Source organism: Patescibacteria group bacterium (assembly GCA_041667185.1).
In the GTDB taxonomy this organism is placed as follows: domain Bacteria; phylum Patescibacteriota; class Patescibacteriia; order SG8-24; family SG8-24; genus JBAYFM01.
In genome coordinates this window covers 1-51,247 of the sequence record JBAYFM010000012.1, presented here as the reverse complement: position 1 = coordinate 51,247, position 51,247 = coordinate 1, and the positions used below count along the sequence as shown (strand labels likewise).

The 51,247-nt window shown below is 58.2% G+C and carries 44 protein-coding genes and 3 tRNA genes; 10 read left to right on the top strand and 37 right to left on the bottom strand.

What is annotated here, in order from left to right; all coding sequences use genetic code 11:
• The 25 genes from WCT10_04860 to WCT10_04740 form a co-directional block, all read right to left on the bottom strand.
• The coding region (locus tag WCT10_04860; protein MFA6604130.1) for a prepilin-type N-terminal cleavage/methylation domain-containing protein at nt 1-179 on the bottom strand (179 nt) is incomplete at its 3' end.
• Between the two features lie 226 nt (nt 180-405).
• Complete coding sequence (locus tag WCT10_04855) at nt 406-1,008, bottom strand: prepilin-type N-terminal cleavage/methylation domain-containing protein (protein MFA6604129.1); 603 nt, start codon at nt 1,006-1,008, stop codon at nt 406-408.
• Between the two features lie 48 nt (nt 1,009-1,056).
• Nucleotides 1,057-1,284, bottom strand: a complete 228-nt coding sequence (locus tag WCT10_04850; protein ID MFA6604128.1) for a hypothetical protein — start codon at nt 1,282-1,284, stop codon at nt 1,057-1,059.
• Nucleotides 1,285-1,346: 62 nt separating this feature from the next.
• Nucleotides 1,347-3,974 (bottom strand): pilus assembly protein PilM, encoded by a 2,628-nt coding sequence (gene pilM, locus WCT10_04845; protein ID MFA6604127.1) that lies wholly within the window; start codon nt 3,972-3,974, stop codon nt 1,347-1,349.
• A gap of 118 nt (nt 3,975-4,092) precedes the next feature.
• Complete coding sequence (locus WCT10_04840; protein ID MFA6604126.1) at nt 4,093-4,530, bottom strand: hypothetical protein; 438 nt, start codon at nt 4,528-4,530, stop codon at nt 4,093-4,095.
• Between the two features lie 4 nt (nt 4,531-4,534).
• Entirely contained in the window at nt 4,535-5,080 is a 546-nt protein-coding gene (locus tag WCT10_04835) for a prepilin-type N-terminal cleavage/methylation domain-containing protein (GenBank protein MFA6604125.1), read from the bottom strand.
• Nucleotides 5,077-9,267, bottom strand: a complete 4,191-nt coding sequence (locus tag WCT10_04830; GenBank protein MFA6604124.1) for a prepilin-type N-terminal cleavage/methylation domain-containing protein — start codon at nt 9,265-9,267, stop codon at nt 5,077-5,079. The genes WCT10_04835 and WCT10_04830 overlap by 4 nt, the downstream gene beginning before the upstream one ends.
• A 22-nt stretch (nt 9,268-9,289) precedes the next feature.
• Nucleotides 9,290-9,817, bottom strand: coding sequence for a hypothetical protein (locus WCT10_04825; GenBank protein MFA6604123.1), 528 nt, complete (start codon nt 9,815-9,817; stop codon nt 9,290-9,292).
• 1 nt (nt 9,818) lies between these two features.
• Nucleotides 9,819-11,042 (bottom strand): type II secretion system F family protein, encoded by a 1,224-nt coding sequence (locus tag WCT10_04820; protein MFA6604122.1) that lies wholly within the window; start codon nt 11,040-11,042, stop codon nt 9,819-9,821.
• A 64-nt stretch (nt 11,043-11,106) separates the two neighbouring features.
• The gene (locus WCT10_04815; GenBank protein ID MFA6604121.1) at nt 11,107-12,798 is read right to left on the bottom strand and encodes an ATPase, T2SS/T4P/T4SS family; all 1,692 of its coding nucleotides are present in this window, start codon (nt 12,796-12,798) and stop codon (nt 11,107-11,109) included.
• Between the two features lie 11 nt (nt 12,799-12,809).
• The gene (locus WCT10_04810) at nt 12,810-13,232 is read right to left on the bottom strand and encodes a response regulator (protein MFA6604120.1); all 423 of its coding nucleotides are present in this window, start codon (nt 13,230-13,232) and stop codon (nt 12,810-12,812) included.
• Nucleotides 13,233-13,241: 9 nt separating this feature from the next.
• The gene (locus WCT10_04805) at nt 13,242-13,679 is read right to left on the bottom strand and encodes a response regulator (protein ID MFA6604119.1); all 438 of its coding nucleotides are present in this window, start codon (nt 13,677-13,679) and stop codon (nt 13,242-13,244) included.
• A gap of 2 nt (nt 13,680-13,681) precedes the next feature.
• The gene (locus WCT10_04800) at nt 13,682-16,036 is read right to left on the bottom strand and encodes a HAMP domain-containing sensor histidine kinase (protein MFA6604118.1); all 2,355 of its coding nucleotides are present in this window, start codon (nt 16,034-16,036) and stop codon (nt 13,682-13,684) included.
• Nucleotides 16,037-16,708: 672 nt separating this feature from the next.
• Nucleotides 16,709-16,785: transfer RNA gene (locus tag WCT10_04795), tRNA-Lys, on the bottom strand.
• Nucleotides 16,786-16,912: 127 nt separating this feature from the next.
• Nucleotides 16,913-16,987, bottom strand: a tRNA-Arg gene (locus tag WCT10_04790).
• A gap of 47 nt (nt 16,988-17,034) precedes the next feature.
• Nucleotides 17,035-18,144 carry a PilT/PilU family type 4a pilus ATPase gene (locus tag WCT10_04785; GenBank protein ID MFA6604117.1) on the bottom strand — a complete coding sequence of 370 codons (1,110 nt, stop codon included), beginning with the start codon at nt 18,142-18,144 and terminating at the stop codon, nt 17,035-17,037.
• A 25-nt stretch (nt 18,145-18,169) separates the two neighbouring features.
• On the bottom strand, nt 18,170-18,865 hold the full coding sequence (gene rnc, locus WCT10_04780) for a ribonuclease III (GenBank protein MFA6604116.1): 696 nt from the start codon (nt 18,863-18,865) through the stop codon (nt 18,170-18,172).
• 34 nt (nt 18,866-18,899) lie between these two features.
• Nucleotides 18,900-19,433: a transcription antitermination factor NusB gene (nusB, locus tag WCT10_04775; GenBank protein MFA6604115.1), complete on the bottom strand. Its 534-nt coding sequence runs from the start codon at nt 19,431-19,433 to the stop codon at nt 18,900-18,902.
• Between the two features lie 48 nt (nt 19,434-19,481).
• The gene (gene rpmF, locus WCT10_04770) at nt 19,482-19,703 is read right to left on the bottom strand and encodes a 50S ribosomal protein L32 (protein MFA6604114.1); all 222 of its coding nucleotides are present in this window, start codon (nt 19,701-19,703) and stop codon (nt 19,482-19,484) included.
• 260 nt (nt 19,704-19,963) lie between these two features.
• On the bottom strand, nt 19,964-20,959 hold the full coding sequence (locus tag WCT10_04765) for a diacylglycerol kinase family protein (GenBank protein ID MFA6604113.1): 996 nt from the start codon (nt 20,957-20,959) through the stop codon (nt 19,964-19,966).
• A gap of 220 nt (nt 20,960-21,179) precedes the next feature.
• Nucleotides 21,180-21,986, bottom strand: coding sequence for a DUF1189 family protein (locus tag WCT10_04760; GenBank protein ID MFA6604112.1), 807 nt, complete (start codon nt 21,984-21,986; stop codon nt 21,180-21,182).
• Nucleotides 21,987-22,091: 105 nt separating this feature from the next.
• Nucleotides 22,092-24,596, bottom strand: a complete 2,505-nt coding sequence (gyrA, locus tag WCT10_04755) for a DNA gyrase subunit A (protein ID MFA6604111.1) — start codon at nt 24,594-24,596, stop codon at nt 22,092-22,094.
• Nucleotides 24,565-25,008 (bottom strand): hypothetical protein, encoded by a 444-nt coding sequence (locus WCT10_04750; protein ID MFA6604110.1) that lies wholly within the window; start codon nt 25,006-25,008, stop codon nt 24,565-24,567. Before WCT10_04750 ends, gyrA begins: the two co-directional genes overlap by 32 nt.
• Nucleotides 25,009-25,010: 2 nt before the next feature.
• Nucleotides 25,011-25,664 carry an MBL fold metallo-hydrolase gene (locus tag WCT10_04745; GenBank protein ID MFA6604109.1) on the bottom strand — a complete coding sequence of 218 codons (654 nt, stop codon included), beginning with the start codon at nt 25,662-25,664 and terminating at the stop codon, nt 25,011-25,013.
• Between the two features lie 230 nt (nt 25,665-25,894).
• Nucleotides 25,895-26,623 (bottom strand): hypothetical protein, encoded by a 729-nt coding sequence (locus WCT10_04740; GenBank protein MFA6604108.1) that lies wholly within the window; start codon nt 26,621-26,623, stop codon nt 25,895-25,897.
• 390 nt (nt 26,624-27,013) lie between these two features.
• Here WCT10_04740 and WCT10_04735 point away from each other — a divergent pair, with 390 nt between their 5' ends.
• From WCT10_04735 to WCT10_04720, 4 genes are all read left to right on the top strand, one after another.
• Nucleotides 27,014-28,210 carry a S1 RNA-binding domain-containing protein gene (locus WCT10_04735; GenBank protein MFA6604107.1) on the top strand — a complete coding sequence of 399 codons (1,197 nt, stop codon included), beginning with the start codon at nt 27,014-27,016 and terminating at the stop codon, nt 28,208-28,210.
• 156 nt (nt 28,211-28,366) lie between these two features.
• Complete coding sequence (gene ftsH, locus WCT10_04730; protein ID MFA6604106.1) at nt 28,367-30,304, top strand: ATP-dependent zinc metalloprotease FtsH; 1,938 nt, start codon at nt 28,367-28,369, stop codon at nt 30,302-30,304.
• On the top strand, nt 30,301-31,305 hold the full coding sequence (locus WCT10_04725; GenBank protein ID MFA6604105.1) for a hypothetical protein: 1,005 nt from the start codon (nt 30,301-30,303) through the stop codon (nt 31,303-31,305). Before ftsH ends, WCT10_04725 begins: the two co-directional genes overlap by 4 nt.
• A gap of 101 nt (nt 31,306-31,406) precedes the next feature.
• Entirely contained in the window at nt 31,407-33,122 is a 1,716-nt protein-coding gene (locus tag WCT10_04720; GenBank protein MFA6604104.1) for a GspE/PulE family protein, read from the top strand.
• 177 nt (nt 33,123-33,299) lie between these two features.
• On the opposite strand, the gene WCT10_04715 is transcribed toward WCT10_04720, so the two are convergent.
• The 6 genes from WCT10_04715 to WCT10_04690 all read right to left on the bottom strand — a co-directional run bounded on the left by WCT10_04715 (nt 33,300) and on the right by WCT10_04690 (nt 39,103).
• Nucleotides 33,300-33,776, bottom strand: coding sequence for a hypothetical protein (locus tag WCT10_04715; protein ID MFA6604103.1), 477 nt, complete (start codon nt 33,774-33,776; stop codon nt 33,300-33,302).
• 283 nt (nt 33,777-34,059) lie between these two features.
• Complete coding sequence (locus WCT10_04710) at nt 34,060-35,631, bottom strand: hypothetical protein (protein MFA6604102.1); 1,572 nt, start codon at nt 35,629-35,631, stop codon at nt 34,060-34,062.
• A 187-nt stretch (nt 35,632-35,818) separates the two neighbouring features.
• Complete coding sequence (locus WCT10_04705; GenBank protein MFA6604101.1) at nt 35,819-36,658, bottom strand: lytic murein transglycosylase; 840 nt, start codon at nt 36,656-36,658, stop codon at nt 35,819-35,821.
• A gap of 124 nt (nt 36,659-36,782) precedes the next feature.
• On the bottom strand, nt 36,783-37,226 hold the full coding sequence (tsaE, locus tag WCT10_04700) for a tRNA (adenosine(37)-N6)-threonylcarbamoyltransferase complex ATPase subunit type 1 TsaE (protein MFA6604100.1): 444 nt from the start codon (nt 37,224-37,226) through the stop codon (nt 36,783-36,785).
• Nucleotides 37,223-38,308 (bottom strand): tRNA (adenosine(37)-N6)-threonylcarbamoyltransferase complex transferase subunit TsaD, encoded by a 1,086-nt coding sequence (gene tsaD / locus WCT10_04695; protein MFA6604099.1) that lies wholly within the window; start codon nt 38,306-38,308, stop codon nt 37,223-37,225. The genes tsaE and tsaD overlap by 4 nt, the downstream gene beginning before the upstream one ends.
• Before the next feature lie 120 nt (nt 38,309-38,428).
• Nucleotides 38,429-39,103, bottom strand: a complete 675-nt coding sequence (locus tag WCT10_04690; protein MFA6604098.1) for a histidine phosphatase family protein — start codon at nt 39,101-39,103, stop codon at nt 38,429-38,431.
• 234 nt (nt 39,104-39,337) lie between these two features.
• Here WCT10_04690 and WCT10_04685 point away from each other — a divergent pair, with 234 nt between their 5' ends.
• On the top strand, nt 39,338-39,670 hold the full coding sequence (locus WCT10_04685; protein MFA6604097.1) for an EamA family transporter: 333 nt from the start codon (nt 39,338-39,340) through the stop codon (nt 39,668-39,670).
• Between the two features lie 122 nt (nt 39,671-39,792).
• Nucleotides 39,793-40,050, top strand: coding sequence for a hypothetical protein (locus tag WCT10_04680; GenBank protein MFA6604096.1), 258 nt, complete (start codon nt 39,793-39,795; stop codon nt 40,048-40,050).
• Nucleotides 40,051-40,161: 111 nt separating this feature from the next.
• Here WCT10_04680 and WCT10_04675 read toward each other — a convergent pair whose 3' ends face one another.
• Entirely contained in the window at nt 40,162-40,605 is a 444-nt protein-coding gene (locus WCT10_04675) for a hypothetical protein (GenBank protein ID MFA6604095.1), read from the bottom strand.
• Between the two features lie 187 nt (nt 40,606-40,792).
• Between WCT10_04675 and WCT10_04670 the strand changes: the two genes are divergently transcribed.
• Nucleotides 40,793-40,867, top strand: a tRNA-Glu gene (locus tag WCT10_04670).
• 1,527 nt (nt 40,868-42,394) lie between these two features.
• Here the strand turns inward: WCT10_04670 and WCT10_04665 are convergent.
• Together WCT10_04665 and WCT10_04660 are read right to left on the bottom strand one after the other, a co-directional pair.
• The gene (locus WCT10_04665) at nt 42,395-42,562 is read right to left on the bottom strand and encodes a hypothetical protein (protein ID MFA6604094.1); all 168 of its coding nucleotides are present in this window, start codon (nt 42,560-42,562) and stop codon (nt 42,395-42,397) included.
• Nucleotides 42,563-43,185: 623 nt separating this feature from the next.
• On the bottom strand, nt 43,186-44,100 hold the full coding sequence (locus tag WCT10_04660; protein ID MFA6604093.1) for a zinc-ribbon domain-containing protein: 915 nt from the start codon (nt 44,098-44,100) through the stop codon (nt 43,186-43,188).
• 377 nt (nt 44,101-44,477) lie between these two features.
• Between WCT10_04660 and WCT10_04655 the strand changes: the two genes are divergently transcribed.
• The 3 genes from WCT10_04655 (at nt 44,478) to WCT10_04645 (ending at nt 47,960) form a co-directional block, all read left to right on the top strand.
• Nucleotides 44,478-45,311 (top strand): type IV toxin-antitoxin system AbiEi family antitoxin, encoded by an 834-nt coding sequence (locus tag WCT10_04655; protein MFA6604092.1) that lies wholly within the window; start codon nt 44,478-44,480, stop codon nt 45,309-45,311.
• On the top strand, nt 45,286-46,470 hold the full coding sequence (locus tag WCT10_04650) for a nucleotidyl transferase AbiEii/AbiGii toxin family protein (protein ID MFA6604091.1): 1,185 nt from the start codon (nt 45,286-45,288) through the stop codon (nt 46,468-46,470). Before WCT10_04655 ends, WCT10_04650 begins: the two co-directional genes overlap by 26 nt.
• 671 nt (nt 46,471-47,141) lie before the next feature.
• Nucleotides 47,142-47,960: an SDR family oxidoreductase gene (locus tag WCT10_04645; GenBank protein ID MFA6604090.1), complete on the top strand. Its 819-nt coding sequence runs from the start codon at nt 47,142-47,144 to the stop codon at nt 47,958-47,960.
• A 155-nt stretch (nt 47,961-48,115) separates the two neighbouring features.
• On the opposite strand, the gene WCT10_04640 is transcribed toward WCT10_04645, so the two are convergent.
• The 3 genes from WCT10_04640 to WCT10_04630 form a co-directional block, all read right to left on the bottom strand.
• Entirely contained in the window at nt 48,116-48,691 is a 576-nt protein-coding gene (locus WCT10_04640; protein ID MFA6604089.1) for a DUF3841 domain-containing protein, read from the bottom strand.
• Between the two features lie 227 nt (nt 48,692-48,918).
• A complete protein-coding gene (locus WCT10_04635; GenBank protein MFA6604088.1) occupies nt 48,919-49,581 on the bottom strand; it encodes an ABC transporter ATP-binding protein in 663 nt (220 codons plus the stop codon).
• Nucleotides 49,582-49,803: 222 nt separating this feature from the next.
• Nucleotides 49,804-50,718, bottom strand: a complete 915-nt coding sequence (locus tag WCT10_04630) for a hypothetical protein (GenBank protein ID MFA6604087.1) — start codon at nt 50,716-50,718, stop codon at nt 49,804-49,806.
• Between the last annotated feature and the right edge of the window lie 529 nt (nt 50,719-51,247).

Below are 51,247 nucleotides of genomic sequence, written 5' to 3'. Positions count from 1 at the left end.
GCGTTCAAAATACCATTGACCTCGCTCCAGCGCTTGGCGTTCCGGGCGTCCTGAATACGCTTGACCGGGTCGACAGCGACGAGGATCGCCGAGGCGAGAAAGCCGATGATGCCGATGATGATGAGGAGCTCGATGAGCGTGAAGCCCTTGGCACTCCTGAGACGCGGAGACTTAACCATAAGGTTAAATGGTCTTTAAGCGGGCTAACACGCCCTTATTAAGAGATATTCATATTATAGCACGAGCTTAAAATAGGGTGAAGAGAGGGTGGAAGCGTGGGAGTGCAGAAGTGCTGGAGTGCTGGAGTGCTGGAGACCGACGATCTCCCTGACTCCGTCTCTTCCTCATTCCCCAACTCCAGCACTAAAAATCCCCGCCGTAAGGCGGGGATTTTTCAAAACTTGCTTAGCGTTTAACCTTGACGGACGCGCCTTGATCAGGGTAGCAGGAGCCGATCTCGATGCGATTGCCGCTGGTGCGATGAATGTAGTATCCAGTATTGTCGTCGCCGATAACCGGACTGCCCGCAATGGTCGTGCTCGTTGGATCAAGTGGCAATTCCGCGATATAGGTCGGTGCGATATCAACGATATTAGCGACGCAATCTTCAGCCGAGGACGAAAGCGTAATACCTGCCGGTAAACCGGGACACAGCGGTTTGGTGGCAGGGGTGGCGCAAGCGGCGACGCCGGGATCCTGGCGGACGATCACCTGGGCATTCGTAGCGTGCGTAATGATCGGGGCAATAGTCGGTACGAACGGCGCTCCAGCCACTCCGTCCGTATCAGCCGTCCCATCATAAGTGGCGCGATCATCCACCTGTTTCGTAAGAATGGCATTCAAAACACCGTTGACTTCGCTCCAGCGCTTGGCGTTCCGGGAATCCTGAATGCGCTTGACCGGGTCGACGGCGACGAGGATCGCCGAGGCGAGAAAGCCGATGATGCCGATGATGATGAGGAGCTCGATCAGGGTGAAGCCCTGCTTCAAACGAATAGTCTTGGACATAAGATCTGAATGAATAATAAGAAATGGATAATTGATCTAAATCAACGGTCAACGCGTCGTCGACGGGCACAATTTACCCAAGAAGATCATCCAGGGCAACAAGACGATGGCAGTTACGATAACGCCGGCGATGAAGCCGCTGAGTCCCGAGGCGATGGCCTTGCCGATCTTGAACCGAAAAACGGCACAGGGACTAAGATCGCAAAAGAACTCTTTCTTGATCGAATTCTTAACAGCGGCCGGCGGCAATGAATTTTGAGGTGTCGTTTGTTCCATAAAGTCGCTCGTTATTATTCCAGACCACCGATCAAGCCGGTGGGACCGGAAACGCCGAATTATCAATTCTTTTTAACCGCCGCTTCGACACGCAACTGGACAAGGTCGGCCTCGGTGTCGAACGCTTCGACCAGATACTGGGCTTCACCCAGCGAATAATCAACCGTTTTCAGACCGGCTGGCAGCTCGGCCGTGAGTTGCTTAAGCAACAAGGCGTCAATGGCCGGACGCGGCACCAGGATCGCCCGGAATCTGACCGCTAACTTGACTTCGAAAGTATTCGCCGCCAGACCGACCTTGGGAGCCGTAACCGAGATCTCATTGGAAGAAATGAGATCCGCCAACAGGACCTCGTCGGGGAGCGCCATGGACTTCAGGGTTTCCTGAGCTTCGGTCGCGAGCTTGGCGACGAGCGCCTCTTTGGCCGCGGCAATATCGCCTTCCGTAACCGCCTTGCCGGCCGCACCCGATCCGCCCGCCATCGCCGTCTTGCTCTCCGCGTAAATCAGCGATTCCATCTCCGGTCCCATGCCGGGGATAGTGAAAGTCGTCGGTCCGATATCGCCAGCGGCGCCGGTTTTGTCCGCAGCCACCTCAGCCTCAACTGAACCATTAGCCGGGATAAGAGTAGCCTTCTTCAGACGGAACAGGATGCCGTCTTTCGAAAGACAGCGCGTCGTGGCCACGAACGTGTAAGATTGCGCGGTCTTGTTGATGATGGTGAGTTTGCCCTCGGCCCGTCCAGGGGTCCCGACCGGAGCGGTGCCCGTGGCGTCAAAAGTATCACTGGCGGTCACATCATTCTCAATGGCGCGGGTCACGACGAACGGCATCTCGCCGGACGGCTGTTCCTTGAGACCCAGAAGAACCATCAAGTTGACCGTGGCCGGGGCTTTAGGAACTTCCGGTACTGCTGCCGGCAGCGTCGAGTCCGACTTCTTGAACATGGCCGTGATACCGGCGAGCCAGTCCCGGGAAACACCCAAGCCGCTCTTCTGGGCGAACATGAAGACGCCGGCGGCGGCAACAAAGATGCAGATCAGTACCAGGATGATGAGCGGGAGCAGGCGCGGCTTGCTGCGGGAGCGTTCGCGCACCGGCTCGACCGGCTGCGGCGCCTCGACCGGTTCGACGGCTTTTTGATTGCGCTGACTCAAAATGGATTCGATCGAAAGTTTGGGCTTGCCGGACGACGGCAACTGGCCGACGTACTCCTCAGGCGGCGGCGCGACCGGCTTCTTATCGCCATAGTCATGAGCCGAGTCGAGGATCTCGCCGATTCCGCTGCCGTAATCAGCCTCTTCCGCGGCGGAGATCGCCTCCGGCGGTTCAATCATGACCGATTCCGGTTTGACCGGGGCAGCCGGGGCAGACACCTCGACTTTGGGCGACTCAATCAGCTTAGAAGGCTCGCTCGGAGCAGAAACCGACGCCGGCGTTTCGATAACCGGGGCTGGAGACGGCGACGCGATCGGAGCCGCTGCGGACTGGCGTTCAGTAGCGGCGGCAACCGCGGTTTTCTTTTTTCTCGGAGTAGTTGCTCGTTTGACCATAGAGATCAGTTTATTACCCGCCTGACGAAAAGACCCGAAAAAGGCTTCGCCCCGGCCCGGACCGGACCTGCCGGGAGTCAGGTCGACGCCCGGACCTCCGCGAAGTCCAGAAGCGCGCAACGCCAACCCGGTGGCAGTGGCATAAAGCAGGGAAATACTTTTGAAATCCTCCGCCCGCGCCAGATGGTCGATAGCGATCCCGACGAAAGGATCACCTTTGGCCACCTGAAGCTTGGAAAAATTGGATGCGACATAATCGACCGCCGCCGGCAACAGGCTTGTTCCTCCAGCCAACACCAGTTTGGCGATGGATCGTCCGGTCTGGCGTTGGTAATAATCCACAGTTCGCGTGATCTCCTCGATGATCTCGGACATCGGTTTCTGAATGATGAACAGCGTCCGGGCATGATTGGTAGCCTGATCAAAACCTTCCCTGCGCTTTAGGTATTCAGCCTTTTCCAGCGGGGTGTTCAACTGGACCTCGAGCGCGGCGGTCAAATTGTCGCCGCCCAAACTGACGCTGGAACTGAAACGGATGCCGCCCTGGTCAAGAACCGACAGCGCGGTGGTCCTGGCGCCGATATCAGCGAGCAGGATCGGCTCCGTCTCCCTGCCCGGAACCAGCGCCCGAGCCAAAGCCAAAGACTCGCATTCGAAGAACAGCGGCGTCACGCCGACATGTTCCAGGATATCCCGATACGACTCCAGGATCTCCCGATCAGCAGCGACATAATATAGGACCTGCGTATCTGGACCAGACGGCAACCGGACCGTATCCGCCGCCACTTCCGCGAGTGAAAATGGAAAAAAACTGGCCGCCTCGATCTCCGCGGCCTTGCGGGCGAGCTCCGGCGTCAGATTGGCCGGCAACACGAAAGTTTTGGCGTAAGCCAGCGACTCAGCGACTGAAACGCCCGCTTGCAGCCTGCCATGCTTCTCGCCAAAAACATTATTTAACAAATTCTCCAGTATCAACGCCAATTTTTCAGCATCCTGAATGACGCCGCGCGTAATGACCCCGGCCGGAACCTCGGTGCGGACGCAATACTCCGCCGCGATCGCCTGCTGGCGACGCGTCAAAGAGACCAATTCGATCGAATGGTCCGAGATATCCAGTCCGAAAGTGATCGTTCGCATAAACCGCCTTAACGGCGTCACGGACCGGCCCGTAATTTATCCGCGGTTAAGCCGCGAAACGGGCTCAGAAATATCATACCACACAACCGGGTGCGGCGAAAAACCGCTGAACGCAGCCTCAGGGCACGGATTCGGACCAATTCGTGATCGTCCAACCTTTGGCCTTGCCGGAACCGTTCTGTTTGAGCAAAGCATCAACGGTCACGGTCTGCGAATACTGACCGTCGACCGCGTTGACTGTGATGATCCTGGTCAGTCCGGAGCCGGCGATCGTAGCCGTGCAGGTCTGGCCGCCGAGAACGATCGAACCGCCGAGATAAGCGGCGTCGAGCTTCAGACGGTGCAGCGCTTCTTCCACGCAGGCCGACAAAGCCTCGCGCACCAGCTGTTCGCGTTCGACGTGGCCGGAGATGATGATCTGAGTCTGAGCGACGAACGCTGCGGAAATACCGGCTGAGAGAATGATCGCGGCGATAATGACGACGGCAAGCAAGGCGACGACGCCCGCCGCCGGCCGACCGATGCGACTCCGATCATGGATCTTATGATCAGCCATAATATCAATTCGAATAACCGTCTGATTTCTTTATCTGAGCGGTCGTTTCGAGTTCGGTGGCAGCGGTCGAGTACTGCAGATCCGTGACGTAAGCGGCGCGCAGGCGGATCCGGAAAGTCTTCGTCTTGTTCGGGCGCGAGAGATCATCAATGAGCAGATCAGTCACATTGACCTTGGAGGACGTGAGTGGCAGGACCGGACCAGCTCCTTGCTGAATGGTCAGACGGCCGCCCGCGACCGCAAAAACCGTAGGGTTCCGCCCGGAAGCGACTGGCATGATGAGCGAAAGCTGACCAGGGTTGATGCCAAAGACCGAACCCGCCAGATTATAACCGTCGGCACGGCGAATCTCGGAAGTGATCCGGGCGAGCGCGATCCGGGCGTTGCGTTCAGTCTCTTGAAAAGCCGCGGATTTGACGCGCGTGATCGTGAATTCGTAAGCGAACAGCGTTGACGACACTAAAACCACCCCGACGATGAGCAGATAAACCATCATCTCGAGCAGGGTGAAACCCCGGCGGTCGGCGCGCTGGCGAAAATGGGCGTTCATTGGCTGTAAGTTACGGTAATATCTTCGAATGATGGCGTCACCATATTATTGGTCGTCGTGAGCGTCGCGCGGTACTGCAGATAGCGTCCGGCGACGACCAGCATGTTCCAACCATCGCTGGCGCTGGTTTCCGGAGAGGTCCAGACGCTCCAAGAAGCGTCCGGTGTCGGCACATCGCCGGTCCGCGCTGCGATCGTGACCGACGTTCCCGCCGGCAGGGCTGTGTGCCAAAAAGCGGCGTCGAAGATGGAAACAGTATCAGTATCCAGAACCGAGGAGATGAAAGTTCCGACCGGAAAAAACGGCTCCGGATCCTTGAGCAGGACGCCTTTTTCGCCGCAGATCCAACCCTCGGTCGTGAGCTGGACGGTGACACCGTAAAGACTGCGCGTCGTCGGCGAAGTGAAAGAATTCCAGGCCAGGCCGTCGTATTGCAGGATGACGCCAAAGTCGCCCACGGCCCAGGCATCGGAGGTTGAACGAATATCAACGGCATTCAGACGAACAACTGTCGGCGAGACTGCCGTCGTCCAGGCCAGGCCATCCCAATTCAGGATGACGCCGCCGTCGCCCACGGCAAAACCCAGGGTCTCCGATAGGACATGCACGTCGTTCAAACGGGTCGCAACGGGCGTCGTGTCGGTCGTCCAGGACGCACCATCCCATTTCAGAATGACGCCGCCGTCGCCCACGGCGAAACCCAGGGTCGGAGAATAAATGAAGACGCCATTGATATTCTGCCCGGTGGGGCTGCTGGCGAGCGACCAGGTTGTGCCATCCCAATGCAGGATGACGCCGGCAGCACCGACTGCGAAACCATCCGTCGCGGACAGCATCGAAACGGAATTGAGATCGTTCGCGGTCGGAGAAGGAGTGAATTCAGTCCAGACCGCGCCGTCGTAGCTGAGCAATTCGCCGGAATTGCCGACGGCGTACGCGGCGGAAGCGGTCACGGTGTCGATCTCGTTAAGGCTGCGATTCGTGGGCGAGGCAACAGATGTCCATTCAGTGCCATTATAATGAATGATCGTCCCCGACCGTCCCACGGACCAGACATCGGCCGCGGCGACACCGTCAACACCGAAGAGATTCTGGCCGGTCGCCGCATCGCGCACGAGACGGACCTGTTGGAGCATGGCTGTGGAATAAGTGATGGTTGTGCGAAAAACAGCCTGATACTGCAAATACTGGCCGACAGGCGAGGTGATGGTCGTACCGCCCTTGTCAGCGGATTCGGCGCTCCAGGCCGACCAGGTGCCGTCGGGTATCGGCGTATTGCCGGTGCGAGTCTGAAAAACAATACTCGTGCCCGCTGGCTCAAGCGAATCCCAGCTGATGGTATTCCAAAGGGTCGTGGGCGAACCGGAATCGATGACCGGCGAGATCCAGTAGGCTGGTGACGGATAGACCGGAGTGTAGTGATAAATGGCGCCGCCCTCGCCGACTGCCCAGCCTTCGGAGGCGGATTGCATATGCACGCCCTGGACGAGCGGATTCGACGGGTTGGCGAACACGTACTGCGACCAGGCCGTGCCGTTCCATTGCAGAAAAGTCGCCTCGATGCCGACTGCCCAGCAATCATCGGTCGCCGTGCACCAGATATCGCGCATCTCGTTCGGCGTAGTGCTCGCCACGGACGCCCAGGATGTACCGTTCCAGTGGAGGGCGAGACCACCCTGGCCGACAGCCCAAACGTCGGACGCGGAGATGACGGCCACGCCGTTCAAGCCCGAGCTGGTACCGGTGTTCACGAGCGACCAAGCCGTGCCGTTCCAATGGAGGGCGACGCCGTTGTTGCCGACCGTCCAACCATCAGTGTCCGACAACATATCAACGGCTTCGAGGGTTTTATTGGTCGGCGAGGACATGGCCGACCAGGTCGTGCCGTTCCAGCGGATAATCGTCCCTTTGGCGCCGACGGCATAAGCCGAGGTCGCGGAAACGACCTTGACCGCATGGAGATCGTTCAGTGTCGGCGAAGTCATCGTTGACCAGGTCGTGCCGTTCCAGCGGATGATGCGGCCGCCCATGCCGACGGCGATAACGTTGGTCGCCGACGAAAAATCAACGTCAAGCAAGCTGTCCGTGGTCGGCGATGGGTAGGCTGACCACTCAATGCCGTTGAACCTGGCGATCTGACCGCCCTGGCCGACGGACCAACCATCGGTGAGGTCTGTCACTTTCAAGTCGAAATAAGTTCCGGCGGCCGGCTCATTATAATAAATGGAAACGCTGTTCAAACGCGAAGTCTCGAAAGTGTAGGTCGTGGTCAAGGTCGCTCGGTACTGGAAATACCGGCCGGCTGGAGACGTAATCGGGGCGTTCGTAGGATTGGTGAGTTCGCCGCTCCAGGCCGACCAGGTGCCGTCGGGTATCGGCGTGTTGCCGGTGCGGGTCGCAATAGTGAGATGGGTGGCATCGCTGGGAAAATATTCGTCCCAGAAAATATGACCCCAGTTCACGTTTTGGCCGGCATCGAAAACCTTGGAGATATAAGTACCGGAAGCGGCGTAGTGATTGCCGTACTGCCAGATGACGCCGCCGTTGCCGACAGCATAAGCCTCGTTGGAAGAAAGCTGAAAGACGCCGTTGATCGTATCGGCCGCCGGCGCCGCAACACTCGACCAGGCCGTACCGTTCCAACGCAACAGAGTACCACCGGCGCCCGTAGCCCAACCATCGGTCGCCGAAATCATATAGACATCATTCAATACGTTGGCTGTCGGCGACGCGTAAATCGACCAGGCTGTGCCATTCCAGCGAATGATGGTGCCCTGGGCGCCGACCGCGAAGCAGACGTTCGCCGCGCCGCAAGCGATGCCGTTCAAAGCCTTATTCGTCGGTGAAGTGAAAGCTGCCCAGGTCGTACCGTTCCAGCGGCGAAGAGCACCGCTTGAGGCGACGGCCCAGCCGTCGGTCGCTGAATTCATCCAGACCGCCATCCAACCCTGGTTGCCGGTGTCCACGAATTGGCTCCAGGCCGTACCGTTCCAGCGCCAGAACTTGCCGCTGTTGCCGACCGCCCAGCCATCGGTGGCCGACAACATGAAAACGTCGTTCGCGGTGGTGCCGAGCGAGGGCAAGCTCGACCAGCTCGTGCCGTTCCAGCGGATGGCGTCGCCGTTGGTGCCGACCCCGAAGCCCAGAGTCGCGGAGACCATGTCGATGCCATTGATCGCGCGGGAGGTCGGAGAAGTTATGGTCGCCCAGGCCGTGCCGTCCCAGCGCAAAAGTGTGCCGCCGGCGCCGCCCGCGAAACAATCAGTGGAGGACGAACAGGAGACCTCATATAAATGAGAGGCGGTAGGCGAAGTCATCGCCGCCCAGCTGGCTGACGAGGCCAGAGCCACCGCTCCAAGGTCGCCGGTGTCGACGACCACGGTATTCGTCGGTGTGCCGGTCGCGAAGTGGGCGTCAGTCGTCTGAAAGAAGGTCTGGCCGGCATAGATCTGGATCCAGCGAGGCACGCCCTTTTCCTTGATGACGGCCTCGGTGCCGGTGTCGTAGGTTTCCGTGTCGATGAACGTCCCCTGGCCCCAGAACGCGGCCGAATTATGGATCTCGAGCGTGCCTTCGCGAGGCGTCCAGATCTTAGTCGTCGCGGCCGGAGCGAGTTCCACGGAGGCGTTCTCGCCAGAGCCGACCGTACGCACATTGTTCATGACACCGGCGTTGAAATCAGTGTCCGTGGACTGACGCCAGTCGTAGACGTTCCAATTGGTGAAATAGGCCGAGGCGACGGCGTTGCGGGCGAGACCGAAACCGGAGATCCAATTCACCGTCGCCGTGATCTTTTTCGTGCGGGGATCGACCGAGCCGCCGCTCGCGACGATATTGCCGCCGCCATCACGGCTGACCGGCTCGATCGCCACCACGCGGCGGAACATCAGATTACCCTCGGCGGTGTCGTCATAATTACCACTGAACGACCAGACCGTCGTCTTGGCCAACCCGTGATCGCCGGCGGTGAGATTCATCCAGGAAGCGTTCCTGATGGAGCGCGCCGCCTCGATCCCCTCTTCAGCCAAAAACGAAGCCCGCGACCGCTCGCGCGCTTCCGAAGAAGCGATCATCGGCCCGGCCACAAGATTGATGGTTCCGGCCGCGAGCACGCCGAAAACAGCGATGGCCACGAGCGCCTCGATGATCGAGAAACCTTTGCTTGCCGCGGATATCGTCTTACTCATTCTGATGGTGAAAAAATACCGCTCAATTCGCGTCGATCATGCCGACCGCGTTCAGGACAATCGTCTGAACGGCGGCGTCAGGACCCTGAAAAACGATCGAACCGCTCTCGACCGGCGAACCGTCGCTGGACGAAAAATGGATATTGCAATTGCCGGCGCCGGTCGCGACCGTGCAGGCGCCGCCGGGAGTCAAAGTGACTGCGGTCGCCACGACCCCGTCGGACAAAAGATGTTCGACATTATCCGGATTGCCGGGAACATAAGCGCTGCCGCTGAAATAAACGAACTTGCCAGCTTCGAAATGCACACCATAACGCGCCGGCGCATAACCGCTCATGACCGAGAACTGAGCCTCGCGCAGGGCATCGACCGCTTCGGCCGAAGCGATGTTCAAACTGTTGCGGCCAACGACGCTGAACATGAACGGCGCCATCAGGGTCGCGAGCAATCCGGCAATGCCGATCACCAATAAAAACTCGATCAGGGTCAAACCGGCCGCGGCTCGCGAACGCGCGAAATGCTGATATTGAGCCCGGGTCGGTCGTGGCATATCAAAGCCGGCTGATCGCGCCGATGAAATTATAGATCGGGATGATGATGGCGAAAGCCAGGCCCAAGGCGACCAAGCCGATGAGCAAGAGCAGAACCGGCTCCATGATGGTCGTAAGGTTCCGCATCGTGGTCTGGACTTCGAGGTCGTAGAACTCGGAGAGATAACTCAGCACTTCTTCCAGTTTGCCCGAACGTTCACCGACGTTGATCATCCGCACGACGATCTTCGGATACAGGTGCGGCGACCGCTCCAAAGCGTCTGACAAAGCTTCGCCCTGCTGGACGGATACCAGCGCTTTCTCCAAAGCCTGTTTGAAATAATAATTACCCAGCACGTCGGACGTCACCTGCAGCGCCTGGGTGATCGGAATACCGCTCTTCAAAAGAGTGCTGAGCAACAGGGAGAAGCGCGCCAGATTGACGTCGCGGACGACCTTGCTCAGGATCGGCAGGCGCAGCAGGATCAGATGCGTGACCGGAGCGACGAAAGGGCGGCGCAAGAACCAATAAATCAGCAAGATGCCGGCCAGGCCGCCAAAGAAAGTCTGAAAAGTATAATTGCGCAAGAACGCGGCCGAATTGAGAAGCAGTCTGGTCATGAGCGGCAACTCGATGCCCTTGAGTCCGATGAACAAATTGGCGACTTGCGGAATGACGTAAGTGGCGAAAAAGAAGCCGATGAGAGCCGCCGCGGTCAGCACGATCGCCGGATAAAAAGCCGCGGACCGGACCCGGGTGCGGAGTTCGTGTTCCTTGGAAAGCTGGACGGCCAAATGGTCGAGACTGGTCTCGAGGGTACCAGAGATCTCGCCGGCCCGGACGATGCTTACGAAGAACGTCGAAAAAACAGCTGAATGCTCGCTCAAAGCGTCGGCAAAACTGCCGCCGCCCTCCACCGCCTTGGCGACGACCTCGAGTACGCGCCGCAGCCGCCGCGAGGCAGCCTGTTCCTGAAGGATGCGCAACGATTCGAGCAGCGACAACCCGGCGCGCAACATAACAGAGAGATGTTTGGTCAGGAGCACCCGGTCGATATGCCGCACCGGACCAAGAAAGCCGGACCCGGCGCGCAGTGCGGCCCGGATCAAGCGCGACTCCTCGACCGAGATGACGATCAGCGACCGCGATTCAAGATCTTCAATGACGGCGTTCCGGCTCATGAGGTCGGAGGTGCCTTTATGGATCTTGCCGTCCTTGGTCGAGGCTACGTAACGATAGGACATAACTAACTGGTTAACTGGTTGGCCGCCGGACTGACGACTAGCAGCGAAGCCAATGGTGTAAAAATTACTCGCCGGCTACGCGCAGAGCCTCGTCGATGGTCGTGACGCCTTCGAGCGCTTTGCGGATGCCATCCTCAAGCATGGTGGTCATACCGTTCTTCACCGCCGCGTCGCGGATGGTCTTGGCGTTGGCGTTGGTCATGATCAGATCGCGGATATTCTCCTCCATCTCCAGGATCTCGTAGATGCCCACGCGGCCCTGATACCCGGTGTCGCCGCAGCGATCGCAGCCTTTGCCGTGATAGACGCGGATGGTCTGATCCTTCTTCTGCTTGCCGAACATGCGTTCGACGACGGCTTTCGGGAACCTCTCCAGGAACTCGGCCAAGGACAGGTCCTGGCTCGTGATGCAGCGGCCGCAGATCTTCCGAACGAGACGCTGGGCGACGATGACATTCACGGTCGAAGCGATCAGGAACGGTTCCACCTTCATGTCGCGGAAGCGCGGCAAGGTCGTGGCGGCGTCATTCGTATGCAAGGTCGAAAGGACCAGGTGGCCGGTCATGGCGGAATTGACCGCGATGCCGGCGGTCTCCTCGTCGCGGATCTCGCCGACCATGATGATATCCGGATCCTGGCGGACGATCGAACGCAGCCCGGCGGAAAACGTGAGTCCGGTCTTCGCGTTGACCTGGATCTGATTGACGCCTTCGATGGAATATTCGATCGGATCCTCGATGGTCGCGATATTGACGTCGCGGGTGTTGAGAATGCGCAGGATCGTGTACATGGTGGTCGTCTTGCCAGAACCGGTCGGACCGACGGCCAGCACCATGCCGAAAGATTTCTTGATATGCCGCTCCAGTTTCTTCAGGTCGGCGTCGGAAAAACCGAGGTCCTTGAGCCCGAAGCGCTTCCCCTTCTCCGAAAGCAGACGCATGACGACCTTCTCGCCATCAACGACCGGCAGCACCGAGACGCGGACGTCGAGCCGCTCGCCATTGACGAGCTCCTGGAATTTTCCGTCCTGGGCGGCGAAATGCTCGTCCGTGCGCATCTTCGAAAGGATCTTGATGCGCGTCACGACCGCCTCCATGAGCCGCTGCGGCAGGCTCACGACGTCGTGCAGGATGCCGTCAATGCGATAACGCACGACGATCGAGCCTTCGCGCGGTTCGATATGGACATCGGAAGCATTCGTCCGGAAAGCGTAGGCCATGAGCAGTTCGACGACGCGAATGACGCCGGACTCGCCAGATTCGTCGCCCTGGCCGCGCTTCGGAGCCGCCTCCTCCAGGATCGCTTCGATGGAACTGTTCAGATCGCTGGCGTAACGCTCCAAACCGGATTGCAAACCGCGCGCCGTGGCGAAATGCGGCAACACGCGGACGCCGCTCTTTTTCTCGAGCAGGCGGATAAAATCAAGATCGGACGGATCGCGCATGGCCACGAGCAGGCGGCCGAGATCGTCCTTGCCGAAGACCAGCGCACCGACCTTGCGCGCGACGCGCTCAGGAATGATCCGAAGCAGATGATCGGGAATCTTCTGATTCTCCAAACGGATATAAGGAAAACTTATGGCTTCAGCCAACAACTGGCCGAGATATTCTTCCGGCACCAGGTTGCGTTCAACCAGAACCTCTTCAATGGTCGAACCAGTCTTCGCAGCCTCAGCGGCGCTGCTCTCCAGATCTTCTGGTTTGACGAGTCCGGTGTCGACCAGGATGGCTTTGAATTGCTCCTTGGTAGCGAGCATGGACGTAAGACTTATTTCTTCTGGCTTAAATGCCGGGCCAAAGCCTCTTTGATCTTCTGAACGACCTCATGGATGGAGATATCGCTCTTGGTCAGGAATTCCATAGCGCCCAGCTGTTTGACCCGGCTGACATCCTCCTCCTGACCAAGGTTCGAAAGCACGATCACGGGAATGTCGCGCGTCTGGGAGTTGGTGCGCATCTGCGTCAGGACTTCGAAACCGTCCATCTTCGGCAGGATCAAATCGAGGACGACCAGATCAGGCGGTTCGGTCACGATGCGGCGCAGACCATCTTCGCCGTCAGAAGCGCCGACCACGTCAAAACCATCCTGCGCGAGTTTCATCACGAGCAGACGCTGAAGAAACTTGTCGTCTTCAATGACAAGCACCTTCATCTTCGCGGCCGTCTGATTTTGCGGCGATCCTGCGGTCACACTGAGGGGTTATTTTTTATCGACATTTTCCGATTGCGCAGCCGCTCGCGCTTTAGCGAGCACCTTGGCGACCTCTTCAGACAACATTTCCGGACCAACCTGAGTCTTGATCAAAAATTTATTGGCTCCGAGATTCAGGCCGGTTTTGACCTCATAATCCTGGCCGAGATTGGAAAGAATGATGACCGGAGTCACGGCCGTGCGCGGATTGCGGCGCAAATCGCGCAGCACCTCGAAACCGTCTTTGAGCGGCAGGGCCAGATCGAGCAATACCAGATCCGGAGACTCGTGGATGGCGGCCTCCAGACCAGCCACGCCGTCTGAAGCTTTGATTACTTCATAGCCAGTCTGGCTCAAAACCATGGCGTAAATATCCATGAGAGCGCTCTCGTCCTCGACAATCAGGATCCTGGTTTGCCTCGCTTTGTCGTGATGAACATCTTTCATAATCATGTCCGTTTAACGGTCGGGATGGTGAACGAAAAAGTCGTGCCAGAACCCTCGACTGATTCGAACCAAATCTTGCCGCCGTGCAGAGCCACCAGCTTATCAACGATATAAAGTCCGAGCCCGGCGCCATTGACGTCGTCGGTCATGACGTTGCGGCCGCGGAAGAAGCGCGAAAACACCTGTGGCTGCTGTTTAGCGGGAATACCACGACCATTGTCTTCGATCGTGAGCTTGATGAAACGCCCGCGCTGACCGCCAGGAGATATTTCTGTGCTCACCGCCGCTTTGATAGTGATCCGACCTCCGACGTCGGTGTATTTAACGGCGTTAGAGATCAAATTGATCAGGATCTGATTCAACCGGTCCTTATCCGCCCGGACCTCGGGTAATTTCCTCTCCGGAGGCTGCCACGCCAACTCCAGCTGCTTTTCGCGGATCTTCATGGCAAAAGAACCGACAGCTTGGTCAATAATCCCTTCGATGGCGCAGGGGGCCAATTTAAGAGAAATGCGGCCGCGCTCCATCTTGGAAGCCTCGATGAGATTAGTGACCAGGACAATCAGCCGCTGGTCGACTTGGTGAAGCTGCTCGAGCAATTCCAGCTGATCCTTGTTCAACCGACCGGTATCGCCGAAGCGCATCATGTCGACGGTCCAGCGAATGATGTTGAGCGGCGTCCGCATCTCGTTGGCGGTGTTGACCAGGAAATCCATTTGCTCGCCGATGACCGAATTCAACCCGGAAACATTGAGGCTCAATTTCTCGGCGATCGAACTTAGTCGGCTGACCAAAACACCGATCTCATCGTTTCCAAATCGGCCTATGGCCGGACGGAAAGATCCTTTCTCCAAACCAGTGATCAATCGGTCGATCTCCTGCAGCGGCCGAAGCGTCGAGCTCTGAACATAGGCCGAGAACATGAGCATGATCAGGAAAAGCGCGGCAAAACCCAGACTTGCGACCAGACCGATCTGACGTAACTGTCCAGTCTGATCGTGAAAAGGCAACAGAACGTAGAAACTGCCGGCCGGTTCGCCGCCGGTCGAAAAGACAGCAAGAACCAGCGCTGGCGTGCCTCCCAGATCAGCGGTTTCCGTGCCATTGCGATCAATCGTGCGATCCTGCCAATCTTCCTGGAGCAAGGGCTTGCCGACCGTCAGGATTTCCTGATCATCAGTGTTCACGAGCCCGTAACCGATCGACGGCATATCTGCTCCGACGTCGCCAAGAGAATCACCTAGCCACTCGGACGAAACCGCCAATACCCAGGTCTCGCCTGACGGCGCGGTTACAGGAGCGGCGGCCATAATCAAATTGCGCTCCAGAACCGGTTCAATCTCCAAAGATGCGACGCTAAAACCGGCCGCGGCTTTGGCCAAGGTCGCATTCAACGGCACGGAGGATCCGACGATATCCGAGGGCAAATCACTGCTGATGATGCGGCCTTCGGAATCGGTCAAACGGACGGAAAAATATCTGTCAGCCGGAACCAAACTGCGCAAATCAATCCGAGCAGCCCTATCCGCTCGTTGCCCGACGAGAGCGGCGGTTAACGATCTGGAGGCCCAGATCACGTCCTCCAAAGCTACATTTCGGGACCAGACGTAATCCTGCGCCATATCTCCCAGGGTCTCGCGAGCCTGGATGATATCAGCTTCGCGCTGGATCGATGCGAAGACGGAAAGGAAAGAAAGGGAGCCGCATAACACGATCACCCAGAACACGGTCGCGGTCAGCAATGATAGTCGGTTGACGAGATCGTCGCCGAAATAATTCAACGGATTGCCGGACACGCGCTCCTCGCGGCTGACCGTGCCAATCGCTCCGAAGAACTGGCTGATGGAGATCAGAAGATAGCCGGTCCCGACGACAAGCGGAGCCGATTTCCCGCCCGCAAATACGCAATAGAGACCGACTGCGACGGCGATAAAACCGGCAACCGCGAAAGCGATCATCGAACCGACCTTGCCTGACGATTCGCGTCGCAAGAGCGTCACCAGTCCCGGTAGGCCGACCAATGCCGACGCGACGGCGAAAACGATGGCGGCGGCGGCCACTCCCGGCGAGCGCAGATCCGGAATGACGACCGTCCCGACCGAGGTCCAACCATAACCCCAGCGGCTGACGAGCACGACTGATGCTAAAGCGGCAACAACCGAAATTGCAGCCCAGATCTGGCGACGGCGCCCGGAAAGCGAGGCGACGACGCCGAAGGCAACCATGGCCGCCTGGACCACCAAGAGATGAACCAGGGGACTGGCATTGACCGCATTGCCGTAAACCGCCAAGGCTTGAGCCGTAAGTAATGACGCGAAGATTCCGGCTGCAGCTAAAAAAGCCGCGCCGAAAAACATTCGCGACAAACGTTTATCCGCAGCATATCCGCGAAACAAAGAAAAACACGCGACGATCGCCGCTACGACAAACAAAGCCTCAAGGCTCTGTACTCCGATTTCAATTAAAAGGCTCATGCGTTCCTCCAAATAAGCTTGGTTCACTGGCCGCGGCCTTCCCGAAGCCTGGCCAATGCCCCTTATTTCTTCTCTACATATTTTATCATATTTCAAGCCCCTAAACTATCCCCATATCAATTGAAAGAAGCTGCCGCTGCAATTAAGGTGGAAAACTATGCGAAACGTCTTTCTCGTCCGATCTCGCCCCGCAATAACGTTAAATCCCGCTTTAAGGCAGGATTTAAAATTCATGGTGGGTGAGACGCGAACCAGCGAGCGGCGAACGGGCGTACAAAACGCGCTCGGGGGTTGGCTGGGACTCCGGCTCACCTGGCTTGATTCGGCCGCGGCCTCATCTGCGCCTCCTTCGCCGCCCGGGACTTTCCAGAGTGCCATACTAGGCACTCTGGAAAGTTCCCTTCTCATCCAAGCCAACCCCACAGTAAAAGATCACTTGGGGGGAGTGCGGAAGTGCTGGAGTGCTGGAGTGATGAAGACGATGCCCACACCAGCTAAAGCTGGTGGTTTATCTGATTAATGCAAAACCCCGCCTTGCGGCGGGGTTTAAATTCATGGTGGGTTGGCTGGGACTCGAACCCAGGACCCAGTGCTTAAGAGGCACTTGCTCTACCAAGCTGAGCTACCAACCCATGATGACGACGACGGACTATCAGACTGCTTGCCACCCGCGTCTCCGCAGGAGCGAAGGGTGGAGCTGCCAACCTATAAATCGACGGTGGTAAATTATTAGCACAACCAGCCAATTCTGTAAATATCTGGTGCGGGCGGGGGGAATCGAACCCTCATCAACGGTTCCGAAGACCGCCGCTCTGTCCATTGAGCTACGCCCGCGAGTTGGCTAGCAACTAGAAACTAGTAACTAGCACCTAGTAACTAACTCACCACTTCTTCTTCGCCGGCTTGTCATTGGCTCCGATCTTGTCGGCTCCGATCAGATACTGCTGAGCGACATCGAGTTCGACGATTCCCTCATCAACCAAACGCTGCAGATCCTGACCGAGCGTGGTCATACCTTCGCCAGCCGAGGTCTGCAGGACGTTCTTGATCTGCGGAATCTTGTTCTCGCGGATCAGGTTCGCGACCGCCGGATTATTGATGAGGATCTCGCGCGCCGCGGCTCGGCCGCCGGCCGGCATCGGCAAGAGCTGCTGCGAGATCACGGCTCGCAGCGTGAGCGCCAACTGAGAGCGCACCTGGTTCTGTTGGTGCGGCGGAAAAGCGTCGATGATGCGGTCGATCGTCTGTGCGGCGGAGTAAGTATGCAAAGTAGCGAAGACCAGATGACCGGTCTCAGCGATAGTGAGTGTCGTGGCGATCGTGTCCATGTCGCGCATCTCGCCGACCATGACCACGTCCGGATCCTGGCGCAAGATGTGCTTCAGGCCCTCGCCGAAAGAAAGGAAGTCCTGGCCCAGCTGGCGCTGCCGGATGACCGACTTGTCGGCGGCGAACAGGAACTCGATCGGGTCCTCGAGCGTGATGATGTTGCACGATTCCGAGGTGTTGATCCGGTTGATCATCGAGGCCAGCGTCGTGGATTTACCCGAGCCAGTCGGACCCGTGACGAGCACGAGGCCGTGCGGATAGTCGGTCATCTTCTGGACGACCGGCGGCAGGTTCAGCGCCTCCATCGTCGGGATCACCGAAGGAATGGTGCGGGCGGCGAGCGCGGCGTGCTGTTTCTCCCAGTGCAAGTTGACGCGGAAACGCTGGCCGGACGGCGTCTGGTGGGCGACGTCGAGTTCTTTCTCCTCGTTGAAACGCTTGGCCTCCTGTTCGCTCAGCAGCGCGAACACGAGCTGTTCGACCTGTTCGGAAGCCAGGACCTTGGCGCCCTCGACCGGCACGATCTCGCCGGAGATGCGAAGCAACGGCGGCTTACCGCTCACGAGATGAAGATCCGAGGCCTTGCGCTCGACGGCAATATCGAAAAGCTGATCCACCACCTGTAAAGCTTTGAGTTGTTCGCTGCTTTTGATTTGGGTCATATTTTTAGCTTTACTGAGGGATTTTTTACCAACCTTTAACTTCCAGGGCTTTTTCGGCCGCGGCGACCTGAGCCTCCTGTTTGGAACTGCCGACGCCGGTCGCGACCAGTTCCTCGCCGAGATAAACGCCGACGGTGAACTCCTTGGCGTGATCCGGACCCTGCTCGCCGATCACCCGATACGACGGAGTGACGCCGGCCACGTCCTGCGAACTCTCCTGGAAACGGCTCTTCGGATCGAGATACAGCTGGTGTTCGAGGATGTATTGCAATTTGACCAGGACGAACTCCTTGATGAATTTGCGCGCCGCGTCGAGCCCCTGATCGAGATAGATCACGCCGACGAGCGACTCGAAAGTATTGGCCAGGATGTACTGCCGGGCCTTGCCCTGGCTGTCCTTGGCTTCGCCGTGCGACAGGTACAGGTATTCGTCGAGGCCGAGATCCTTGGCGACCTCGGAGAGCGACTTGGCGTTCACGAGCGCGGCGCGCCAGTTGGTGAGCTCGCCCTCGGGATTCGGATAATTATTGAAAAGATATTCAGTAACGACCAATTCCAGAATAGCGTCCCCGAGGAATTCGAGGCGCTCATTATGATTGAATGGGAAGCTGGGATGCTCGTTCAGGTACGAACGGTGGATGAAAGCCTGCATCAGGACGTTCTGATCCTTGAACGTGATGCCGATCCGCTGCTCCAATTTACCGAGGTCTTTGTTATTCATAGTCTGGCTCGCGGCCGGCGGCGGCGAAGAATCATCAGCCCTGGGCCGGCGGAACCGGTTTCTCGGGCTCGGCGGACGGGACAGCGCCCTCAACCGGCGGCGCCGCATTCTTCGGCGGGTGTTCGATCTTGTCGATCTCCTTGATCTCGTTCTTGGCGACCATGTCCTTGTAGATGGCGCCGAGGACGCCGTTCACGAACCGGCCGGAGGACTCGCCGCCGAAGGTCTTCGCGAGCTCGATCGCCTCGTTGATGGCGACCTTCGAGGGGATGGCCTCGGAAAATTTCAACTCGTAAACGCCGATACGCAGGATGTTGCGATCGACGTTGGTGATCTGTTCGATGGGCCAATCCGGCGCAAACGCCGCGATGAGCTTGTCGATGTCAGCGGCCTTGGCGACGATGCTGTCGATCAGCGCCACGGCAAAACCCTTGTCGTCAAAATCCGGCGCGAATTCCTGGAGGTTGGACTCAACGATATCCGGGATACGCTCGTTCTGCTTGCCGTTGAAGTCCCACTGGTACAAGGACTGCATGGCGATGGTCCGGGCGAGATGACGATTGGACATGTGAAATGCGCTTAAGACGCGGCCGCAAAACGACCGCTCACGGGCCGGCTATTTCTTCGCTTTGGCTTCCGGTTTGGCTTTCTTGGCAACCAGGCTCTTCATCTTCAGGACCTGACGGCCGGCGTAGGTGCCGCAATTCCGGCAGGCGCGATGCGACATGACTGGCTCCTTGCACTTCGGGCAAGCGCCCAGGTTGAGCTTCTTCAACGCAAAATGAGCGGAGCGGCGGCGCTTGTGCGAACTAGTTCGACGATGACCAGGAAGACCCATAGTGGATCGAGTATTTAGAATTAGCAGCCGGTAACGGCTTTTAACTGTTTGACTATAACGGAATAAGGCGACGGTGTCAATCTGCTGCCGGCTTGAAAGGCTCTGTTTTTTGGCCCAAGTAAGCCAGTCCCGGACCAAAAAATCCAAAAATGTGCCGGATAAGGCTGGCTACAGTCCTGAAACCGCCTCAGACGATGTATCCCATCAGGCTGCGGATTACAAAAAAAGACCGCCTCGAGCGAGGCGGCCAACGTTAAGGATCAATCAATGATGAACTCGAGTTCCGGACCGCAGACGATCTCGTCGCGGAGCGTCGGCGGCCGCATGTCGCCGTCAAGGAACGTGACGGTCGGCTGTTCGTATTCGATGGTCACGGCCGGAACCACCGCGTCGAAAGCGGAGGCAGCCGGCAGTCCGAAGCCGCTCCAGAGACGGGCCAGATGCACGGCCAGTCTCCAGAACGAGAGCCGGAGCGACCGGATCATGAAACTGCCGGGGCAGCTTCTGGCGTCAGGCAGCGCCCGGCAGCCGAAACCGATCTCGTCGACCGTCGCGACCATGAAACCGGTGTGGCTCATGAAAGGAACGACGGGCGGCTCATGACCATCCGGCAGACGGATGCGGGCATGGACCGGCTCAGTGAGCAGTCGGCGCGAACGCCGGAACGGCAGCAGGCCGAGGACCTCGTCCCAGAATACGGCGGCGATGACCTTGGCGGACCGCCACTTGCCGAGTTCGGCCGGATAGGAATAGTAGCGGTTCAAGAAATGAACCGGCAGGCCGGCGCCGTAGAGGAAGCCGTACTCGCCGTTGATCTTGAGGATGTTGGCTTTGACGGTGCGGAACCCGGCCCCTTGCCGGATCTTCTCGCTGACGCGTTTCACGAGCTCGACCGGATCGCGGCGATTGGCGCCGAGAGCGGTCGCGACCGTGTTCATCGTGCCGATCGGGACGATCAGGATCCGCGGCAGCGGCGCATGCGGCTGCTTCTCGTACTCGGCGAGCACGCTCGTGAGCGTCTGGTGCAGCGTGCCGTCGCCGCCAGCCACGGCCAGGATATCCGGACGGCTGAGCTGGATGCGTTTGGCTGCCTGGGCCAGTTCGCCGAGGGTCTGCGTGTCGTAAAGACGATGCGGATCCGGCGGCGCGGCCAGGATCTTGCCGATGACCGCTCCGAGTCCGGCGCGGGGAGTATGTTTGCCGGCGTTCGGGTTGGCCACGAGCGCCATCTTGGTGCGGCGGCGCAGTAATTTCACTGGTCACCTCCTCAGGTTTGGGAAAGAACGATAATCAGGTCCCGGGACGCGATCTGTTCCCGACGGACACGGACCGGATTATGCCCGGGTCGGATGAAAGTATCAATGGTGGGGAGTGAGGGAGTGCTGGAGGGCTGAAGTGCTGGAGGGCTGGAGACCGACTAGCTCCCCTACTCCGTCTCTCCCTGACTCCGTCTCTCCCGCACTCCCCCACTTTTTTTTATTTTTTCTCCGATCCAGAAGCAACGGCCGGGAGCGGATTGTTGCGTTCGTCAATGACGACGGCCGCGATGAACATAAAGAAGATGACTGTCCGGATCGCCGGCGCGTCGAGGCCGAGAAGCCCGAAGAGAACACTGGCCAGGACCGGCAAGGTGATGGCGTGCAAGCCAGCCGCGAACCACGAACCGAAATCTGGCTGCAAACGCAAAGCGCGGCCGATGGCGAAGGCCATAACAGCGCCAAGTAAAGCCAAAAATACGTTAGCCAGGACCAGAATGAAAAGATACGCTACGAACAACGCCAATGTCGCCGCGATGCCGAAACCAGGGCCGTATTTTTTCCACCAATCGAGAGCCGCCGCGCGCGTCAGCGACAGCTCGCCCAAATCCGAAGCCGGAAGCACGCGCTGGTCGCCGAGCTGGTCGATGAAAATAGCATCGCGGCCGACGATCATCGCCCCGGACGGCAGTGTCTCCCGCCACTCGCCGCCCTCGATCGACGTATCGATCACGATCCTGTAATTGCCACTGCCCCACTCCGCCGGCTGCGGCAGGTCGGTCTCGATCCGGCCGGACTTCACGGCAATGTACGACTCCGCCGGCAACTTTTCCAAAAAACCGACGGCGCGCCCCGGGAACGAAAAAGCCGCCGGCGCGAACAGGGCCGCGAACAGCACTGCCAGAAGCAGGCCGAACGCCAGCAGGTAGCGGAAAGACTCGAACCATGGCCGCGACCGGACCCGGCGATAAAATTCGAGATCGTAGGAACTCCAGACGATCTGCCGCCAAAGATTGTTCTTCGACATAATGATGATGATTGCGACTCGACCAGCGGCGCTGCCTGGCGCCAACCGGAAACGGAGCCGCCGCGGCGACTCCGTTCAGGTAAAATTATCCGCGGGGCGCGCTGATCACACCAGCGTGACCGAAGCGATGCCATCTTTCTCTTCTTTGAAACGCATGATGCGGACGCCCTGGGTGTCGCGGCCGACGACCGAGATGGAACCGACCGGCACGCGGATGACCTGGCCCTGATCCGAGACCGCGAGCAGGTCGCGCTCTTCCTTGGCGTTAACGACCATGGCCATGACGATCTTGCCGGTCTTGTCGGTCACTTTGGCCGTCTTGATGCCGGAACCGCCGCGGCCCTGGATCTTGTAGTTGGTGAGATTGGTGCGCTTGCCGAAACCGTTGGCCATCACGACCAGCAGCTCGAATTTGCCGGCCTTGGCCATGTCCGGAGAAATAACGTCCATGCCGACGACGCAATCGCGATTCTTGAGCCTGATGCCGCGCACGCCGGAAGCGGCGCGCCCCATCGGCCGCACGTCCTTTTCCTTGAAACGGACGGCCTGTCCGGCGGCCGTGACCAGGATCGCTTCGTCAGTGCCGGTGGCCGGCTTGATCCACTCGAGCACATCCTCGGTGTGAAGTTTGACGGCGATGAGGCCGTTGCGGCGGACATTGGAGAAATCCGAGATCGGCACTTTCTTCACCGTGCCCTGGCGCGTGGCCATGAACAGGAACTTGTGTTCGGCGAAATCCTCGCCCGAAAGCACGGCCGAAACTTTCTCGTTCGGCGCGAGCTGCAGGAAGTTCACCAGAGCCTGGCCTTTGGAAACGCGCGAAGCCTGCGGCACGTCATAAGCCTTGAGCTGGAAGACGCGACCGCGCGAAGTGAAGAAGAACAGGTCGGCGTGGGTCGTGGTCGTGAACAGATGCTCGACCACGTCAGCTTCCTTGGTCGTGACGCCGGCGACACCCTTGCCGCCGCGCTCCTGCGTGCGAAAAGTGTCCGGCGGCAGGCGCTTGATGTAGCCGTCGGCGGTGATGAGCACGATGGTCGGCTCGTTCGGGATCAGATCCTCGGCCGAAAAATCCTTGACGCCGTGCGCCACGATCTCGGTCCGGCGTTCGTCGCCGTACTTATCCTTGACGCCCAAGGTCTCTTTTTTGACGATATCAGTGATCTTCTTGGGACTGCGCACGATGGCCTCAAGATCCTTGATCAGCGCCAGTTTCTCCTTCAATTCATCCTCGACCTTCCGGCGTTCCATGTTGGCGAGAGCCTGCAGGCGCATCTCCAAGATGGCGGTCGCCTGGGCCTCGGACAGTTTGAACTTCTTGATCAGGTTGGCCTTGGCCTCGTCCTTGTCCTGCGAAGCGCGGATGGTCTTGATGACCGCATCGAGGTGGTCGAGGGCGATCTTCAAACCCTTAAGGATATGAGCGCGCTCCTCGGCCCGCGCGAGATCGAACTCGGTCCGCTTCTTGACCATGTTGCGGCGATGCTCGATGTAATATTCCAGGACCGCTTTCAGATTGAGGATGCGCGGCTGGATGCCGTCGACGAGCGCCAGCATGTTCACATGCAAAGTCTCCTGCAGCTGAGTGAGCAGGAAGAGCCGGTTCAGCACTTTTTTCGGATAAGCGTCGCGCTTGAGATCGATGACGATGCGCACACCCTCTTTCGAGGACTCGTCGCGCAGATCCTTGATGCCGTCGATCTTCTTCTCCTGGACGAGATCAGCGATCTTCTCGAGCAACGTGGCCTTGTTCACCTGATACGGGATCTCGTGGACGATGATGCGGAAATGGCCGGCCTTCTCCTCGATGATCTCGGTCTTGGCGCGCATGACGATGCCGCCCTTGCCGGTGGCATAGGTCTGGGCGATGTCGCGCTGGTCGTAAATGATGCCGCCCGTCGGCAGATCCGGACCTTTGACGTGCTCCATGAGATCCTCGACCGTGCAATCGGGCTGGTCGAGCAAGCGGGCGATGGCGTCGCAAAGCTCACTGAGATTGTGCGGCGGGATATTGGTGGCCATGCCGACGGCGATGCCGACGGTGCCGTTCAGCAGCAGGTTGGGCAAAAGCGCCGGCAGCACGTGCGGTTCCTTGAGCGAGCCATCGTAGTTCGGGCCGAACGGCACGGTATCCTTGTCGATGTCCGCGAGCATGGTGTCGGAGATCGACGCCAGTTTACACTCGGTGTAGCGCATGGCGGCGGCCGAATCGCCGTCGAGCGAACCGAAGTTGCCCTGGCCCCACACGAGCGGATAGCGCAGCGAGAAATCCTGGGCCAGACGGACGAGCGTCTCGTAGACCGCGGCGTCGCCGTGCGGATGATATTTGCCGAGCACTTCGCCGACAACAGTGGCTGACTTGCGGAACTTCGAACCGGCCTTGAGGCCCATGTTCCACATGGCGTAAAGGATGCGGCGATGGACCGGCTTCATGCCGTCGCGGACGTCAGGCAAGGCGCGGTCGATGATGACCGACATCGCGTAATCCAAGAAAGACTCCTGGATCTCTTCGGTGATGGAGCGGTTCTCGATCTTGCCGATCTGGTCGGCGAGCGGCAGTTGTTCCTGCTGCTTCTTGTTATTTGGTGCCTTGATCTTGGGGCGCGGCATTTTCGAGGGAGATTAAGGTGTTCTCGCTGATCGTTTCTAACTTTTCACGGAGCCGGACGACTTCCGCGGTGGTCGCGGAGGTCTCGCCAGCGGGCGCAGCCGCCTGATCCTGGGCCGACGACTCGACCAGGCGGTCGTGAAGCCGGTTCAAAGCGTCGCGGAAAGACGCCGGCGGTTGATTCTCCTCGCGCACGACCCGCCACCGATCCGCCAGGCCGCTCAGGGAACCGAGACTGAACTGCTTGATCTGCAGCGGTAAGAGCAGCAGCCACAAGAGGATGATGACGGCGGTCAGACTGCCGACCGCGAGCCACAGGATCCGCTGTTTCTTCTCCGCGGATCCGTCGGCTGCCGGAACTGCCGGCGCCGCCTTGTTATCGAGCTGATGCACGACTGACTGCCGTTCGGTCATACTCATTGCATCTCGAGCAGGACGACCCGCATCTCTTCCTGGGGCAATTCCTTGTCCGTGAGTTTGAATTTGGAGACCGGCTCGCTCTTGGCCGCGCCCATCGCTTTCAGGAACGGCTCGACGGCATCGAGTTTGTCGCCCAGTTTGCCGGAGCGGTAATGCATCGGGATGATGATCCGCGGTTCGATCTGGCCGACGACATCGGCCGCTTCTTTGGCCGCGAGGACGTCGCCGCCGCCGACTGGGACGAACAAGATGTCGATGTTGTGGAATTCTTCGAGATGCTTCTCGGTGAGTTTGTGTTTCAGATCTCCGAGATGCAGCAGGTGCAGTCCGCCGACGGTGATGTAGTACATCGTATTCCGGCCCTTCTCCTTGCCTTCGACCAGATCATGAAAAGTGCCCACGCCGGTGACGAAAGCTTCCTTGACCTCGTATTCCCCCGGACCGTCGATGAGGAACGGTTTGCCGGCGACCGCCGCGAAATTATTATGACGCGGGTGGTCGTGGCTCGAAGTGACGACATCGGCCGCGATCTCGCGCGGCAGCTTCTTGCCATCCTCCGGAACGTAGGGGTCGGTGAGTATCGAGACCTCGTGATCGCGGGCCTGTTCCTGGATCTTGAAACAAGACAGGCCGTACCAAGTTATGACCATAAAACTACCTGAGCGGCACCGTAACAGCGCCTTCTTAGCAGCCAAAAGATTACCATGACGCACGGCTATTGGCTAGTGATTAACAGAGACGGAGTGCGGGAGAGACGGAGTCAGGGAGAGACGGAGTGCAGAAATGCGGGAGTCAATAAAAAGATGTTTCTTGAAGCTATCAAAAAGCGGGGTAAACCCCGCCCTCCCTGACTCCATCTCTCCCGCACTCCCCAACTCCCTCACGCATGCAAAAACGTCTGCAACACGCCCTTCCAGTAATCCAGTTCGCTCGCGACAACCTGCTCGCTGATGCCGGATTCGACGACCGACCAGCCCTCCTCGAGCAGACGCACTTTGTCCATGATATCCGGCCGCCATTTTTCGCTGACTTCAGCCAAATTTTTCAGCTCGACGACCTGGCCCTCAAGCCGCTGCCGCAAGCCGCGATACTGTTCCACCAGCCGGTCGTAATCGTATTTTTTCTTGCCGACCACGAGCTCGTTGATCTCCTTGCGGGCCGCCTCGCGGGCGAGAAGCAGGGCTTGCTGGATGGCGAATTTTTCCTCAGGCGCGAAGTAGCGCTCGAAAGGCGACGCTTGGTGCAGATCGTCGGCGGACTTCGCCGACTCGATGTGATTGATCTTGCCGCCTTCGTGAATGAAAGTTTCAAATTTTTGGCGCACGGCCTGATCGAGATTGTCGAGCAGGTGCGACTCTTCCGACGGACGGCCATAGACCGCGTAAAGATCCTCATAGGCCTTGCGATGAGGCCACGATTCCTTGCCGAGCGCGGCGATGGTCTTCATGATCTCGTCGTAGCCGACTTCCGGATGAGCGCGAAAATACGCCAGACGCTCGCGGTACTTGTCTTTGGCCTCCCCCGCAAAAGTCGGCGGCAACCGATCAAGGGCCAAATCGAAAAGATCCAGCGTGTAGGTATGAGGATGGCGCGGAGCTTTAGTGGCCATAAGATGCTCTGATACATTTATTGTAGCAGACTTGGGGCTGAAAAGTGAGGGGGTTAGGGAGTTGAGGAGTCAGGGAGAGACGGAGCCACGTCGTTCGCGAACGACGTGGCGGAGTTGGGGGAGAGACGAAGTCAGGGAGCAATGTGACGGAGATACGAGGAGACGGAGTCAGGTAAAAGCCCCGACTCCGTCTCTCCGCAACTCCATGACTCCGTCTCTCCCGCACTCCCACACTCTCAAATAAGCCCCCCCTACCCCCCCCCACCCCCTTGTCAAAACCGCGGCTCATCATTATAATCTCCCTATTCTATATATATACCCGCCACGGCGGGGCTTTCCGTCCATTTAAATACGGAGGGCTAACAACGATCTAATTCATCGATAATAAATATGACAGCTGATTCCGCTGACAAGAAGCCGGTTGGCGAGCTCGCCACCCTGCTGGCTGACAAGACCTTCCTGAACATCCCGAAAGCCGGCGATGTCGTCAAAGGCAAGATCATTTCCGTTACCAAGAACGAGGTCCGCGTCGAGATCGAGGGCTACCGCACGGGCGTCGTGCGCGGCCGCGAACTGACCGACCCGTCCCAGGATTATTCCGAGGTCAAGGCCGGCGATGAGGCCGAGGCGACCGTCGTCGAACTCGAGAACGAGAACGGCGAGGTTGAGCTCTCTTTCCGTTTCGCCGGACACCGCAAGGCCTGGGACCAGATGCAGGAACTCTTCCGCTCCGGCGAGATCATCGCCGTCAAAGTGACCGAGGCCAGCAAAGGCGGCCTCCTCGTCCGCATCAACCACCTGCCGGCTTTCCTGCCGGTGTCGCAGCTCTCGCCGGATAACTATCCGCGCGTCGCGGGCGGCGACAAGTCCAAGATCTTCGACAAGCTCAAGACCTTCGTCGGCCGCGAGCTCGAGGTCAAGGTCATCGACATCAACGAGGCTGAAGAGAAACTGATCGTCTCCGAAAAAGCCGTCTGGGAAGAGAAGCAGCGCAACGTCATCTCCAAATACAAGATCGGCGACACCATCACGGGCGAGGTCAGCGCGCTCGCGGACTTCGGCGCCTTCGTCAAGTTCGACATCCTCGAGGGCCTGGTCCACATCTCCGAGATCGCCTGGCAGCGCATCGATCATCCGCGCGACCTCCTGAAGGTCGGCGACACCATCAAGGCCGAGATCATCGGCATCGAAGGCTCCAAGATCTTCCTCTCCATGAAGAAACTGCTCGAGGATCCCTGGAAGACCGTCGCGGACAAGTACCGCATCGGCCAGGTGGTCGAGGGCAAGATCCTGAAAGCGAATCCGTTCGGCTTCTTCGTGGAACTCGATCCGGACATCCACGGTCTCGCCCACGTTTCCGAACTGACCCGCAAGCCGGTCCGCGACCTCTCCGAGATCGCCAAGCCAGGCGAGACGCTGAAGTTCATGATCGTCTCCGTCGAACCGGAACAGCATCGCCTCGGCCTCTCCCTCAAGGCGCTTGAGGACCAGCCGATCGAGAAGAAAGAGAAGAAACTCGGCAAGGAGGACGCCGGCGAAGAAACGCCCGCGGACGCCGAAGCCGAGGGCGAGAAAGCCGCTGAATAATCTTGCCCCGACAATAGACAATCGAACGGTTGACCCCGACCACCCGGCCGGGGTTTCCGTTTGGCGCCGGCGCGGGAGCTTAAAACGACTCGGCCGAAAACCGGAAACGCCGCTGATTTGCGCCTCAGGCCGGCGATTCGCTATACTTGAACCGATATGAAAAATTCCACTCGCACCATAACCAAGAACCTGGTCGTCTCCATCGTCGTTTTTCTGGTGTTCGCCGCCCTGCTAAGCGCTTACAACCTGCCGACGTCGAAGAAAAGCCAGGAAGTCCAGATCAGCGCGGTCGTCGACAGCATCACGAGCGAACAAGCCAAGACCATCGAGGTCCGCGGCGATAAGATCTATGTCGAACTGAAGAACGGCGACAAGACGGTCGCGGACAAGGAACCCGGCCAGTCGTTCACCGAGCTCCTGGCCGATCTCCAGGTGCCGGCCGACAAGATCCAGAAAGTCGCGATCTCCGTGAAACCGGAATCCGGTTTCTCTTACTGGCTCGGCGTCATCCTGCCATTCCTGCTGCCGCTCATCCTCGTCGCTTTCTTCTTCTGGATCATGATGCGGCAGGTCCAGGGCGCTAACACCCGCGCGATGTCCTTCGGCGCGAGCGGCGCGCGCGAATACCCCAAGAACGCCAAGGATCGCGTGACCTTCAAGGACGTGGCCGGCGCGCGCGAAGCCAAAGAGGAACTCCTCGAGGTCGTCGAGTTCCTGCGCAGCCCCAAGAAATTCATCGGCCTCGGCGCGAAGATCCCGAAGGGCGTGCTCCTCATGGGCAGTCCGGGCACCGGCAAGACACTCCTCGCCCGCGCGGTCGCCGGCGAAGCCAATGTCCCCTTCTTCCATATTTCCGGCTCGGAGTTCGTGGAGATGTTCGTCGGCGTCGGCGCCTCGCGCGTCCGCGACCTGTTCTCGCGCGCCAAGAAGAACGCTCCCTGCATCATCTTCATTGATGAGATCGACGCGGTCGGCCGCCAGCGCGGCTCCGGCCTCGGCGGCAGCCACGACGAGCGCGAACAGACCCTGAACCAGATCCTCGTCGAGATGGACGGCTTCGACCCGAACCAGGGCGTCATCGTCCTCGCGGCCACGAACCGCCCCGACGTGCTCGACCCGGCGCTGCTGCGTCCCGGCCGCTTCGACCGACGCATCGTCCTCGACGGTCCGGACATCAACGACCGGCTGGCGATCCTCGAACTCCACGCCAAGAACAAGCCGTTCGCGGAGGACGTCAACCTGCGCCGCATCGCCGAGCGCACTCCAGGCTTCTCCGGCGCCGACCTCGCCAATCTCGTGAACGAGGGCGCCATCCTCGCGGCGCGCCGCAACAAGAAGAAGATCACCATGGACGAACTCGCCGAGAGCATCGAGAAAGTACTGCTCGGACCCGAGCGCAAGAGCCACATCCTGTCCGCCTACGAACGCAAAGTGACCGCCTATCACGAGGCCGGCCACGCTCTCGTATCGCACCTCCTGCCGAACGCCGATCCGGTGCACAAGGTCTCGATCATCTCGCGCGGCACCGCCGCCGGTTACACGCTGAAGCTGCCTTCCGAGGACAAGCACATGCATCGCAAAGCCGAATTCATCGACGACTTGGCGGTGATGTACGGCGGCTACCTGACCGAGATCGGCATCTTCGGAGCGGAGAATCTGACGACCGGCGCTTCGAGCGACCTCCGACAGGCCAAGGAACTGGCCCGGCGCATGATCACGATCTACGGCATGTCCGCGGCGCTGGGACCCCGCACGTTCGGCCGCAGCGAAGAGATGGTCTTCCTCGGCAAGGAGATCCACTACGAGCGCGACTACTCCGAACACACGGCCCAGAAGATCGACGCGGAGATCGACCGGCTCATCGACGAGGCGATCGCCAAAGCGCGCGAGGTCCTGGTCAACAACCGGCCGCTCCTGGACAAGATCGTCGGCGTGCTGCTCGAAAAAGAGACGATCGAAAAAGACGACTTCGAAAAACTGGTCGGGCCGAAAACCGAATCAGATCTTGAGCATCGGCACCCTGACAACAAGATCGACGGCGGAGCGACAGAGTTCCGTCCTAATCACCAGTCCGGAACCGACCAGCAACTATGACCAAGAAAACCGACCTGAACGCGTTCTACCGCCGCATCATACCCCAAGCCTGGAAGATCGCCTGGGAGCACAAACATCTCTGGCTCTTCGGCTTCTTCGCCACCACCGTCGGCTTCGGCGGCGTGTTCGAGATGTTGTCGAACATCTATGATCACCTGACGAACGTCATGCCGTCGCAGAGCTGGCTCCAGTGGCCCTACTTCCTGCTGCCGGGCGGCGGCACGTTCAAGGCCGTGATGACCTTCTCTCCCAACCCGGCGCTCACCCTCGCCCTGATGCTCTTGGCCATGGCCCTCGCGGCCGCGATCATGATCTGGCTGGCCGCAACCTCGCTCGGCGCCGTGATCGGCAGCGTGGAGCGGATCAACGAAGGCGGCGACGCTGATTTCAGCCAAGGTACCGGTTTCGGCGTCGCCAGTTTCTGGCGACTCGCCGGCATCAACCTGCTGGCCAAAACCATCATCGGCGCCATGGCGGTGCTCACCGGCATCAACCTGTTCGTCCTGATCGCTGATAACCATGTTTTCTCGGGCTTCTTCTACTGGACCTCGTTCATCATCTTCACGATCTTCGCCGCCACTGTCTCCGTGGTCGCGGTCTATGCCTCGAACGCGGCCGTGATCCAGGACCTGAAATTCCGCGAGGCCCTCGAAGCCGGCTGGAAAGCCTTCCGCCGACACTGGCTTGCGAGCCTGGAAATCGCTTTCATGCTCATGGTCATCAACCTGGGCGTGAGCGCCATCTTCGTCATCATCGGCGCACTCCTCGCCACGCCGCTCTTCTTCCTGTTCTTCCTGGCCTCCGTGGCCGGCTTGGATCTGTTCGTCACCCTGATGTCGGCCTTCACCGTCGCTTTCCTGCTCTTCGGCATCATGATCGCTGTTTCCTTCGCGACCACTTTTCAGATCGCGGCCTGGACCCTGGCCTGGAAAGAGCTCGGTGGCGGCAAACACCGGTCGATCGTCATCCGGTTGTTTGAAAAATTACAGCGCCGAAAATAAGGCTGCCACGAACCGGACATCATCATCTAAAAGCCGCCCGCCGGGGCGGTTTTTGGCAGCCGCTCGCGCATCTGGCCGTAAAAATGATATAATTCCCGTATATGGCAAGCAATTCGCTTGAAGAACTGATGGGTAAAAAACGCCCGACCGGACTCGGAGCGGGCCAGAAGACCACTCAGGAAAAATTCGACGAGAAGATGCGGGAGATGCAGATCAAGCAGAAAGAGCTTGAGACCAAGACCCGCGCGGCTGCGGCCGGTTTCGATCACATCGAGCTGGCCGGTTTTCCGATCTCGCCCGAAGCGCTGCAGCTCATCCCGCGCGAGCAGGCCAAAAAAGAAAAGGTCATCGCTTTCCTGAACACCGGCACGGAGGTCCGCCTCGGGGCAGTCGATCCGAAAGCCGCGGCGCTCGAAGAGATCGTCTACCAGGTCAAAGAGCGGACGCACGCCAACACCAAACTCTACATGATCTCGGAGTACAGCTTCGGCAAGGCGGAGAAACTCTATGACGCCCTGCCGGAAGTGAAAGAGATCGTGAAAGGCGTGCAGATCACCGAAGCCGAACTCAAGCGCTTCGACGAACAGATGAGATCGCTCGCGGACCTGAACGAACTCTGCCAGAAGACTTCTATCACCGATTTCGTGGCGCTCATCGTCGCGGGCGCGCTCAAGGGCGAATCGTCCGACATCCACATCGAAGCCGAAGAGAAAGACGTCAAAGTGCGCTTCCGCATCGACGGCGTGCTGAGCCACGTGGCGTCGGTGAAGAAAGAACTCTGGCCGCGCATCGTCAACCGTTTCAAACTGTTCTCCGGCCTGAAACTGAACATCACGAGCGTCCCGCAGGACGGACGCTTCACCATTTTCATGGGCAACGGCGAAAAGATCGAGGTCCGCATCTCGACCTTGCCGACGGCCTACGGCGAATCCATCGTCATGCGCCTCCTGAAGTCCTCGTCCCTCGGACTCAAGTTCGAGGAACTCGGCATCCGCGGCCGCGCCTACGAACAGCTGAAAGAACAGGTCGAACGCCCGAACGGCATGATCATCACGACCGGTCCGACCGGCTCCGGCAAGACGACGACGCTCTACGCCATCCTGAACAAACTGAACGACGAAGAGACCAAGATCATCACGCTCGAGGACCCGGTCGAATACAAGCTCGCCGGCATCAGCCAGTCGCAGATCGACAAGAGCAAGGACTATACTTTCGCCAAGGGCCTGCACTCGATCCTGCGCCAGGATCCGGACGTGGTCATGGTCGGCGAGATCCGCGATCTCGAAACGGCCGAGGTGGCCATTCAGGCCGCGCTCACCGGTCATCTCATGGTCTCGACCATCCACACGAACAGCGCTGCGGGCACCATCCCCCGCTTCCTCTCCATGGGCGTCAAACCGTTCCTGCTGGCACCGGCCCTGAACGCGGTCATCGGCCAGCGCCTCGTCCGCCGCATCTGCAAGGACTGTAAGACCAAGACCCAGCTCGCGCCCGAACTCCTGGAGCGGGTCGTCAAGATCCTCTCCGAGATCAACCCCGTGAGCGGCTACAAACTCGATCTCAATAAACTTCAATTCTACAAAGGTGCCGGCTGCGCCAACTGTCACAATCTCGGCCTCAAGGGACGTATGGGCATCTACGAGATCTTCGCCATGTCCAAGGAAATCGAAAAAGTCATCCTGAGCGGCGCAGTCTCGGAATATCAGATGCAGGATATCGCGATGAAGGAAGGCATGATCAGCATGGTGCAGGACGGGCTGCTCAAAGCGCTCGACGGCATCACCACGGTCGAAGAAGTGTTCAGCGTGGCGGAGTAGCGTTCGGCTGGAAACTATAAACAACCCATCCCCCTTCCCCCGCACTGTACAGTGCGGGGGATTCGCGTCTTTTATCCAACCTCGGCTGACGCCGAGGTTTTCTGATAGTGGCGAAAAAAACCGCGCCCATGGGAGAGCGCGGCGAGCTGAAGAGAATCAAAACTGGTGGTGAATCTGCTACTTGTAGTCGGCCGAGGCGGCGATGATCTCAAAGGCAGAAACAATGGCCGCGTCCTTCTCGGCTGGCCAGTTACCCATGACACCGACGGTCATATAGCCCCTGGTGGACTCCCGCAGAAAGCACCGGCCGTTGATCTGACTACCATCCCCCAGCGTGAAGGTATAGACAATTTTCGCGGAGCTCTTGTCCGGCGCGATCCGTCGCTCGATGATATCGGCGTTGAATTTGCTAAGGATCGATAGGAGCTGGGCTACCTCCACTTCGAGCGGATACTTCTTGGCCGGCCCGACGACGTAATAGATCACGTCGTCTTCCGTCTCGCCCACAAGCATCTGCTTGTTGAGTTCCGTCTTGGCATCATCACTGGACCCGGCGACCTTCCAGCCGTCCGGAACGACGAAGCGAGCTTGGGGCGCGCACCCCGCCAAAAGGGACAATGCGAAGACGGATGCGATGACAGTTTTCAGGCTCATTCTCTACCTCCGATGGTGTTGATGAAGGAACACGACAGCCAGCGGCTGCGGGGAGCACCTTAACAAAGGCTGAAATAATGGTCAAAACGATGGGTGGGTGGAGAGTGCTGGAGTGCAGGAGTGCTGGAGAGACGGAGTCAGGCAGAGACGAGGCCATGTAGTTCGCGAACGACGTCTCTCCGTCACTCCCTGACTCCGTCTCTTCACCTCAAAGTGGCGAAAAAACCGCCGGGGTAAGCCCGGCGGTTTAAATATTGTGGAACAGAGCTGCGGTCAAAGATCGCTATGCTTTGCGTTTCGGACGGCTGATGAAGCGCGGCCGAATCCGCGACGACAGGTCATCGCCGAGACGCGGCAGCTGATCGCCCGGGTCCGGCTCATAAATGCCGGCTTCCTGAAAGATCAATCGGGTCACTTCCTCATCCGCCAGACCGACGAAACTCCGATCGTAATCGTCAGCTCGCGACAGGCAGTGCCGGGATTCGTGCACCAGCGTGCGCAACAGTTCAAAGGCCGTCCCCAGCGAAGTCCGGGTCTGCGTGCGCAGCCAGATCTCCTGATAGATGCGATGACCGCTGCCGGCGAACCCGGCGCAGGCCTTGAGCCCATCCGAAAGCGGGTGGAAAAAAGCCACCGGCCATTTGACCCGCTCCGGAAAATGCCGCACGAACAGGCTCCAGACCAGCTCGAAGCGCTGGCGGCTGGCCTCATCGAGATCGATGAAATCGACCAGCTCGTACTCCTTCGGCTCGATCGTGGGCGGCACGATGGTCGCGGCTCTCGGGACGCCGGCAAGACGCAGGAATGTCCCTAGACTGGCGATTTCGCAAGAAACGACCTCGTAGCCGTAGATCTGGGCGCAATCGAGATCGATCACTTTGTTGCCGGAACCGACGGCGATCTTCGCGCCGAAGACGCGCTGCGCGGCTTTGAGCCAGACCTGCTTCCCTGCGACTGACAGGGAGCGGATCGTGCCGAGCGCCAATTCCTCGAAGGGCGCGCGATTCTTCTTGACGGCTGCCAGGATGGACGCGGCCACGTCGACGTCGGCGACGCCGGACAGCAATCGGCCGACCTCGGCCTGATACTTGTGGAAGCTCTTGACCACCCGTTCCTCGGAAATCAGCGTTTTGAGATCCAGGGAATAGTCATACAGAGCCTCGCGCCAGGCGGAGCCGAAACAATCGACGAGGACGCCGAGAACGTACAGTCTGGTCTGGCGCGGATCGGAGCGAAGATAGATCCGGCCGATCCCGGGCACTTCGCAGACCGGACCGGCGGCTCGTTTGCCGGGCTGATGCAGGAACTTGAAGTAGCGTTCGACCTCGGCGAAGAGGCGCTGGATCTCGGGCGTGTACAGCAGATAGACCGCCGTCTCCCCGGCTTCGACGCAGGCCGGGCCGTCGACGAGAGCGAAAGAAAACTCGCCGGCGTCGGCCGCGTTGCAGACGAATTCACGCAGCACCTTGAAGACGGCGCTGCGGTCGTCGCCGATCGGCTGATCCCAGTCAGCGAAAGCGTCGATGGTCAGCTGCGACGGGAAACGTTCGGACGTCTCGCGTCCGTCCTTCAGGCCGTAAGGGTCGTAGTTGAAGAAGACCTGCTTGACCTTGAGTCCGTCGATGTCGACCTCTTCGATCTCGTACGACAACAGGTAGCGGCCGAGATAATCCGACGAGGCGATGGCGACCCGGAGTCCCAGCCGCAGGGCGGCCACGGCCGCTAGCTTGGTTCCGGAACCCTTGAAGCCGATCACGGTCGGATCGTCGAGGCGGTCCCGCTTGGTCGAGAGCCCGATGAGCTCCAGATACTTGCGGTTGAATGATCCGCGATTGCTAATTTTAAGGTACTTCACGATCAACCTCACTTGCCGGCGAACGCCAGCCGTGCGTCCCGCCAAAAAAAGCGGAACTGTCGGCTACTGCGGCCGATGCGGCCAACTTAGCACGGAGGCGGCGTAAGATAAAGCTCGCCGCCGACGCGCGGCCAGGAACGAAAAGAGGCCGGACATGAAGTCCGACCTCTAAGCTATCCGAGAAAGATCATCTGCTCGCGTACCTCGCGTCGCTGTTTTCGCGACAGCCGCCGCGCATTCCGCACCACTGCTTCCAGTAGGCGTAGACTCCGGGACGATTGCCCCGGCCGTCATAGTAACCCGCGGTCTGAGAGCCGTAGTAGCGGTTGATGGCCCGCTGCCAGCTGCCCTCGATCTCGAACGACTTCCGGAGCAGCTTCGCCGTCGAAGCCAGCGCGTCGCCGAGGTCGTGCGGATCGACCACGCCGTCGCGGTCATAGTCGACCGCGTGAGCGCCGAGGCGGTAGGAACCGTCGGCTTGGCGCGCTGCGAACCCGTTCGGCAGGTGCTGCATGGGACCCATGGCGAAAGCGTAGGAGGTGCGGACCTGATGGGGGTCGCAGATCCTGACGCTATTCCGAGTCTGGCCGCAGATGACCTGCAGCGCAGTCCACCAGTCCTTGCAGCGGCTGGCTGCGTAGTTCCGGTAGCACTCGCTGCCGGGTTCGGAGAGCTCCGCGGCGGAGAGCCAGCCTTGTCCCTGCCCCCAGCCGCCTGCGATCCCGCCGCTCTCGACCTTCCAGATGCCATAGAGCGCGCCGGCCGGGACATCGAACTCGCGTCCGATGGCCTGGATCAGGCGAAAAGGATCGTCGTTGGTCGGACGGGCGACTCGACGCGCCGGCGTTCCGGACGAAACGATCACTGCCAATGGCTGAACGCTGTTGACGCGACGCGCATTCCGCTGTTTCCCGCGCCAAGACTCCTGCCCGACAAAACCATCCTTGCGCGAACACTGATCAAAGCACGCGGCGATGAACCAGACGAACAACACGAAGCTGATCACTGGCCAAGCGAGGTCTTTCATGGCGTCTCCTCCTCCTGAAAAAGGGTTTGATTTGAATTTCTAAGGAACGTGGAAGATTAGCACAAAAACAACCATCTGTCAAGATGGTTGGGGCGATATTAGGCTTAAAATAGCCAAATTTTGCTCAGGGTAGCAGGACCAGACGCTCGCTGGCGCCACTGAAAGAGAAGCGCAGCTCCCGATAGCCGGCGGTCTGCCTGATGCCAGGAACGAGGTCGGCCCACTCGACGAAAGTCACAGTGTCCGGCCGGCCGGCAAAGTCATAAAAACCGATACCGCGCAATTCCGCATCGTCTTTGAGCCGATACGCGTCGACGTGGCAGATCTGGCTGATGCTGGTCTGTTTTTTGGTCGCCGCGCCGACAGCGATGAGCTGCATCAGGATGAAGGTCGGGCTGCGGACGGATTTTTTGGAACCCAGCGCCGCGGCGAGCGCTTTGACGAACGCGGTCTTGCCGGAGCCGAGATCGCCGATGAGTCCCACGATCTCACCGCCGCGGAGTCCGGCGGCGAATTCAGCCGCGAACCTGTTCAGCTCCGCCAGATTTTTCAGGATCACGGTCTTCATATTTTTTCCGTCCGACCGAGCTCCCAGCCCGGATCGACATCCAGCTTCCGCGGATCGCCGAACCGGCGGCGGCGGGCGGAAAAATATCCGGCCGCGGCGATCATGGCGGCGTTATCGGTGCAATATCTTATCGGCGGCTCGACGAAACGCACAGCCGGCAATTCCGCCGCGAGGACCTGGCGCAGCGCCGCGCGCAGACTGGCGTTGGCCGCGACCCCGCCCGCGAGCATCACGGTCTTCACCTTGGAAGCCCGCGCCGCGCGCAGGGCTTTCGCAGCCAGCACGTCGACGATGGCCTGCTGGGTCGAAGCCGCGACATCAGCCAGGAATTTTTCGTCCGCGGCCATCTCGGGCCGGGCCTGCAGGAAATAACGCACCGCCGTCTTCAGGCCGGCGAACGAAAAATCATAATGCGGATCGCGGATCATCGGGCGCGGAAAATCCTGGAACCGCGCGTCGCCTTTTTCCGCCAGCCGCGCGAGCGCCGGGCCGCCGGGATAACCGAGACCCATGAGCTTCGCGGTCTTGTCGAAGGCTTCGCCAGCCGCGTCGTCGCGCGTCGCGCCAAGCAGCTCGTAGCGGCCGTGGCCACGCATGAGCAGGAGTTCGGTGTGCCCGCCGGAGACGACCAGGACGAGCGCTGGGAGGATGTTCTTCGGACTCGCTCCGAATTCATGCTCCAGGTCCGCGCCCGGCAGCCAGTTGGAATAGATGTGTCCTTCGATGTGATTCACGCCGACGATCTTCTTGCCCCAGCCGGACGCGAGCGCTCGCGCAGTATCCAGACCGACCTTGAGCGAGGTCACGAGACCCGGCCCGCGCGTCGCCGCGACGACATCGACCACGCGACCCAAAGCACGGCCGTCTTCCCGGCCGACGACCTTCTCCGCGAGGGCGGCGAGCAGCAACGGCAAAGTCGCGGCGTGCTCGCGAGCCGCCACTTCCGGCACGACCCCGCCGTATTTGGCGTGGATCGCCTGGCTCGCGACCAGGTGTTCGAAACGGCGGATGCCGCGCTCGTCCACCTCCAAATAAGCGGCCGCTGATTCGTCGCAGGATGATTCGATGCCCAGGATCCTCATATTCAGTGCGCCAAGATTATAACATGTCTGTGGTCGTGTCCACCCGCCGCCGCCTAGCGGCCGTAACGGTCTCGAAAATTTCGAAGATTAATAAAAGCCCCGTTTAACGGGGCTAAAGATTCAGGGTAGCAGATCTTTCCAAGGGACGACGGCGTCGAGCGTGAGTTCCAGGCTCGGACGGCCGAACAACCAAGGATCATGGCCTGCGTAAGCCGTGACAGAGGCGTTCTCCACCAGCTGTTCGCGATAACGGCGCACGCACTCTTCGATGGAGTAGCCGTGGATGAGCCGCTGGCACAGCACGAGCCAGTGGCTGTGGACGACGAGCAGCACCCGGGCGCCGGCATGATCGCGGGTCAGCGTGTCGAGAAAGCTGCGGATGCGCAATTCGACGTCCGGCCAGTTCTCGCCTCCGATCGGACGATGGTGGTAAAACCCCTCGCGGTCGCGGCGCCGGATCTCCTCCGGAAAACGCTCGCGGATCTCGTCGCGGGTCATGGCGTGCCAAATGCCGCGCTGAGCTTCGGCCAGCCGCGGATCCTCGCAATACTTTTCGCCCGGACAGAGGATCTCCATGGTCTCTTTGGCGCGGCCGTAGTACGAAGTGTACCGGGTGTCGAAGCGGCCGAAACGCCGCTGCAGATACGCGGCAGTCACCGCGGCCTGTTGCCGCCCGCGCTCTGTGAGCGGATAGGTGTGCGGGGCCGTTTCGAAAGACGCGCGCTCATTGGCGGAAAGAACATTGCTCTTAGATTCGGCGTGGCGCACCAGCACCAGCAGTTTTGGCCAAGCCATCGGCGGCCTCCTTTTTATTGATGAGAAAGAACAGCGCTATCTTAGCCGGGAGACGGGAGAAGTCAATGACGGAAGAGACAGAGTCAGGGAGTTACGGAGTTGCGGAGTCAAAATATCCGGCTCCGTGACTTCGTAACTCCCGGACTCCGCAACTTCGACGCCTGCACTCCCCAACTCCCGCACTCTCATGCTAAGATTGCCACATATGCAATCCTAGTCTGACCCGTCTTCGCTATGTCCTACCTTGCTCTCGTCGCGGCCCAACTTTTATACTCCGCCTCGGATCTCTGGAAGAAAATGATCTTCTCGGCCCAAGGTTTCAACTTGGCGACTCTCGCCCGCCCGGCCTTCATCGCCACGCTCGTGTTGGCGATGATCGGCTTCCTGGTCCAGCTCTACGCCATCTCCAAACTCGACCTCTCGCGCATGGCGGTGACGATCGGCATGATGGCCGTGATCTTTTCGACGGCCGCCGGCATCCTGGTCCTCAAAGAATCATTCAACGTCTGGAACGGGCTCGGCATCGTCGCGGCGCTTTTGGCGATCTTCCTCGTCCATGTGAAATGAACCGCCGCCGACCGGCCGCCGCCTGGACCACTCCGTTCGCGAACGGCGGGGTGGACAAGGGGCGGTTTTTTCGTTAAGGTCACGCCGCCCTTGGCAGCGCCTTACCCGCCCGGAGGTCCGAAATGATCCGATTCAAGGCCGCGCGCTGGACCCCGCAAGAACTGGCCGACCGGCTGTGCCATATCATCTATGGCCGCGATCTGGCCTGGCGTTCATACGGCGATCGTTGGGAGATCGGTTCGTTCAACGATTGGTGGCTGCATCGCGAACATGACGGCACGTTCCTTCTGCACTACCGCCACGGCAAGCTCGAGCGTATGCGCGCCCTGGCCAAGGTCATGGTCTGGCTGCTCGGCGTCAAGATCGTCGAGATCAAGTGATCGTTCGCCCATCGTCTCCGCCGCCTCCTACGGGGCGGCTTTTTTATTGGCGGCAAAGCGACGGACAAAAAAACCGCACACCATGGTGTGCGGCCAGTTTTTCCGGAAGGGTCACTCTTCGAACGAATCTTCGACATTCTCGATCGCGGCCTTGAGCAGCTCGTAGCGCTCTCGCGTCCTGGCCGCGGCGGCGCCCGGCGAATCCAGGACGTACTCGCGGCTGCGGACCTCGGGCGCCGAGAACCCGGTCTCCGGCGGGAACTGGCCGGACGTGAAGTCGACGGTCATGCCGTTCGGCAGGCGGTTATAGTAATGCGACCCGCCGCTGGATGGGACGACCCGCAGGAGCTCGCCGCCGAAGCGATCCTGGACCACGAGCGCGGTCACGGCGCATTGGCCGAGACACATGTTCCCGGGTCCCCAAGCGTCCTGACACGACGGCGCCGCGGTCTCGCGTGACCAGGCTTCCTGGAGCACGACCGCGAGATCGAACAGCGCCGCTTTCAGTTCGTCGCAATGGCAGTTGCCGCAACCACGACATCCGTCTTTTCCCATCGCATCCTCCTGGGTTTGAATGAGCGGACTGATCTCAACACAACTTCTTACCCGTGTCAAACCGAACATGATGCTCCCCCGCTTTTCCATGGACCGTTTCCGCCTTGACGAACGGCCATATTTTTACTAATCTTCTTCTCACGCACATTTGGCTAATGACCAATAGCTATTAGCCAAAAACCAACCCGGCCTCATCGTCTAATGGTTAGGACACCACGCTTTCAATGTGGTAATCGGGGTTCAATTCCCCGTGGGGCTACCAAAGAGGACTTCTCGACAAGAGAAGTCTTCTTTTGTTCTAGGACAAGCGATAAAACTGGGGTTCCAAATTTATTGCCGTCGAAAGTAAGTTTTTCCCTGAACAGCAACTGTTGGAACCGAATTCTTGCTGGGTGGTTGTCCTTCAGATTCAACCAAGTTCCTGTGGCGTTGCCAACGAAATTGAAACAGTGTGTCAGTGCCGCATCCATGTCGAACCTTTCGCCCTTGCGCGTATCAAGCAATCCCTCCAGCCGCTCAATTTGCTGATTAACTAGTTTTTTCTGGCTTAAGAAGTCTTCGTCAGAATATGTGCCCTTGCGATGAAGCTCAAAAATCTGTTGTCTTTCTTGCTCCAATTTTTCCAGACTTCTCCGCACCTTGGCATTTTGGTCATCCAATGCCCTGTAGTTTGACTGCCAAACGTCCCGTACCACTGCCTTGAAAAGCTCCTGATAACGGACGCTGGGAGATACGGAATCCAAGAATTCGAGAAACTGTTGCTCGAAAGCCTCCTTTGGGATGAATCTGACTTTCTGGCATCTGTCTGATTGGTGGTGATAGTAGGGGTAATGCTTTCCGCGCCTTCCTTTCGGTGCACTGCCGGTTAGCGACGCCCCACATTCGCCGCAGACCACGAACTTCCGCAAAGGAAACTCGGGGTTGCTGACAGACCTAGGTGCAGGGGCGGAGGTCACGCCGCCGATGGTCTTTTTCTGACAGGTCAGAAACAACTCTCGCGTAACGATAGCCTCAAAACAACCAGCGTATTCTTCACCGGACGTGCGTATGATTCCGTAGTAGATGGGGTTGTGAAGTATTTTTTCGACCGTCTGAAATGACACAGCGTGCCCGCTCGGCATCCTCAACCCCGCATCTTCCAGCAATTCAGCCAGTGCTTTGTAAGTGTAAATGCCCTTGGCATATTCCTCGAAGGCGCGTCTAATCAACGGCGCTCTGGCGGGGTCAGGAACGATGTTAGTCTTCTTTCCCTCCATTGGCTTGTGGTAGCCAATCGGGGGAGCCCAAACCCAATAACCAGCCCGCGCTCGTTCGCGCATCCCGAGCCGCGTCCTTTCTGCACGAACATTGTTGTCGAACTCCGCGAAGCTGGCAATCATTGTCTCCATCAATTTGCCGGCAGGGTCGTCGCTAACTACCTCGGTGGACGACCTAAGTTCCGTGCCTGATTTTTTCAAGGTTGCCCGCACCGTAAGGTGGTCGTTCGTGTTTCGAGCAAAGCGGTCTAATTTATAGACCAAGAAAAAATCAACAGGTGGCTTTCGTCTCGCGCAATAACTGATTGCTTTCAAGAACTCCGGCCTGTCCACCGTCCTCGCCGATTCTCCACGGTCAACGAAAACCTCCAAAACCTTGAGGCCGTGAGCGTCTGCATATCTGCGGCAGTTGCGCTCTTGTGATTCTAGACTCGTCCCCTCCACCTGCTCCTTAGAGGAAACGCGGCAGTAAATAATACAATTTTTCAACAGCTCTTGTTCCATATGGATACATTGTAACTCTAATCGGGCGATTATTTCATTAACCCAGGGGCGATTTTGGAACCGCCGGTAACCGACACGCTCACCTCGAAAGCAAGTTGCACGAAGGCAACAACGGCATCACGGAGCGCAGCCACCTCATCGTCGGAGAGGTCGGCCAACCCAATATCGGCCTTTCTGCACTGCTCGATGCTTAACATAGTAAGTAATACCTTTTTTGTGTTTCCGTTCGTTCTACGGTCGTTTTGGTGGCAAATTCAGTACGCCTCGCGCACTATTCAGGTCCGCCAGAAACCCCAAAATAGCTCGTTTGTCCGACTTGTCGTAATCGTTCGCATCTACCAAGTCGTTAAAGTGGCGGCTAAGCCTATCCGCGCTAAAACCTTGGCCACTGATTGCAGTTGCAAAGCATACGACTGAACTCCAACCGCGACGCTTAGCTTGATTGTTTTTGAAACGCCTTTCTATCGAACGCATAGTTTCTCCCTGCTGACTAAGGTAGTTAAAAAGCGGCCTCCACCAATGGAAGCCGCTTTTAATCTGGGCTTGATTTGCATAACGCAAAACGACCATTGGTCGTTTCGCGGGACGCTTTAGTCAGTCCGCAGGATTGAAACCTTGTCCGTAAAATTCACAAAGCCTCGTGTATCGTGAGGCCGCGACGGACAGCGCGATTATGTTTAACAGAGAACGCTACATGAGTATTATAACATTTATCTTACCAAACATAAATATATTTTTTGTCAAGGTGGCGATGTGGATAATTACATAAGAACAAAACTTCGATGTTTTGGCCGTACCGTTCTCTATAGGATGCCGACAACTACCGCGTCTTTAGCATGAAACTCGTTATATCGAACCAAAACTCCTCTTCCCACACCAGCGGCTCAGCTTTCGCTGTGACCGGCAGCGCCTCGACCTCAAATTTCAATATATCGAATTTCTTATCCCCGTCGTTGCGAAATGTCTGCTCCAGAAGTTTATATTTAATGCCTGTGAATTTTTGACCCTCCGGTTGGGCAGTATCCAGTTCTTTATTGATTCTATTCTTCACGAACGCATACTCAATCCCCACCCCGTCAAACGGCTTGTCGGGATTTACTATCGGATGTCTGCTGTCTATCACGACGGCATCCTCTTTTGAATAACCCCAACCGCCCCAAATGGGTAAGAAAATATTATAGTTATTTGCAATTTCTATTCCGGCAGGCCTGTTAGTCTGAACGTGCGAAATAATAATTTCACTCGAAGCATCGAGTTCGGCGTCATTTATTTCTTTTGTGGCTTCATCCTTAGCACCAGTAAACGTCCCCGAATGGTGTGTGTTTTCTGATTCTAACTTCACGTCATTTTTCTTTTTTCTAAGCTCGAAATAAATAATGCTTAAACCAAGGAAGAAAACGATTGAGTTTCCAATATCGTAACCTACGGCTTCTGCGGTGGTTGGTGCGTAAAAATTGTTTATTGCGAGTAGGAATCCAATAATCACCATGATAATACCGGTGTTCAACCATGCGGAGGATTGCTTTTTGGGCTGTGTCATTGATTCCGTCGTAAATGACGTAACCGCCTTGGGGCTCTCAATGCCACAACTGGAACAAAACCTGGCGTCATCGGACTGTTGCTTGCCACATTTGATACAAAACATAAGCGGGTTGAATTTATAGCAGGACGCAAAAAGCCCCTCGCCAGCGATGGCCTGCGCCACCCATGCCGGTTTCCCAGCATGACCAACCACGGTGCTCTGAACGAGGAGCCCTTTACCGTGGTTGGTTTCGACGCCGTGCCCGTCCTACGACGGGTTTAGGCATTCAATTGTGAATTTAAACTAACAAAAATGGTTAAAAAGAACAAGAATTCTGGTGACTAATAGCGCTAAAAACACGCTGTGTGATAGTTCTGCAAGCGGTATCGAAACCTTTGTTACAGCCTTGACTTCGCGTGCTTTAAGCGGTCGGAAAACCTATTGAGAGACTTGGGGGGGGGCAAAAACAAACCATCTTCAACCCATAGCATAAAGTGGACAATCGCTATTTATTATGGTATATTCCGTATGTAATTATACTGTTAAATGTCCATATTAACACATACGGAATATAATAATTAGGCTTAATTATGCGAGGTGCAACAGGACACAATTTAAGAGAGGATTTAGCGCTGCTCGCAAAAAAAACAAAGGCCGGAATCTTCTCCATTAATGAGGCTGCAAAAGCACTTAATCTCCCTACTAAAAAAATATCCGAACGTCTCGCGACTTTAGTTGGAGGTGGTTGGATTGTAAGGATTAGGCGTGGCTTATACCTGATTCCATCACTTGAGGCTGAGCCTTGGAAACCAACAATGCCGGAAGACGGGTGGGTTCTTGCAGTTGCCGCATTTTCACCGTGCTATATCGGAGGATGGAGCGCGGCGGAGCATTGGCATCTAACCGAACAGATTTTCCGAACGATATTAGTATTCACGGCGGCAAGTGTCAGAGCGTCCGAAGTAAACCTTCACGGCTATTCATTTCGATTATTTAAGGTTCCGAAGAAACGCCTTGAAGGAATTTCGTTTGTGTGGCGCGGAACGGAGCGTATACCAATCTCAAGTCCCGAGCGCACCATCGCTGACGGTTTACGAAATCCAGAAGTATGTGGTGGGATTCGACACTTGATTGAAATAGTGAAAGAATACGCGGCGAGTTCAGATGATGATTGGAGCAAACTGATGGAGGCGATGCGCGGTTCTGCTAACGGTGCGGCATGGAAACGGTTTGGCTTTCTCGTCGAAACTCTTTGGCCGGAGCGAAAAAGAAATATTGCGGAGGCCGAAAAAAACCTGAGCGCGGGTTATGCGCGGTTAGAGCCACGCTCAAAAGAGAAAGGTACTCTCACTCGTAGATGGAGGCTCTGGGTTAATATTGGCGATTTCGACAAGAACAATGATTCGCAAACAAGACATAGTTAATCGCGCAGCGGAATGGGGCCTGAGGCCCGAAACCGTCGAGAAGGACTACGTCCTCGGATGGCTTCTTGCTGCAATTTCTCAAAACTCTGAAGCGCGAGCTAATTGGGTTTTTAAGGGCGGCACGTGCATTAAAAAATGCTACATCGAAACGTATCGATTCTCCGAGGATTTAGATTTTTCTTTTCTGCCAGATGCGGCATACACACAAGAAGCGGTCCTCGCCGGTCTCCAAGAAATCGGGCGAAGGGCTGTTGAATTGTGTGGCATCGATATTCCAATCGATGATATTCGGTTAGACCCCAGGCAGAATCAGCGGGGTCAAGAGACGTTCGAGGGAAGACTGTACTATCGTGGGCCGCTCGGAACGCCGACGCCCTTCCGCATCAAATTCGATATAACCAAGCATGAGGCCGTGGTTGATACACCCGTCGAGCGAAGCGTGTTTCACCCATACACCGACAGTCTTCCTGACGGCACGAAAGTCAAAACCTATTCGTATCCTGAATTGCTCGCGGAAAAAACCCGTGCCCTCTTTGAGCGTTCCCGACCGCGTGACCTCTACGATGTTACATTTCTCCTTCGCAATCAGGTCGAGCAGTTTGACCTGTCCATTGTTAAAAATTTCTTCGGGACGAAATGCCGCTCAAAAAGCTTTGAGCCGCCCACCGCAACTCAACTCACCGACAAAGTGATTAATTCAGAAGAAATTAGAACCGATTGGGCGGCGATGCTGGCTCATCAGTTGCCAATTTTGCCAAACGTCGAGGAATTCGTGAGACAAATTGGCCCTCTTCTTGTTTGGCTAGATAATCCTGCCACAGCATTACCAGAAGCCTCGCTCCCTGCCGCCCCCGCGACCAAAGATGTCTTGGTGCATCCTGCGGGATTGCAATATTGGAACGTGGGAGTTCCGCTTGAGACTATCCGCTTCTCGGGTGTAAACCGGCTTCTTGTAGAATTTGATTACGAAAGTTCTAACAGTGGATACAAGCATCGTATTGTTGAGCCTTATTCATTGCGTCAAGCCACAACCGGCAACCTCTTACTCTACGGTTGGGAGAAGGGGGCGACACACATCAGAGCCTATATTGTTCCGAAAATACAAAACTTGAAGCCCACGCAAACCGCATTTACTCCACGATTCGAGGTTGAATTTTAGCACAGTATGACTTCAATGCGCTTACCGTGCGGTTAGAAAATTGGTTCAAATTCATTGAAGCCCCAAGAATCCCCCCAGGGAGTTACATAACCTGTTTCCATTCCTCCAAGGCACTGTTTAACTGGCTGCACTCGAAGGCCTTGTGACACTCTCTGCAAATGCTGTCCAAGCCTTTAGCTCCCCCACGATTTGATTCCAAGAACCTCCCACGAGGGCTACCATCAAAAACCGGCTGGATCAATTCCAGGCGGTTTTTGATCTGTCGCGGCCGCATGGGGAATTGAACGGGCGCGAGAGGCGCGAGCTGGCGCAGCGCCGGTGTGCAGCGCCCCGGAGTCCGAGTCGGAGCGAGGACCAATTCCCCGTGGGGCTACCAACAAAAGCACCCCTCGCAAGAGGGGTGTTTTTGTTGTGTCGGGTCCCGACGGGGAATTGAAGGGTATCCGAGGGCGTGCCTTGAATGGCACGTCCGAGGGACCCGGGCTGAGAAGGAGGCGGCGCACATGAGAATTTTTCCAGCGCCGCCGGGTGAGCAGAATTCCCCGTGGGGCTACCAACAAAAACCGGCTGGATCAATTCCAGGCGGTTTTTGATCTGTCGCGGTCGCGCGGGGAGAAGATTTGACAGGCCCGCATATTCGTGAAAATCTTGCCCCACGAAGGGAGACTTCCATGGCGAAATCAAAAACGTCGTTCCTTGGACAACTCGTCTTCATCACCGGCGGCGGCACCGGCATCGGCCGGGCTCTTGCCCGCGAATTCGCGAGCAAGGGCGCGCGAGTCATCATCGTCGGACGTCGAGCCGACGTCTTGGCCAGCACAGCCTCCGAAATCGGCCCCGCCTGCTCGGCCTGCGTGCTGGACATCAGCGACAGCGACGCCGTCGCGGCGACAATGGCGCAACTCCAGCGGACGCACGGCGAGATCGATATCCTGGTCAACAACGCCGGGGTGTGTCTCGTCGCGGACGCGCGCGAATACTCGCTGCTCGATTGGCAGAAAATGATCGCGACGAATCTATACGGGACGATCTTCTGCCTCCAGTCGGTGTACAAAAGGATGTGCGAGCGCGGGCACGGGCAGATCGTGAACATCGCTTCCGCCGGCGGCCTCGTGCCGATGCCATTTTTTACCGCGTACAGCGCGGCGAAATACGGCGTCGTCGGTCTCTCGCTCTCGTTGCGGATCGAAGCGGCGCTGTACGGCGTGAAAGTGAACGTCGCGTGTCCGGCGCTGGTAGCGACCGACCTGCTGCAGACCACCGCTGAGATGAGATCGATCACCGACCGAAAGAAGGTGATCCGGGACATACCGGGCGGCTCCGCTGCGCCAGAGGCGGTCGCCAGACGGATCATCGCAGGCATCGAGCGGGACGTACCCGTCATCCTGCCAGGATTCGCTTGGTGGTTGCATCTCGCGTATCGCTTCTTCCCCGGCCTGGTCAAAGCGCTCACAGTGCGAACCGCAAACAAGATCCCTTTCGTACGCTAGGACAACGGGCGTAACGCAAAATCGTCTCTGCTGTATACAGCCGTCAATCGCAAGATTGGCGGCTATTTTATTGATCACATGAACCACCGGTTTCAGCTGGCTGTTCAGGGGAATAAAAAACGACGGCAGATGAGACTGCCGCCGCGTTCGCGCACTCAGCGCGCAACGAAATGATCGACCCGCACGACCTCCTGAAGGAACACTCGCTCCAGCACAGCCTGAATATGCGTGACCGGACCGGTCCAGGAAGAAGCGTTCAGCGCTTCGAGATCGAAGATGCGCTCCCAGCTCTTTTCCATTTCGCGCCGTTCGACCGGCGGCAGGAACTGCCACTGCCATTCTAGACCGTGGGCTTTCAACGAACGATCCCAGGCGTCATCCTCCTCTTCGCTCAAGGCCAGATAACCCTGATTCAGGACACAGTGCCAGGCATCGAAATCCGAACACAGGATGCGATCAGCCGGAACGATGAACTCGATCCGAACGCCCTGCTGTCCCTTCGGCAGATGCGCGACGCAACGCAGATCCGGTTTCGGATGCGACCACGCCCAAACGAACGGACGACCGGAATAATCAGCCAGACGCGACTTGGCCTGTTGCCGCAACCAGCGATAAGCATCGCGATAGTAGAAAGGAACCCGCCGGCCATCGGCGGCCAGCACGCCAGTCGATCGGCAGCGTTCCCAAGCCTCGATGGTCTGGATCGTCCACAACCTCATTGTCTGTCCCATGACGACCTCCGATCTCTTCACCAGGATTGCGAAAGAGCGAACAAACCAACTTACCGGACCAGCGGTGGCGCGTCAAGTGTCTCCGCTGAATTTCAAGCTGAAGTGCGGGAGTTCGGGAGTGCGGGAGAGACGGAGTTAGGGAGATACGGAGTCACGTCGCTCGCGAGCGACGTGATAGAAGCGAAAAATCCCGCCCAGGAAGACCTAGGCGGGACGGATGAATATGCTCACGCACCGATTGCGGAACGAAAATGATGAATGCTGGCCGCCAAACGACTGGCGCCCGCTTTCGTGCCGGGATCAAAACCGAAGTGGTCGGCGAAGACGCGGCGCAACGCCCGCTTCAGACGCCGCACGTCCGGACCGCGCATGGACGCTTCCAGACCAGTCAGGACATACGCGTTGATCTCGTCGTTGAAGACGGCTTCGTGGTAGCCCAGCTGGCCGAGACACCCGCGCAACCGGAGCGTGTCCTGCCCAGCCAAGCAAGCCTCGACCGCCTGGCGATAATCCGGCCGCACGAAATACAGTCCGTGGATGATCTCATGAGCCATGGCCCGGGAATTGCCCTGAATCGTGGCGATGACGTAGAACGGCTCCGGCAAGCCGCGGACCGATTCGATCAGAGCCGCCTCTTTCCTGGTCAACGGATCGAATGCTCCGGCCAGGAACGGCGCAAAGACCGTCGACGGGATATTGAATCCGCTCCAATCCTGCAGATAGCTGAAATTCCCTTTCTGCCCCGCGTACCAATCCATGTACTCTTCCCAGTCGAAGATCCGACCGCGGAATTTCGGCGACTCATGGTGTTCCTGAAAACGCAGGAACGTCGCGGTGAGCAGATACTGATTGGGAAAGGACAAGTGGTAGATCGGTTGTTTCTCGGTCATGCCTAACCTCCTGGACGAACGGCCTGACTTCAAGCCCGACGGCCTGAACCCGCCCACCTTAACCCCGGCGCGGTCTGTGGTCAATGACTGTCGCTGAATTTCAAGCTGAAGTGCGGGAGTGCTGAAGTGCGGGAGAGACGGAGATGCGGAGCCATGTCGTTCGTGAACGACGTGATAGTGGCGAAAAAAACCCGCCCGGGAAGACCCGGGCGGGGCAAGAGACTACTTGTGGCGGAAACAATCGCTGAACGCGGCCAGATCCGCGAAACCGAGACGCTCGGCCGCTGTCCGTAGCTCGTCCGGACGCGCTCCGGTGCAGCGGAGGATATCGGTCGCGCCGGGCAGTTTCGCTTCGAGCAGACCCAAGAAAACGTCCGTGCCCAGCAGACAGTCGCTGATCAGAGTCCTGGCCGCCGGCGCGTGATCATTGCCCGGACCAGCTACCGTACCGACCAGCCTGTTCGCAAACGCCACGAGCGGCGGCGAACAGACGAGCGACCCGAGCTGTTTCCGGCCGGCGGCATCCAAGAGAAACGACTTCGGCGCGAGCAGCTGCCGCACGATCACGGCGGTCAACTCGGTCACCATCTCGTTGAGACCGTGGAAGTGCGGCAGCCAGGTGCCGTAGCTCGGATCAATGAGGGTCATGCCCGACCGGCGTATGGTCACGCGCGGCCATTTCGTTCCGTCGGCGGACACAGCACCAGCCTCCCAGAGGTCGAGCCAGAGATACGAAACCGCGTGGAACATCTCGTGGGCCAAGAGGCCCATGAAGTTAGCCGTCGACTGGTCGCGTTCAAGATACACGTGTCCGAGACGCGACCGGCCGCTGAATCGGCCGCGGCCAACCTTAGCCTGGAACTCAGCGGCGTCCAGGATATGGACCCGATCCGCTGAAAAAATGAACGGTCCCAGACCGCACATGATCTTGATCAGATCGTTGAGTACGGCTGTGACCTCGCCGATTGCGGCAATCTCGATCTCGGTCTGGGGCAAATCGCGGACGTGCAAGGGATCCGGCAAGGCGTAAGCCTCTTCCGTTTTCCACTCGGCCGCCTGCGCCGGCGAACCGGAAAAAAGACGGATCCGGTCAGCCCATTTATCCTGAGGGGCCGCGACTGACGTCGTGTTTTCCATGACCTGTCTCCTTTGAAAGCGTTCGCCTGCACGAGCGGGACTGGTTGGCAAAGAACAGGTTATCTAAGCGGAAAAGCGGGGGTTTGTCAATATTGGGAGTGAGGAAGTTGGGGGTGGAGAGTGCTGGAGTTCTGGAGTGCTGGAGTGCAGAAGAGACGGAGCCACGTCGCTCGCGAGCGACGTGGCGGAGATACGGAGTCATATCGTTCGCGAACAACGTGACGGAGTTACGGAGTCAACCGATATTTTTTGACTTCAGCACTTTCAAACTCCCTGACTCCGTCTCTCCATGACTCCGTCACTCCCTCACCGCAAAAAGAAAACCGGAGCCGATATGAATCGGCTCCGGTCAAAGAGATGCGCTGGCTAAGTCAGCCAGGCGTGGGGAAAGGAGAGATCAGGCCAGCTACTGGCAGTCCGGGACGCCATCTCCGGCGCCCGTCGAGCAGTCCTCGAGGCCGGAATTCGATTCGAGACAGGAATCCGTCTCGTCCGAATCGTCTGCGTCAAGAATGCCGTCGCCGTCCTT

What these genes read in the sequence shown, in the direction of transcription:
- WCT10_04855 (MFA6604129.1), bottom strand. Translation starts at nt 1,008, where the DNA reads ATGTCCAAGACTATTCGTTTGAAGCAGGGCTTCACCCTGATCGAGCTC.
- WCT10_04850 (MFA6604128.1), bottom strand. Translation starts at nt 1,284, where the DNA reads ATGGAACAAACGACACCTCAAAATTCATTGCCGCCGGCCGCTGTTAAG.
- pilM (MFA6604127.1), bottom strand. Translation starts at nt 3,974, where the DNA reads ATGCGAACGATCACTTTCGGACTGGATATCTCGGACCATTCGATCGAA.
- WCT10_04840 (MFA6604126.1), bottom strand. Translation starts at nt 4,530, where the DNA reads ATGGCTGATCATAAGATCCATGATCGGAGTCGCATCGGTCGGCCGGCG.
- WCT10_04835 (MFA6604125.1), bottom strand. Translation starts at nt 5,080, where the DNA reads ATGAACGCCCATTTTCGCCAGCGCGCCGACCGCCGGGGTTTCACCCTG.
- WCT10_04830 (MFA6604124.1), bottom strand. Translation starts at nt 9,267, where the DNA reads ATGAGTAAGACGATATCCGCGGCAAGCAAAGGTTTCTCGATCATCGAG.
- WCT10_04825 (MFA6604123.1), bottom strand. Translation starts at nt 9,817, where the DNA reads ATGCCACGACCGACCCGGGCTCAATATCAGCATTTCGCGCGTTCGCGA.
- WCT10_04820 (MFA6604122.1), bottom strand. Translation starts at nt 11,042, where the DNA reads ATGTCCTATCGTTACGTAGCCTCGACCAAGGACGGCAAGATCCATAAA.
- WCT10_04815 (MFA6604121.1), bottom strand. Translation starts at nt 12,798, where the DNA reads ATGCTCGCTACCAAGGAGCAATTCAAAGCCATCCTGGTCGACACCGGA.
- WCT10_04805 (MFA6604119.1), bottom strand. Translation starts at nt 13,679, where the DNA reads ATGAAAGATGTTCATCACGACAAAGCGAGGCAAACCAGGATCCTGATT.
- WCT10_04800 (MFA6604118.1), bottom strand. Translation starts at nt 16,036, where the DNA reads ATGTTTTTCGGCGCGGCTTTTTTAGCTGCAGCCGGAATCTTCGCGTCA.
- WCT10_04785 (MFA6604117.1), bottom strand. Translation starts at nt 18,144, where the DNA reads ATGACCCAAATCAAAAGCAGCGAACAACTCAAAGCTTTACAGGTGGTG.
- rnc (MFA6604116.1), bottom strand. Translation starts at nt 18,865, where the DNA reads ATGAATAACAAAGACCTCGGTAAATTGGAGCAGCGGATCGGCATCACG.
- nusB (MFA6604115.1), bottom strand. Translation starts at nt 19,433, where the DNA reads ATGTCCAATCGTCATCTCGCCCGGACCATCGCCATGCAGTCCTTGTAC.
- rpmF (MFA6604114.1), bottom strand. Translation starts at nt 19,703, where the DNA reads ATGGGTCTTCCTGGTCATCGTCGAACTAGTTCGCACAAGCGCCGCCGC.
- WCT10_04760 (MFA6604112.1), bottom strand. Translation starts at nt 21,986, where the DNA reads ATGTCGAAGAACAATCTTTGGCGGCAGATCGTCTGGAGTTCCTACGAT.
- gyrA (MFA6604111.1), bottom strand. Translation starts at nt 24,596, where the DNA reads ATGCCGCGCCCCAAGATCAAGGCACCAAATAACAAGAAGCAGCAGGAA.
- WCT10_04750 (MFA6604110.1), bottom strand. Translation starts at nt 25,008, where the DNA reads ATGACCGAACGGCAGTCAGTCGTGCATCAGCTCGATAACAAGGCGGCG.
- WCT10_04745 (MFA6604109.1), bottom strand. Translation starts at nt 25,664, where the DNA reads ATGGTCATAACTTGGTACGGCCTGTCTTGTTTCAAGATCCAGGAACAG.
- WCT10_04740 (MFA6604108.1), bottom strand. Translation starts at nt 26,623, where the DNA reads ATGGCCACTAAAGCTCCGCGCCATCCTCATACCTACACGCTGGATCTT.
- WCT10_04735 (MFA6604107.1), top strand. Translation starts at nt 27,014, where the DNA reads ATGACAGCTGATTCCGCTGACAAGAAGCCGGTTGGCGAGCTCGCCACC.
- ftsH (MFA6604106.1), top strand. Translation starts at nt 28,367, where the DNA reads ATGAAAAATTCCACTCGCACCATAACCAAGAACCTGGTCGTCTCCATC.
- WCT10_04725 (MFA6604105.1), top strand. Translation starts at nt 30,301, where the DNA reads ATGACCAAGAAAACCGACCTGAACGCGTTCTACCGCCGCATCATACCC.
- WCT10_04720 (MFA6604104.1), top strand. Translation starts at nt 31,407, where the DNA reads ATGGCAAGCAATTCGCTTGAAGAACTGATGGGTAAAAAACGCCCGACC.
- WCT10_04715 (MFA6604103.1), bottom strand. Translation starts at nt 33,776, where the DNA reads ATGAGCCTGAAAACTGTCATCGCATCCGTCTTCGCATTGTCCCTTTTG.
- WCT10_04705 (MFA6604101.1), bottom strand. Translation starts at nt 36,658, where the DNA reads ATGAAAGACCTCGCTTGGCCAGTGATCAGCTTCGTGTTGTTCGTCTGG.
- tsaE (MFA6604100.1), bottom strand. Translation starts at nt 37,226, where the DNA reads ATGAAGACCGTGATCCTGAAAAATCTGGCGGAGCTGAACAGGTTCGCG.
- tsaD (MFA6604099.1), bottom strand. Translation starts at nt 38,308, where the DNA reads ATGAGGATCCTGGGCATCGAATCATCCTGCGACGAATCAGCGGCCGCT.
- WCT10_04690 (MFA6604098.1), bottom strand. Translation starts at nt 39,103, where the DNA reads ATGGCTTGGCCAAAACTGCTGGTGCTGGTGCGCCACGCCGAATCTAAG.
- WCT10_04685 (MFA6604097.1), top strand. Translation starts at nt 39,338, where the DNA reads ATGTCCTACCTTGCTCTCGTCGCGGCCCAACTTTTATACTCCGCCTCG.
- WCT10_04680 (MFA6604096.1), top strand. Translation starts at nt 39,793, where the DNA reads ATGATCCGATTCAAGGCCGCGCGCTGGACCCCGCAAGAACTGGCCGAC.
- WCT10_04675 (MFA6604095.1), bottom strand. Translation starts at nt 40,605, where the DNA reads ATGGGAAAAGACGGATGTCGTGGTTGCGGCAACTGCCATTGCGACGAA.
- WCT10_04665 (MFA6604094.1), bottom strand. Translation starts at nt 42,562, where the DNA reads ATGTTAAGCATCGAGCAGTGCAGAAAGGCCGATATTGGGTTGGCCGAC.
- WCT10_04655 (MFA6604092.1), top strand. Translation starts at nt 44,478, where the DNA reads ATGCGAGGTGCAACAGGACACAATTTAAGAGAGGATTTAGCGCTGCTC.
- WCT10_04650 (MFA6604091.1), top strand. Translation starts at nt 45,286, where the DNA reads ATGATTCGCAAACAAGACATAGTTAATCGCGCAGCGGAATGGGGCCTG.
- WCT10_04645 (MFA6604090.1), top strand. Translation starts at nt 47,142, where the DNA reads ATGGCGAAATCAAAAACGTCGTTCCTTGGACAACTCGTCTTCATCACC.
- WCT10_04640 (MFA6604089.1), bottom strand. Translation starts at nt 48,691, where the DNA reads ATGGGACAGACAATGAGGTTGTGGACGATCCAGACCATCGAGGCTTGG.
- WCT10_04635 (MFA6604088.1), bottom strand. Translation starts at nt 49,581, where the DNA reads ATGACCGAGAAACAACCGATCTACCACTTGTCCTTTCCCAATCAGTAT.
- WCT10_04630 (MFA6604087.1), bottom strand. Translation starts at nt 50,718, where the DNA reads ATGGAAAACACGACGTCAGTCGCGGCCCCTCAGGATAAATGGGCTGAC.